Below are 57,671 nucleotides of genomic sequence, written 5' to 3' on the forward strand. Positions count from 1 at the left end.
ATCGAGGCAAAAGACTGGGATTAAGATTCAATTTAATTGCGGGAATCTATAACTTGGAGCTGAGTAAAAAATGACTTATGAAAGAAATCTACTGATTAAGGGCTGTCATAAATTGTCTTGAGAATATCTGATCACTCCTTATTATTCTTTTATGACTCAACGCCATATATTAAGAGATAATCAGTGGAAGTAGATTAAAGTCTATTAGCTAGATGAGCAGGTAGCATTGGAATAACTGCCAAAGATAACCGATTATTTATTGAAACAGCTCTATACCGTGATTGCTTTATCTGGCTTCAACAATGGTCTGGCTTCATTGATAATCTACTCTAGTTTTGAATAATAATATTAGGAATTTTTTCAAAAAAAATATCCCGTGCAATATCACCTTGTTGCTCAATATTATATTGCTCAAAAAGCTTGCCTTCGATCAATTTATATTTATATGGATTATATAGCTTAAAACTAAGATAATAAGCACTTTGTAAAATAAAGCCTCTTAGCACTACATTCTTATGTTTTTGATATTGAAGTATATGGGCAAGTTCATGGATAAATACACCTTGCATAGCAATTGAACATTCAGAATAATCTTTGACGAACAACTCTTGATTTACAAATATCCTGCCATTTGGAGCCATCAATATGCTTTTAGGCTGCCAAGGTAAATAACGTATATTAAAAATCTTCACATCATTATAATTAATAAGATTATGAAATACTTTTTTCGCAATATTTACTTCGCCCTCAGTTAGACCTCTATATTGAAATTCCTTTATATTTAACCAATTATAAAAAAAATAAATTGAGTACTTAACAATACTTTTAAATAACCTTATAAATGCATTTTTCATAAAAGCATCGTGACCCATGTTTAACCAATTTTCATTGGCAGCACACCGAAACTCATTGAATGGCAATCATTGAGCTACCCACTAGCATCTTAGTATAACTCGAATCCCACCTAAACCAAGATTGCATTACTTGAATGCTTGGCTTAGCTTGATGGCATAATCAGTAAGCACATAAACAAGATGTATAACATCCAGCTCCGTCTCCATCAATAGCTCTCACTTTACTGCTGATGAAATTATATTTCTCTTGTAATAAGCTGAATAATTTTCTATTTTGTTAGACTGCTTTAAGTGATATTCATCTGATATAGGGAGTTGAATAGATTCTATTTTCTTCCGCTGATAGATAATTAAATCAATACCTTGTAATTCTTATCTGTTCTTTAATTTCTGAATCATAGCGCCACAATTAGCATAGAGCTTTGCTTTTAATCCTCCCCTCTCCACTGTTCACCTATTTTCATGGCTGCTGTATGCGTATTCATAAAACCGTACTTACAATATCTCCTCATTGTTTCATGATTAGATACAGCTTGCAGCCAAACAACCATCCCATTGAACTTTCTTGAGGTTTCAATCGTCCCTCTGCTTCGCTTTTTGAAAAAAGTCATCAATAACACAGAGTGAATGCTTAAAATCGAACATCGTGACTGAAAGCATAGGTTGTGTGATACCTCCGCAAGAGTTTTCTGCCATCTTTTTCAAGTCAATTTCTTATCCCTGATTCAGATTAATTAAGAGCAGTTTAAATAAAAGTCTGCACAACCACCATTGCTCTCAACGGTCTACCATTAAGGTGCAAAAAAACAACAATTCAAATGATTTTTTATAATAACGTTGCATATCGGCAGCAATTCTCTTAAATCAGCGCTAGCTTCTCAACCAAATTGCGATAAAATACCTCAAGTATGATATTTTTAGTTCGCAAATCAAAATGTAACGATTATGCGAGATAATGACGTTTTTATTTTGGCCATTTGGCTTTTGCTAGTATCGAACTGCACTCAGCTGGATAAGTAGAATTATAAAAATCAGTAATTTAGTGTATTAACCTATAGGAATAGGATTTAATTGGAATGAAAAGTTTTAAAATTGCCATTGCTCAATTCTCTCCACATGTTGGCAATCTAGATGCAAATACGCAGGCCATCATTGATCAGGCCAATCAGGCTAAAAAAGATAAAGCTGATCTGATTATTTTCCCTGAACTCGCCACTCTGGGCTATCCGGCAGAAGATTTATTAATTCGCCCAAGTCTGGCCAAACGTACTCAACAGGCTTTTGAAAAACTTAGCGAAGTCAAAGATATTGTGATGGTCTTTGGTTTTGTCAATCAATCTGAAGAGGGTCAGCGCTATAATGCTGCGGCCGTCATGAAAGATGGTGAAGTATTAGGAATTTACAACAAACAGACCTTACCAAACTATAGTGTATTTGATGAAAAGCGCTACTTTGAACAAGGTCATCAGCATCTGGTATTTGAATATCTTGAACATAAATTTGGCGTATTGATTTGTGAAGATATCTGGTCCTTATCTACAGTACAGCAACTGGCACAGTTAAATATTGATACTGCCTTGGTACTGAATGCGTCTCCCTACGAAGTAGGCAAGCCACAGCACCGTATTGACACCATGACTGCACTGGTAAAACAGCTGAATATCAATCTGGTGTACTGTAACCAAGTGGGTGGGCAGGAGGATCTGATTTTTGACGGAACCAGTTTCATACTGAATAAATCAGGTGATGTGGCTTTGCAGGCACCAAGCTTTGAAGCTGGGTTATACATTGCAGACTTCGACGCTGAACAGTTAAAGTTCAGCAAAGGGGCCATTACCCCGACTTTAGACACCATGGCTGAGATTTATCAAAGTCTGGTGATGGCCACACGCGATTATGTCCAGCGTTCAGGTTTTCCTGGAGTGATTTTAGGCCTCTCCGGCGGGATTGATTCTGCCCTGACTTTGGCAATTGCAGCGGATGCAATTGGCCCGGACAAGGTTCAAGCAGTAATGATGCCTTATACCTATACCGCCCAAATTAGTGTCGAAGATGCGGCGGAACAGGCGAAAAGTATGGGGGTGACCTTTGGGATTGCCGAAATCAATCCAGTGGTTAACAGTTTTATGCAAACCTTGTATCCATTTTTTGGCAATGCTCCGGCAGATACCACTGAAGAAAACCTGCAGGCCCGTACTCGCGGCACCTTGCTGATGGCTTTATCTAATAAGTTTGGCAATCTCGTACTGGCCACCGGCAACAAATCTGAACTGGCTGTAGGTTATTGTACTTTATATGGTGATATGGTCGGCGGGTTTGCTGTTCTGAAAGATGTGTATAAGACCATTGTGTTTGAACTAGCAAAATACCGTAACAGCATTTCGGAAACACCGGTTATTCCTGAGCGCGTAATCACACGTCCACCTTCAGCCGAGCTGCGTCCAGATCAGGTTGATCAAGACTCCTTGCCGCCATATGAAATTCTGGATGCTATTCTATACTCATATATTGAAGAAGATTCGAGCCAGGATGATATTATTTCCAAAGGCTTTGATGCCGAAGTTGTGAAAAGAATCATTCGTTTGGTGGATGTGAATGAATATAAACGCCGTCAAGCCGCAATTGGCCCTCGTATCAGTTCACGCTCCTATGGTCGTGAACGCCGTTATCCAATCGTAAATGGCTGGAAAGCAGGTATTTAAAATACCATTGTTAGATACTTTAAATCGCTCTGGTCTTCGACTTGGGCGATTTTTTTATGATAGAAAATTCAATAAGCTAAATACAACAAAACAGAAGTTAGAAGTTAGAAGTTAGAAGTTAGAAGTTAGAAGTTAGAAGTTAGAAGTTAGAAGTTAGAAGTTAGAAGTTAGAAGTTAGAAGTTATTTTTTTAAATAATGTTAAAAGTTAAGTGAAATTTTTAATTATATTTTGAACTAGAAAAAAAGAGACCAAGCTGAGAGCTTGGTCTTTAAAATGGTGGCTATGACGGGACTTGAACCTGTGACCCCCGCATTATGAGTGCGGTGCTCTAACCAACTGAGCTACATAGCCATAAACTGTGTGCGCATTATCGTTAGTTCTACAGCTACCGTCAAGCATTTTCAAACACAAATGTTCAGTCTTTACGCAAATAAATACTGAACATTTAAACTTTAGCCAAAAAAGTTTCTATACAGTTTAATACATATAGCCATAACACCATTTAAGTCACAGAGGCTTTATTCAATGAATAAAATGAAAATCCTTATTCTCCTCCTCAGTCTGACGAGTCTCACTGCCTGCCAGATCATTTCGCCTCTTTTTGTTGATTACAATGGAGTGAGACGTGACGTAGCGCAATGGATCAATCATCATCAACTCTTAAGCATGCAGCAAAAACGTGCCTTGGTACAATTGAGCAAAGCCCAACAAAAAATCAACCGCTTTGCCGAGTATGATCAGAGCAAACAATGGACCATCACTCAGGAAAATCAGATTGCTTTATATTGTGCCGGTCGTTCTGTAAGCGAACATAAAATCCAGCAGTTACAAGAGAAGATTCATGGAGATGAAACGGCCATGATTTTACAGCGTTACGAACAGCTTGCGCCCAAGATCAAACTTGATCTGAATGCCGTGCAATGTGAGTGAGAGTCGAGTAGCTTCTATTCACTTGCTCTTGAACGCCACAACCTTGATCCGGATCAAAAATAAGTGCTGGGGAAAATACATTTTTTTAAAAAATAAGCCTTTAGTCTATTAGACGTTATACCTATGTATTTACTTGGTTTTATTTTTATAAAATACAGGCTATGATCAAAGTATAAACAACAATTCGTACCCGTTTTAAGGCGTCACATTTTTATAAGACTTTATTTCTCACAAGGAGAATTCTCGTGTCATTTGAACATATTTTAGTACCAATCGACGGCTCAGAAATATCATATGCAGCAGTGGACAAGGCAGTAGAACTTGCTAAAGCCTTTAATAGTAAAGTTACGGTTGTACAAGTACTTGCTCTGGATCCTTATATCGCCGCTGAATATATTACAGCCGCACAAACCAATGACCTGATTGAACGTGCCCGTACTTCTATTCTTAAAACGCTGGAAGAAGCAAAAGCCAGGTTCTCTAATGCAGGTTTGGACGTCGAAACTCAACTGCTCGAAGGCCAAGTGATTTATAGTGAAATCGCTAAGGCAGCTCAGTCTTTAAATGCTGACCTGATCGTGATTGGTTCACATGGCCGTACCGGCTTCAAGAAACTGTTCTTGGGCAGCGTAGCGCAAAGTGTGTTGGGTCAAGCAGATATTCCGGTGATGGTGGTGCGTAAATAAATTATTTTTCCTTCATTCCTCATTTTTCCGAAAGTGAGGAATTTTATTTTTAACTCCAGCCATCCCACTGATATTGTTTTAAATTCACTTTACCCTGATTCACAAAAATTCCTTCCTGACTTAACCGAAGCTGCTGAGTATTCTGACCTTTGGCATCCAGTTTGTTTAAGCTTAATTTTCCTTGCGCATTAATGACACGATACCAAGGTAGATCTGTACCTTCATCCAACTGACTTAATACCTTACCGACCAGACGAGCATGTTTGGCTAAGCCTGCCAGTTTTGCAATCTGTCCATACGTCGCAACTCTGCCATAAGGAATTTGACTGATTACCGCCAGAATCATCTCCGCCATTTCCCGGCTTGCCTGACTTTTCATGGTATTAGGTGACTCAACAACAATCTCATTTTAATAACACTTCGCAAGTCTTCAAGAGTCAGACTATTCCTGTTGAGCGATGCCATACTAGAAATTATCCGGATTTTCCAGACGTTTCACTTCCTGTGCTTTTTCAGGATGATGTACACTGGTCACGCCATCAGCATCTTTTTGATCAATCAGCACTTCAGGCTGATAGATGGTAATGGTTTCATTGCCATATTCATCTTCCCCTACGATGTATTTGAACCCCTTACGGTTCAACTTATGGCACATTCGTTGATACCAGCCCTTAAAGCCTTGAGTCTCTTCATAGGGATTATAATAAAAAGCATTCATGACGGCAGGTAGACCCAAACCACAGACCACCCCTGAAAGTAATACGGCAATAAAAGTATAACCTACCAGAATACTGCTATAAGCTTCCAGCTGAGGAATATTGGCAACAGCAAGAATCAAGGCTAGGGAGATCCCGCCACGTACGCCACCCCAAGACAGAATGGTTAAACTGCCGTTATAGCTTTTCTTGCTTATTTTTGGAAATAAGGCAAAGGCCAGATGATTCGCAGCAAACCGGGTCAGATGCAGAATGATAAAGGCGACAATTCCACCCAGTACCAGACTAGCACTCAGGTCGAGAATAAAAAGTTCTAGTCCAATTAAAGTAAACAGGAAAGAATTGATAATGCCTTCAACGGTGTGCCAGAAGTGATTGACATCCTCGATTTCGGCATACGCCAGAATTTCCTTCCATTTATTTCCGACAATCAACCCCCCAATAACACAGGCAATTGGTGCCGATGCATGAGCCAGCAAAGCAACCAGATAGGAACCACAGGCCAATAAGGCTGTGGTCAAAATTAAAGATTCCATCTCATGCTTGCCACGCAACAAACGTAAAATGGCTGCACCAAAGATCAGGCCAATTAGCACCGCCACGACAATTTCATAGAACAGGGTCTGTAATACGCCGACCAAGGTAAAGTTTTCGCCCTGTAAGACATTTAACAAAGTCATGAATAAGGCAATACACATTGCATCATTAAACAGGGATTCGCCTTCCAGTTTCACAATTAAATGATGCGGTGCCCGTACCGAACTCAATACACCTTTGATACCAATCGGGTCGGTCGCCCCTAAAGCCGCCCCCAGTAAAAGTAATACCAGCAAATCAACATGCTTGCCAATTAAGAATTGATAACCATATAAGAGCGTACCAAACAGGACTGCACAAAATACCAAGGCCAGACTGGCAAGAATTCCTATCGGCCGCCAATGATTTTGCAGATCGGATACCTTAAACTTCAGTGCCGAAGAAGTTAAAATAAAACAGATTACTCCATTGATCAGAAAATCATAAAAATCAACATTTCGAACTGCCTGCTCGATATTTTCAATATTGATACTGAAAAATGGATTGCCGTGCAAAAGGCTGGCACCCCATTGCAAGATAAAGACAAAAATTGCCGATACAATCGGAACACCAATCGCCTGAGGAAAACCTAAAACACGCTTGTTGAACATGGTGGTGGCAATTGACAGCGCAAAAACCACTGTCAAAAGTTGTAGAAAAAAGAAACTTCCCATTCGGTGTCCTAAATGATGGCAAAATCAGGCAATACTAGGTCGCGGGTTCACTTGAAATAAAAATTGAAAAAGCAAAATATTTTAACAAAACAAGTTTAATCTGCTTTTATTGAAAATTGAGTTAAGTTTTTTTGCAATTCTTACAAATGCCGATTTAATATACACCCTAGAACACCTCTTTACTTTCCTTCTGTTTTGAAATCTTCTCCCATGCATCAAACTGTTAAAACCATCTTTCGCCTGTGTTTTGCTACGGTTATTTTTATTGTTACGCTTTCCCTTGTTTTGACCTGTTTTATCAAGGTCCGGGACATCATGAATGCAGAACAGCACTATCAGCAAGCCACCCCTCTTTCCTTGAAAAGTGATCCTCACACCCAGTACGTGCTGCTGTCCAATAATCAAAAACCGGACAATACGATTTTTATTTTGATCGCCGGAAATGGTTATATTGCCAAAATCAGTTGTGATCATTATCCGGCTTTATGTACGGATGATTATAACCAGTCGCACACCCGTCAGATTCAGACTATTGATTTAATTAAAGCCGGTAATTTTTTCTATATTAAAAATATTCAGTACCGGGAGAGCCGCAGTGGTCAGGTGAGTCACTTTAATTACTCTCCGCAGGAGCTACAGCAGTTTTATAAAAATGATATTTATCATTTAAAGTTTATCGTCGTAGTGGTGGCTTTATTTGCTTTGGCCGCTCTATTTGTAAGTCTGAAAATTTTAAGAAACTTCCGGCAGTTTCTCAACAAATGAAACAAGGGAATCAGCATTCCCTTGCTCTTCGTCATTAGATCGCCTGATTAAAGGTATCACAGTTGGCCAGTTGACCAGATTTCAGACCGGTATTAAACCAGTGTACACGCTGTGCACTGCTACCATGCGTAAAACTATCAGGGACTACTTGTCCACGTGCCCGCTTTTGTAAATAGTCATCGCCAATTTTATGTGCTGCGTCCATCGCTTCTTCCACATCTCCTGCCTCAAGAAACTGGGTGCGCTGCTGATTATGATGCGCCCATACACCCGCCAGGCAATCAGCCTGTAATTCCTGTCGTACTGAAAGCTGATTACCCTCAACTTCACTGCTTTGACGGCGCGCCTGCTGAACCTGGGAGGAAATACCTAAAATGGTTTGAATATGGTGTCCCACTTCATGAGCCACTACATAGGCTTGGGCAAAGTCGCCCGCCTGATCCGTACTAGACAGCTCGGTAGTATTCTGTTCACCACTAATGCCCATCTGGGTACGCATATCTTTAAAGAATGCTGTATCAATATAAACCTTCTGGTCGGCCGGACAATAAAATGGTCCCATGGCAGATTGTGCAGTACCACAACCTGAATTCACCACCCCATTAAAAAGCACCAGTTTCGGCGGCACATATTGTTGATTCAGCTGCTGCTGAAATACCTGATTCCAGGTATCCTCAGTATCGGCCAGCACAGTGCCCACAAAATCTATCGCTTCCTGCTGCTCAGGCGTAGGATGCTCCAAGCCTTGGGTTTCAGCCGGCTGGGATTGGGAGGTTACTTGCTTGGTGGCTTGATAGGCTTGTTGAGGATCAACACCAAAGAATTTCCATGCCACAAAAGCCACTATCAACCCTAAAATACTGATGCCGCCCGCTTTAGCCCCACCACCACCGCGACGGTCTTCCACATTCGTACTGACACGACGTCCTTTCCAGCGCATAGGAATTTTCCTTTTTTTCTAATTCACTGTATGTTATCGAATTTATAAGGATTATGCTTGTTTTGATTTGGGCCAAATTTTCTGAATCCCAGCCACCACACCCAGTACAACCAAGCCAGCTATAAAGCCAATCACCAAGTTAATCAAGGTCGGTGTTAATGCTCCCACAATAGTACCCACCGTTGGAATATGCTCAGCATAATCAACCGAGCCTTCCATGAAATGATGTAATAAAGGTACCCCGTGACTAATAATGCCACCACCTACCAAAAACATGGCGATGGTGCCTACAATAGTTAGGGTCTTCATCAGTTTTGGTGCAAAAGCCAATAAGCCACGCCCAATACTTTGCTTTACTGAAGAGGCTTGCTCTGTTAAATACAGCCCTAAATCATCAATTTTGACAATCATTGCCACAAAACCATACACACCGACGGTCATCAAAATTGCAATGACTGACAGCACCATCACTTTGGTACCAAAAGTAGCTGTAGCCACTGTTCCTAATGAAATCACCACAATTTCCGCAGACAAAATAAAATCTGTTCGTACCGCCCCTTTAATTTTGTCTTTTTCAAACGTCACCAGATCGGTTTCTATGGTGGCTAATTCTTGGCTAGCAGCTTCTCTGGTTTTGGCTTTTTTGTGCTGTATGCTATGCAGGACTTTTTCCACGCCCTCATAACAAAGAAATAAGCCACCTATCATTAGCAGTGGTGTAATCAGCCAGGGAGCCACTACACTAATCAGCAGGGCAGCAGGAACAAGAATAAGCTTATTGACAAATGAACCTTTGGCAACAGACCACACCACCGGAAGTTCACGGTCTGAACGTACCCCACTGACTTGTTGCGCATTGAGAGCTAAATCATCTCCCAACACCCCTGCCGTTTTTTTCGCTGCCATTTTGCTCATGACAGCCACATCATCCAGGACCGTAGCAATATCATCTAATAATATAAGTAAACTGCTCGCCATATTTATTATCCTTATCCTATTTCAAATTATTTTAATCACAATTCTAAAAAAAGATTGTATTCACTTGTTTAATTAATAAGATTTTTTTATTCAGGCTTTTTAGTGGCTGACATTCAAAAACAGAATGCCGTACAATATTGCCATTCATTCATATTTAGAAGTCATACTGACTACCCTTTTGGAATAAAAAATGAGTAATCAAGATAATCGTCCAGTGATCCTGACTGGCGACCGTCCTACCGGACAACTTCACCTCGGTCACTTTGTCGGTTCATTACGCTCACGTGTCGGCTTGCAAGACTCTCATCACCAGCATTTATTACTCGCTGATGCTCAAGCTCTGACCGATAATGCAGATAACTTTGAAAAAGTACGCCGCAATATTATTGAAGTCGCAACGGATTATCTGGCAGTCGGAATTGATCCGACCAAAACCACAATTTGTGTTCAGTCATGCTTACCAGCCTTGAATGAACTGACCATGCTGTATTTAAACTTTGTGACAGTTTCCCGTCTGGAGCGTAACCCAACCATTAAAGCTGAAATCCAGCTGCGTGGTTTTGAACGTGATATTCCGGCAGGTTTCCTGTGCTACCCGGTAGCTCAAGCGGCCGATATTACCGCATTTAAGGCCACTGTCGTTCCAGTCGGTGAAGATCAGATTCCGATGATCGAACAGACCAACGAAATCGTACGTCGTTTGAACCGCCAGATTGGTCATGAACTCTTACCTGAATGTAAAGCTCTGCTGTCCAACATGAGCCGCTTACCAGGTTTTGACGGCAAAGCGAAAATGTCAAAATCTCTGGGTAATACCATTGTGCTAGATGCTTCTGATAAAGACATTAAAAAAGCCGTAAATGCCATGTATACCGATCCAAACCATCTGCGTATTGAAGATCCGGGCCAAGTGGAAGGTAATATCGTATTTACTTATCTGGATGCGTTTGACCCAAATAAAGAAGAACTGGAAGAGTTAAAAGCGCATTATCGTCGTGGTGGCTTGGGCGATGGCACCGTGAAAAAGCGTCTGGAAGGGATTCTTAAAGAATTGATCGGTCCGATCCGCGAACGCCGGATAGAGCTAGCGAAAGATCCGGATTACATCATGGATATCCTGAAAACCGGTACAGACAAATGCCGTGATATTACTCAGGCCACACTAGATGAAGTAAAAGCAGGCCTAGGCGTATTCCGTTTCTAATTCATGTTGCAGGTTGAAAGAAAAGCTCTTCCTCAAGAAGGGCTTTTTTACCGCCTAAATCACCACTGAGCTATGGGTTTACCCACATATTCTCCATAATTTTTACCTTATTTAACATCTATTAACATGAATACTGATGAGTCATCTTAGGTTGGGCTTTACTATAAATCACATAGAAGGAATCAAGCTTAACTCTCTCCACAGTTAATTTTGGTTTGTTTAAAAGGACATTCCTTTTTCTACGCAATGACAACCCCAATCATTGCGTTTTTTTTGTCTGTTATTTTTATAGGCGTGGATGGGCTAAAAAATCCCGCCCGGTTGGCAGGATTTTTAAAGCTCAAGTCTTAGAGTTAATACTTAAATAAACCACCTTCTAAAGGAGTTTCAATACCTGAAGATACTCCGCTATCCGGCTATTGACGTCAGAATCACCGAGCCAAGCATTCATTTTAAGTAGCATATCCTGACGAATACAATAGCATGAGATCAAGTGCCTTCATTTCAATCAAAAGCAAAGGCGGCATTGTTTTCCACGCCACGCTCCGGCTCACCTTAGCCAACAAGACGTCCTGATAAACGGTTCATCCGCTCAAAACGAATCTCAGCACCTGCGGAAATCATTTTTCAGCTTCACCATAATCGCTCATGTTAATTTCCAGCGATTCAACTGTGGTTTTTTTACTCAGGCAACAAGCCCTATTTTCCAAAAAAATAACCCACGCGAAGGTGGGTTATTAGGGTAGATCAGCTATTAATTTTTATGACGCATATGCGGGAATAAAATCACATCGCGGATACTTGGCGCATTGGCGAACAACATAACCAGACGGTCAATTCCAATTCCTTCACCTGCAGTTGGAGGCAAGCCATATTCCAGCGCTTCAATAAAGTCAGCATCATAGTGCATGGCTTCATCATCGCCAGCATCTTTCTCAGCCACCTGTGCCTGGAAGCGTTCTGCCTGGTCAATCGGGTCGTTTAACTCCGAGAAACCATTGGCCAGCTCACGACCACCAATAAAGAATTCAAAACGGTCCGTAATATGTGGATTATCATCATTACGACGTGCCAATGGAGAGGTTTCCGCTGGATATTCCGTAATAAAAGTCGGCTGACGCAGTTTAGTTTCAACGGTTTCTTCAAACACAATTGTTTGTAGCTTACCCAAACCAAAACCAGGTTTCACCTGCTCTTTTAGTTCTTCCTGAACAAATTTTGCCAAGAACTCACGATCATTGACATTTTCAGGCGTGAATTGCGGATTGTGCTCAAGAATGGCATCGAACATCGAAATTTTCTTGAATGGTCCTTTGAAGTTATAAACTTCATCACCATAAGGCACATCAGTTGTACCCAGAATATCAATTGCCAGCTTTTCCAGCATTTGTTCGGTCAATTCCATCAGGTCTTTATAATCTGCATACGCCTGGTAGAATTCGATCATGGTGAATTCCGGATTATGACGTGTCGACACCCCTTCATTACGGAAGTTGCGGTTAATTTCAAACACACGCTCAAAACCACCGACCACCAAACGCTTTAAGTACAGCTCAGGCGCAATACGCAAGAACAGCGGCATATCCAGGGCGTTGTGATGGGTTTCAAACGGACGTGCAGATGCTCCGCCTGGAATCACGTGCATCATTGGTGTTTCGACTTCCATATAACGTTTTTCAGTCAGGAAGGCACGAATCCCTGAAACCACCTTGGCCCGAATTTCAAAGGCTTTACGTGTTTCTTCGTTAACGATCAGGTCAAGATAACGTTTGCGATACTTAACTTCAGTATCATTCAGACCATGAAATTTGTCTGGAAGTGGACGCAGAGATTTGGTCAATAATTCAAATTGTTCGATATGAACATAGAGATCGCCTTTTCCAGAACGGCCAATATAGCCTTCTACTGCGATGATATCCCCCAGATCAAGTCCTTTGATGGTGGCCAGTACATCTGCAGACAGCTCTTTACGGGCAACATATAGCTGGATACGACCGGTCATGTCCTGGATCACGATGAATGATCCACGGTTTAACATTACACGGCCCGCAACTTTGACATATACCTTTTCAGCAGCTTCAATTTCTTCTTTAGATTTATCAGCAAACTGGATTTGCAAATCTTGTGCATAATGCTCGCGCTTAAAGGTATTTGGCCACGGACTCTTGCCATTTTCTTGAGCTTGGCTTTCGATTTGCTTTAACTTGGCATGACGCTGTGCAATTAAATCGTTTTCGGAAATGATTTGTTCAGAAGTCGATTGAGCGTTATTTTGCGTCATCTCTGCCTCGAATAAAAATAGTTGAAAAATAGAAGTTACATAGAATAGCAGATTCCCCGGTCGAATCGTAGCTTAAAGACTGGGGGGAATTGGCTTTTCTGAAGAAAATTTGCAGTATATAGCTCTTTTTATTTTTTCTCTTTATCGCTTTTTAGTCCGGCTCTCGTTCATTTTTGAAAACGATTTCTTCTTTTATTAAAGCCAAGCTTCATATATTCAATAGCAGCCTCGATTGCGGCGGCTGTCTTTCCTGAAATTAGACCAATAGCTAACTGTTTTTTATGCTGCCAGCTTTTAAGCTAGTACCCAGATTGAAATTCATCTTTCAATCACGAACTAATGACTTTGGCATGTCGGATAAGAATGAGTAAAAAATATGTCTAAAATCTTATTTTTGCATGGCTTGGACTCTTGTAAAAAATCTTCGAAATTTCACGCAATTAATACAACACAAAAATACTGTATTGATGTGGATTACCGTAATCTGAGCTATAGCTCCGTGGCCGATTTTTATCATGACACTATTAAAATGATTAAGCCGGATATTCTGGTTGGCCACAGCCTGGGAGGATATTGGGCACTCAAAATGTCCCAGGCCCATCAACTTCCCTGTATCGTAGCAAATCCGAGTCTGCAACCAAATTTCCGTGATGATTATCCGATCATTTCTGACCAGGATTTACAGCATGATATTCCACAGTTTGCCTATCTTGAACTGGGCGATGAGATCCTGGATATGTATGCTGTACAGATCTGCCTGGAAGACTATATGCAAATTCAGGCAATTGAAGGGGGTCATCATCGTCTAGCACACCCCGAACAGCTCAATCAACTGATTCAGGAAGTCGAAAAGCACTTTATCAGACAATAAAAAAGCTCCTCGTTCATCTGCCTTCCCAAAACTGGACGGTTTGACTGAGGAGCTTTGATCTGGAAATCCAGATCTATTTAACTTAAGCCACCGCAACCTTAGGTTGAGATTTATCATCCAGTACTGACCAGATTTCTAAGCCCAGGTTTGCATGCGAGTCAGGCAAATCGAGGAAAACACTGGCACCCAGTACTTCATGCTGACATTTTTTAGCCAGTTCATTTACTGCCTTTAATGTACCGCCAGTCGCCAGAACATCATCTACAATAATGATTTTTTGTGGCTCAATTTCAGCAGACATTTCCAGACGGTCCACCCCATACTCCAGGCTATACCCCACCCCAATCACTGGAGGCGGTAGCTTGCCAGCTTTACGCACTAACAATAAGCCCTTGCCTGTACGCTGTGCCAATAAGCTGGCCAGTACAAAGCCACGCGCTTCTACGGCTAAAAAGCTATCTACTGCTGCCAGTTTGTCAGCTGGAATGCTCTCGATCAACGCATCAGTGAGTTGACTAATATCGCTGGTGAATAAAGGTGTCAGGTCAAAGAAACAGATCCCCGGTTTTGGGAAATCCTGAACAGTACGAATGTTAGACCACAATGAAGTAGACAAATTGCTCATGGGAGATTCTTAAACATGAAAATGAATAGTTGTATATTAGACTAAAGGGTCAAAACAAACAAGGACAAACGCCTAAATATAAGACAATATTAGATTATAAGATTTTGATATTAATAATTTAATTTATTTTTTAAAAATATTTTCTAAAAACGCGCAAATTGATTAAAAATCAATCAAGCCAGAATACTTCAAGAAATATACAGCCTCCTGAATACTTTGGTGGGTTTTGATTTTGGGCTGAATCGTGCTGCTCTGACCGTATGCTTGAAATACAGATTTAGCCCTTTCATCGATAAAATTTGGCCTGAGTTGCCATTCCGATCTTAATTTCACTGTTTAAACTCTTATTCGCTTTACTTTCTGAACGGAACTGCGTAAAAATTTAGCCCAATATGTTCACTATTAAAGTCATATTATTTTAGAGTCGTGCACGTTATAGTTTTTAGCTGACTCCTACAGTTGGTCAGTTTTGGAGAGTTACATGAAAAAATATCAATGCATCGTATGTGGATGGATTTACGACGAAGCACTGGGGTGGCCTCAGGATGGAATTGTGGCCGGTACCAAATGGGAAGATATTCCAGATGACTGGACTTGCCCAGATTGTGGCGTATCAAAAGCTGATTTCGAAATGATTGAAGTCTGATCATGTCCTCTTAAAGACCATGCTGAATGGTCTTTTTTTATGTCCTTTAAAAAATTTATAAATTTATAAATTTAATTTTAAAAAGTCTGGAGAATATTATGCATCCTATCGTCATCATTGGTTCCGGAATGGCCGGTTATGCCGTCGCACGTGAATTTCGCAAGCTTAATCCAGACCATGAACTTGTTATGATTTGTGCTGATGATGCGATCAATTATGCAAAACCGACTCTTTCAAATGCACTGGCAGGGAACAAGGCACCTGAGCAGATTCCTTTAGGGGATGCTGAAAAAATGTCGGTAAAACTCAATATGCAAATCCGGCAACATACCTGGGTAAAAGCGATTGACCCAGAACAGCATCAGCTACACTTAGAAAAAGATGGACAGGAAAGTCTGCAACCCTACTCGAAACTGGTTCTGGCGGTGGGGGCTAATCCAGTACGTTTGGCAATTGCCGGCGATGCCAGCGACGAAATTCATGTGGTTAACAACCTGAACGACTACAAAGCATTCCGCCAAAATCTGGCCAATCGTGAAAACAAACGTGTGGTAATTCTAGGTTCTGGTCTAATTGGCTGCGAATTTGCCAATGACCTGCAACATACCGAACATCAGGTGACTGTTATTGACCTTGCACCTCGACCACTGGGCCGCCTTTTACCTGCGCATGTGGCTGAAGTGTTCCAGCAGCATCTTGAAGAAACAGGTATACATTTTGTGCTGGGCACCACAGTTGAGAAAGTCTCCAAAATGGACAATGCAGATTATCTGGTCACGCTGGCGAATGGTCAATCACTGGTCGCCGATGTGGTTCTGTCTGCGGTAGGCTTGCAGCCAAATATTTCTGTCGCGAAAAAAGCTGATATTCATAGCAGTCGCGGGATTCTAACCAATGCCCTGCTAGAAACCAATCAGCCGGATATTTATGCTGTCGGAGACTGTGCTGAAGTAAACGGCATCCTGCTGCCTTATGTCATGCCCATCATGCAACAGGCACGTGCTCTGGCCAAAACCTTAAATGGCGAGCATACCGCAGTGCATTATCCAGCCATGCCGGTTGCAGTAAAAACACCAGCAGCACCATTGACCGTATTAGCGGCACCTGCTGAAGTCAATGTGACTTGGGAAACGGAAGAGCTGGAAGATGGCATGATTGCCAAAGCAATAGATGTAGAGGGTGTATTGCGTGGTTTCGTATTATTAGGGGCGACAGCAGCCAAGCAACGCCTGACCTTGAGCAAACTTGTTCCTGACTTGATTCCAGCAACTCTTTAGATGTTTAATATATGAAGGACGTTTTTTAAACGAAATGTCCTTTAATTAGGAAGCTTATCATGCATAGTGCGCTGCAGTTTAACCACTCCCCTTATACATCTTTTATGCGTGAAACCAAGGTTGATCTTGGTAATGGTATTGAATTACATGTAGAAGTAGGCGGAGAACCGGATCACCCCCCTATTTTGCTGATTATGGGACTCGGTGCACAGATGCTGTACTGGCCTGATTTTTTCTGTAAATCGCTGATTGATCAAGGCTATTATATCGTTCGTTTTGACAACCGCGATATTGGTCTGTCATCCAAGATCCATCATAAAGGCCCGCGCCTGAATACCTTTAAAATGATGAGCCGTTTTATGCTCGGTCTGGGCAATCAGGGAGCACCCTATAACCTGTATGACATGACTGAAGATGTTAGCTTGCTGATCGATAAACTGGAGCTTGGGCAGGTCTATGTGCTGGGCGCTTCCATGGGCGGCATGATTGCACAGATTCTGGCAGCCCGCCACCCGGAGCAGGTCAAGAAACTCGGCCTGCTGTTTACCAGCAATAACCAGCCGCTATTGCCTCCTCCTTTTCCAAAGCAGCTCTTTAGTTTAATTGACAAACCGGCCTCAACAGATGAAGATGGCATCGTAGATCATAGCCTGAAACTGTTTAAACTGATCGGTTCGCCGGGTTATGTCAATCACGTGGAAGCGATTCAGACAGCCCGCAAGTTGTATAAACGGAGTTACCATCCGGCGGGTGTACTTCAACAGTTTTTAGCAATATTATGTACAGGTTCATTGCTGCAACTGGACAAGCAAATCAAGCAGGATACCCTGGTGGTTCATGGGGCTCGTGATCGATTGCTACCTCCTAGTCATGGCAAGGCTGTTGCCAAAGCAATTCCAGGGGCTAAATTTGAATTAATTGAAGGAATGGGGCATGATATCCCTCCTCATTTTATTCCACATCTTAGCGAATTATTTGCTGATCATTTTAAATCATAAATATTAGGACACTATGGCTGCATTACCATCCCTAAGACAGCTGTCATACCTTGTAACACTGTCAGAGACGCTGCATTTTACAGAAGCTGCTCGCCGTTCATTTGTGACCCAGTCAACCCTGTCTGGTGGCATTATGGAACTCGAGCGTTTACTGGGTGGCGTACTTGTTGAGCGCGACCGTCAGAATGTACGTTTAACTCCTCTTGGTGAGCAAGTGGTTGCACGTGCTCGTGTTCTATTGGCTGATGCCCAGGACTTGATGCGTTTAAGTCGTGAGATGAGTGAACCTCTTACCGGCGATTTGCATCTCGGTATCATTCCAACCATTGCACCGTTTATTCTGTCGCAATTACTGGATGAAGTTCATAAACAGTTGCCAAAAATCCAGCTGCATCTGCATGAAGCACAAAGTGAGAAAATTGTAGAGAAACTGGAACACGGCAATCTGGACATGGTGGTACTGGCACTGCCTTTTGATACACGCGGCCTGAAAGTAGCCGAGATTAATAAAGAAAATCTGTATCTGGTGCACCATAAGTCTGATCAAGCTTCGGCTCAGGCAGATAAGCTAGAAAATCTGGATCTGTCACGCCTGATGCTGCTTGAAGAAGGTCACTGTTTACGTGATCATGCACTCAGTGCCTGTCCAATCGGCGAACGTAAAAATGATCATCGTTTAAAAGCCAGCTCTTTACCGACACTAATCGAAATGGTTTCTGCAAATCTTGGTTTTACCTTGCTGCCTGAAATCGCGCTATATAGCAGTATGATCAAGGCCAATCCTGAGTTACAAGTTAAAGCCATTCAGGCGGCGCCTAGCCGGACCTTGGCCTTAGTGACTCGCAAAAGTACACCGCTACAAAGCGAGTTCGACATGCTATTACAAATTTTGCAAAAAATTACCCAGCACCCCGCGGACTAAAACAAGATTCACTACCTGTACATAAAAAGGAGCTTACATCGCTCCTTTTTTATTGCAACAAGATTTAATAAACCAGAATCTCTGATAAAAAGAGACTGTATTTACAATCTCTTTTTATCCGCTGCTTTATTTAAAAATTTCCAGCAGTTCACGCTGGGCATTATGCAGCTTTTCTCCTTCGGCTGGCTGGGCGCGAATCCAGGTGCCATCGCCTTGTAACAGCCAGGCTTGCTGGTTATCTTTCAGATAGTTCAGTAAACCTTGCTGATAAATCCGTTTTTTCAAGGCTTCATCTTCAACGGGAAAGCAGGCTTCTACCCGGTTAAACAGGTTACGATCCATCCAGTCGGCACTTGAACAATAAATTTGTGCATTGCCATTATTAGCAAAATAATAAACCCGCGTATGCTCCAGGAAGCGGCCTACAATCGAACGTACCCGAATATTTTCCGACAGGCCTGCCAAGCCAGGACGCAGGCTGCAAATTGAACGGATAATCAGGTCAATCTGTACCCCTGCCTGAGATGCTTCGTAAAGCTTATTGATCAGCTGCATCTCGGTAAGCGCATTGACTTTGACAATAATCTGCGCTGGCTTGCCTGCCTTGGCATGGGCAATTTCATTATCAATATAGTTAACTAACTGGGCATGCAAGGTGAATGGCGCATGCAGCAGCTTTTTCAGCTTGGCCATTTTCCCCATACCGGTCAGTTCCTGGAAAATGCGGTGTACATCTTCACAGAGTTCTTTATCCGTTGTCAATAAACCGTAATCGGTATAGATCCGCGCATTACCCGCATGATAGTTGCCAGTTCCCAGATGTACATAACGGACCAGTTTGTTATTTTCCCGGCGCACCACCAGAATCATTTTGGCATGGGTTTTATAGCCAACAATTCCATAGACCACGACGGCCCCGGCTTCCTGTAAAACATTGGCCACAGCAATATTGGATTCTTCATCAAAGCGAGCACGCAGCTCAATCACCGCAGTTACTTCTTTGCCATTTCGTGCAGCCTCTGCCAGCACCTGGACAATTTCAGAGTCGGGACCACTACGATACAATGTCTGTTTGATGGCTAGTACTTTCGGATCACGCGCGGCCTCACGCAACAAAGAAATGACAGGGGCAAAAGATTCAAAGGGATGATGCAGCAAGATATCCTGCTTTTGCATGGCACTGAAAATATTTTCATATTTTCTCAGTGCTTTGGGAATGATCGGAGTATGTGAATCATAACGTAAATGGGGACGTTTAAAATTCGACAGCAGACGCGCCAGATTGACCGGCCCTGCCACTTTATACAGCTGCTCTTCTTCCAGATCAAATTCGTTGAGCAAATAATGATAGATATGCTGCGGACAATTTTCTGTCACTTCCAGACGTACGGCACGGCCAAAACGGCGAGAGCTGAGTTCGCCTTTCAGCGCTTTAGCCAAATCTTCCACATCTTCATTTAAAGCCAGATCGGCGTTACGGGTCACGCGAAATTGATAACATCCCGTCGCGGTCATACCGGGGAACAGATCGGACACATGCTCATGAATAATGGCGGAAAGCATGACATGGTGCTCCTTGCCATCTGTCAGCTCATCTGGCAAACGCACGACACGCGGCAATGAACGTGGCGCAGGCACCACAGCCAGATCAATTTGACGGCCAAAGGCATCTTTGCCTTCTAGCGTAACAATAAAGTTCAGCGACTTGTTTACCAGACGAGGAAATGGATGTGCCGGGTCTAGACTGATGGGGGTCAGGACAGGCGCAACCTGCTCCTGAAAATACTTTTTGACCCAGGCTGATTGAGCCGGGGTTAACTCGCCACGGCGCAGAAAACAAATATCTTCTTCTCGTAATTTTGGTAAGATTTCTTCATTTAAAATACGGTATTGACGTTCAATTGCAGCATGTGCCGTCTTGGAAATCTGGTCCAGTACCTGCTTGGGCGTCAAACCATCCGGGCTGCGACTTTCATTACCCAGATCAAGCTGCTCCATAACTCCGGCAACGCGAATTTCAAAAAACTCATCCAGATTGCGCGAAAAAATCAGCAGGAAATTCATGCGTTCGAGCAAGGGGTGTAAAGGATCGACAGCCTGTTCCAGTACACGTAAATGGAAGTCCAGAATAGACAATTCACGATTAATGTAACGATCATTATATGTATATTCAGTCGGTGCCGAAGTGGTTGTGGCTGCCGTATTCATATGAAACCTACGCTATTTTAAAATTTTGCTTATCTGCTTTAGTATGCTTCAATTTGATGTCATTTTGATAAAAACGCCCAAAAAAATTAGGCTTTATTTCAAATTACAGGCCTAAGGTAATTCGGCATAATTCATATAGCGTTGAATCATACGTTTGCGTGCTTTCAGGGCCGATGAATGGCGATGGTCTTGAAAGTATTTTGGATTGGTCAGAATCGCTGCCAGAAAAACTGCCTGATCACGGCTAAGGCTTTGTGACGTTTTACCAAAATAATGTTTGGCCGCGGCTTCAACCCCATAAATATTGTCACCAAACTCGATTGAGTTTAAATAGACTTCCAGAATGCGTTCCTTGGACCACATGCGTTCCATCATCCAGGTAGCAATCGCTTCCTGACCTTTGCGTACAAAGGAACGCTTATTTATCAAAAAAAGATTTTTTGCCAATTGCTGGGAAATGGTTGACCCCCCTGCCACCACGCGGCCTTCATTCTTGTTACGGTTTAATGCGGTCTGGATACCATCCCAGTCAAAGCCATGATGATGAATAAACTTCCCATCTTCTACCGTAACAATGGCACGCTTCAGGTTCAGGCTAATTTCGTCATAAGGCCGCCATTGGTGCTGAATGGGCTTGGAAGGCTCAGTCCAGTAATCAATCCGCATCATCATGGTGGTATTCACCGGATTGGTGCGCCACCAGACCAAACTTGCAAAAATCCACAACTGTATAAGTAAAATCACACTGACGATGATTAAAATCGTGCGGATCAGAAAGGCTTTCATGTCAGTGCGTTACTCCTGAATATTTGATTTTTCGTGTTAAGCTTATGCGAAATATACACTCATCGCAAAAAAAATAGCATGTCTAAATACTCTCCACCCACCTCCTATCGTAAACCGGAAGTACAACTCTGGTGGATAACTGCGCTCCTGATTGGTATCAATGTCGGCTTATTTGGCTGGCAGGTGCTAAGTGGCATGGATATTAGCCAGCCTAGTTCCAGAGATGCCATTTCCTGGGGGGCGGATTATGCTCCCTTAACTTATCTGGCGGAACCCATACGCTTGTTTAGCAGCATGTTTTTCCATTTTGGCCTGATTCATCTCATGCTGAATATGTGGGCACTGTATATTTTTGGTAGCGTTGCTGAGCAGCTGTTTGGCCGTTTTTACTTTATTGGGCTCTATCTGTGTGCCGGCCTGATGGGCAGCCTATTTAGCGGTTACATGAACATTCAGGATACTTATGCCTTAATTGAAGGTGGCGTAGCCAATCCCGAGCTTTTGCCCAGCGTGAGTGCTGGCGCTTCTGGCGCTGTCATGGGGCTGGGTGCAGCCCTGACGGTCTTGTCCATATTGCCAATACTGCCTCAACAGCGCTTTATTCTGGACAAGAAAACCCTGATCATGATTACGGGCCTGAACCTCGTGATGGGATTTATGATCAGCGGGATTAATAATGCTGCCCATATCGGCGGCATGATCATGGGCGCCTGCCTGACCCTGCTCTGGTATCTGTTACAACTACTGCAATGGGGCAAACTGATGCAACTCATTGCCCTGATTCTGGGGATGGTCGCGTGTGGCCTGCTCTATCAATATAATCTAGCCTTGCTGGAGCCAATCCGTCCTTTCTGGCAGGACATTCTCCGCCTGATGCAACAGCAGCTGCACATTTAAAGCCACAAAGAAGATGAATCTTACTGATTCATCTCGCGCAGGCTTTGCAAGGGGGGAATATCGGACAGATAACTGAGTCGATAACGACCCACCAGCGCACAAAGCAGTGTCATCAAGACCGGTAAAATCAGCCAGATTTCCCAGTGTGGCTGAATCAGGAGATCCATTTTATAACTGGCAATGGCACTGATGACTTCGGCAAACAAACATGCCACCACGCCAGCAAACAGGCCGATAAAGCCAACTTCCAGACTCATCAGGTTTTTTAGTTTGCGCTTGGAACTGCCAAAAGAACGCATTAAAGCCACTTCTCGTTTGCGCTCATCCATGAGCAGATTCAGACAGGCCATCAATACCAGAAAGCCGGACACACTGACCAGCATCGCCAGAATAGTAATGATCTGCACCAGAACATTTACTATGCGTTTGATTTCTTCAAGAATCAGACTGACATCAATAAAAACCGTATTGGAAAAACGCTGGATGATAGAAACCAGTTGATCTTTGTCTGTTTCAGGCACATAAAAACTGCCCAGATAACTGCCGGCATTGGCATCCATGCTCTGGGGTGCAAAAATAAAGAAGAAGTTCGGACTAAAGCTTTCCCACTCCACGGTTCTCAGATTCACCACTTTCGCTTCCAGCCTACCTTCAGGCAGACTAAAGCTTAGTTTGTCGCCAAGCTTGATGCCCAGTTCCTTGGCAGTCTGGGCTTCGACCGAAACTTCGCCCGGCTGTTTTAATACCGCTTCGCCTTGAACAATGACATTATCCTGAGGATAACGGTCTGACTGGGTCAGATTCAGTTCGCGTCTTAGAGTATTGCTTTGCTTAATCAGTTCAGCGTTAAAAGGCTGGTCATTTTTTGCCACCAGGCGCCCGCGAATATTCGGATAAAGTGGCGTGCTGTTCCAGCCATTCTGTTCGAGCCGGGCTTTCAGCTCAGGCATCTCATAAGGTGGCAAACCATACACAAACTGGTTCGGTGTACCTTCAGGCAACTGTTGCTGCCAGCGTTCCAGCAGATCGGTACGCAGTACGGTGAGTACACTGATGAGACTCAATCCGAGAGCCAGTGCGGTAATCTGCAAAGCAGTCTGATACGGCGTACGGACATAAGCCGACAGGTTAAATTTCAGGTTCCGTAGCAGTTTTAACGTGCTCCAGACCGTAAAATACAGCACAGCACACAACAGGATAATTGCCCCAATCACCCAGGCGGTGAGCACAATATTTTCAGTCAGAATCACGCTAAAAACAATCAGGCCCAAGGTCCCGCACAGTAACATCCATAGCATGGACTGGACCGACTTTTCCTGCTGGCGAATTACCCGAATAGGTGGCGTATTTAACAGCTGAAACAGGCTCGGCATAACAAAACCTAGCAAGACAATCGCACTGGTCAACATGGCAACGGGTAAAGGGCCCAGCAACATCTTCATCACAGAAAACTCAAGTTGCAGGTTGGGAATCAGTTGCAGCATGAAGTGTAATAAGCCATATCCCAGACTGATCCCAATGAGCGTCCCGATCAGCATGGCAACCAGTAGCACAACTCCAAGCAAGGCCAGATAAGCGGCCAGAATCTGCTGCTTGGTCGCGCCTATACAGCGCATTAGTGCGATATGATCCTGATTCTGCTGTACATAACGTTGTGCCGTTAAAGCAATTGCAATTCCGCATAATAAAATGGTCAGGATATTGGCCAATTGCAAAAAGGTATCCAGATTGGCAATCGGACGCATTAAACGGGTATTGCCCTCGCTGGCATTACGCAATTTAAGACTACCCTGCTCCTCAAACTCCTGCCCGTCTACTTCGGCGACTGGTGCATCCATTTTCTCTTTTTTAGATTTTATCTGCTGTTTGAACCAAGCTTCATATTCTTGTGTCTGTTCAGGATTACCAGCCAGTAGCAAACGGTAGTCAATCCGGCTGCCCACCTGAATGGCCTGAGTTCGTGCAACATCTGCCTGAGAGATGATGACAGTAGGCGAAAATCCAGAAAAACCAAGCTCCTGATTGGAGTCTTTTGCAATTTGAGCGGTGAACTTAAATTTTGCATCAGCAATATTCAGCTCATCTCCCAACCTTATATTGAGCAGATCCATCGCTCGGGGACTGAGCCAGATTTCACCGGGTTGAATGGTTGTTTTTGCGGGTTGGGTTTGCAATTGACCACGCAGCGGAAAGGCCTGATCAACCGCCTTGACATTGACCATGACAAACTGTTCATCGGTAAAAGCCATGGTATTAAAGAAGGTTACCTCAGACTGCTGTAAATCCAGCTGTCTGGCCTGATCACGCCATTCTTCTGCTAAAGGTTCATTATCTGACAGCACCAGATCAGCTGCCAGCATCTCCGCGGCCTGCAAAGCGACCGCATTTTGAATCTGTTCATTACTGAACTTCAGCGCAGTCGTGGCACTAATGGCCAAGGTCAGGGCAATAATCAGCAGATAAATACCCGTGCTTTTAAAGCTTTGTGTGAGTAAAGGACGAAATAGCTGCTGCATATCATCCTCCGCTCGCATGTTCAACGAGCTGACCATCCAGCAGCTCAAAATGCCGCTGACATTGTTGGGCCAGTTTTGGATCATGGGTCACCAGAACCAGCGTGGTGCCCAGTTCACGGTTAAGCTGAAACAGTAATTGCTCGATCTCATGCGCCGTTTCACCATCCAGGTTGCCTGTAGGTTCATCTGCAAAAATGATTTTAGGTGCACTGACCAATGCCCGGGCAATTGCTACCCGTTGCTGCTCTCCCCCAGATAAGACTTTTGGCGTTTGCTGGGCCTGTCGGTCCAGACCAACTTTTTTCAGCAGCAGCAGTGCCTTCTGCTCTGCCTCGCTATATTTAAAACGCGGCTGCAAACGCAAGGGTAACATGACATTCTCTAAAGCTGTCAAATGTGGCAGCAACTGAAAGGACTGAAATACAAAACCGATATTTTTTAAGCGAACTACAGCACGTTGCTCTTCATTTAAGTTCGACACCTGTTCGCCACATACCATCAGCTGACCAGAACTGGCCTGATCCAAAGTCGCTAAAACTCCCAGTAAAGTCGACTTCCCCGAACCCGAACGACCAGTAATCGCCACCTGTTCCCCAGCCTGTATGTCTAGTGAAAGATCCTCAAAAATCGTCAGCTGTTTTTGTGAAAGCTGTATCTTTTGTGTCAGCTTCTGGGCAGAAATAATTGCTTGTGGCATGATGGTCGAATCGTAACTGCTTTGAGTCATATGTGTCCTATATGAAAGATCGAGTTCAGAAAACCCGTGTATTGCCTTGCCTGATCCTGTGGAGTATATGCCTGATTCCTTTCGGCGTGTCGGCAAAGACCATTATGATTGTGGGTGACAGTCTAAGTGCAGGTTATGGTATTCAACCACAGCAAGGTTGGGTAAATTTATTGCAAAAACGCTTAGACCAACACTATCCGAAACAGCACAAAGTGGTCAATGCAAGTATGAGTGGCGAAACCACCAGTGGTGCAGTGGCAAGACTGCCTAAACTGTTACAGACTCATCGTCCGGATATTGTCGTGATTGAACTGGGTGGTAATGATGGCTTGCGCGGGCATCCACCGCAAATGATCCAGAAAAATCTGGCCAATCTGGTGCAGCAAAGCCAAAAAGCCCAGGCCAAAGTGATTGTATTTGGCATGAAAATGCCACCGAATTATGGTCAGGCTTATGGCAAGGCATTTGAAAATAATTATAAAGTGATAAGCCAGCAATATAAGGTCAAATTATTGCCTTTCTTTATGCAGGGTGTGGCCGGCCATAAAAGTCTGATGCAGCAGGATCAGATTCATCCGAATGCCAAAGCACAAACGATTCTCTTGAACAATGCCTATCCCTATATTCAAAGTGCGTTGTAAAATGCATGTTTGAAAGTATTTCCCTGCTTTGTTGACGAGAAAAAAACTCTTGTAAATTAAAGTTAGTTCAACAAAAAAACTCTCCTTTTTTAAAGGAGAGTTCGGAAGACTTAAAAACTGAGCTTTAACTCTTAGAAATCAAAAAAAACAACTTCTCCGGTTTCCAGTGAGTATTCTGCTCCCACCACTTTTAACTTGCCTTTGGCAATCAGACCTTCTATTACGGCCGAGCCATGACGCAACTGGTTCACTGAGGCAAAGACATTGGATCGTACTGCATGCTTGGATAGTTTAGCCAGATCATCTTTCAGTTCAGTTTGCAGCAGTGTTTCAACGGATGGACGTACCCGGTTTACAATCGACATCAGATTATTGGATGGTGGACAATCTGGACAGGTCAAGGTATCAATCGTGGCCTGAATAGCGCCACAATGATTATGACCTAATACCACCACCACCGCACAGTCATAACGCTCTGCGGCAAACTCTACGCTCCCAACCTGTGAGGGTGCTACGACATTGCCTGCCACACGAATGACAAACAGATCCCCCAAGCCTTGATCAAATACCATTTCCGCAGGGACACGTGAATCCGAACACCCCAAGACAATCGCAAAAGGGTTTTGATCCTCTGCCATTTCTGCTCGCTGTTGATGGCTCAATTGCCTTGGATGAGAGGTATCGCCCGTAACAAAACGTTGATTACCCTGTTTAAGACGTTCTAGCGCTTCCTGAGCTGTGAGCATTTTTTACCACCACTGTATTGAGTTGGAATATCTTACTGCTAGATTTTTTGAAAGTCACTTGCAAAAAAATTAGCTGTTTAATTTTTTTGCAGTTGAATTGTTTCAGCTCTGGCTGGCCATTTATGCAAATCTGGTCACATTTCACCTCATATTTATTGTCTTAAACAAAAAATTCATAGATGAACAATAGCCAATAATCCTTTAAAATAAACCAAAGATGAGAATAGATTCATTCATACTTTTTAAATTTAGAACATGGAAGTATTTTTTGGGGGGCGATTTGCCCGATCATTTAATTTGAGGAAAGTAGCAATGACGAAAATAATAAAGTTGCGCTCAAATATGTTTTGTTCGGCTTTACTCAGCCTGAGTCTCACTTTACCTGGACTCAGTTATGCACAAAATTTATTTACCGGAACCAAGGCTGAAAAATCAACACAGCTCTTACAGCAATATTTGATCCAGGAACGCTATCAGGCTGGCCTTCAGTCTAAAACACTTAAAATTGGTGATATTAGCTGGAGTTATAGTGAAGGGGGGGCCAAACATAAACCTTCTATTTTACTCATTCACGGACTGGCCGGAACCCGGGATAACTGGAATCGTGTCGCACAGTTTCTTACCCCCTATTATCATGTGATTATTCCTGACCTGCCCAGTAATGGCGAGACCAAGGTTCCTGCCAACTTTGATGTTTCAGTACCGAATGTCACCTCTCAACTGCGCCTGTTTGCTGAAACCTTAGGCATTGAGCAGGATCTGCATGTGGCCGGACATTCTCTCGGCGGCTCTATAGCAACCGTCTATGCTGCACAATATCCATTTGATACCCAAAGCCTTTTTTTAGTCAATAGTGCCGGGATCTATAAACTGGGCAATACCCCCTATACCAAAGACCCACATGCCTTAAAGGATCTGATTGTCACCAAACCTGGAGATCTGGAAGGTATATCCAAACAGCTGATGCAAAATCCGCCTGTTGTGCCCTATCAATTAAAATATGCCCAGGAAAAACTGCTGATTTCACGCTCTGAACAGACCAGTAAATCCATTGATCAGGTCGTCATGCTCAACCGGATTTATACTCCGGAAAGTTTTGCACGCCTGACCCGGACAGTTGAAGCTCCAACGCTTATCTTGTGGGGGAAGCAGGACCGGATTATCAATGTTGAAGTGGTTAAAGAACTTTATTCTTTGCTTAAACGTGCCGAAACGCCGGTCATTTTAAATAATGTTGGTCATATGCCGATTTTGGAAGCAGAAAAACAGGTTGCCCAGAGCTATTTGCCTTTTCTGGCCAAGACACAGATCCTAAAAAACCCTCTAGCTGATAAACTCATCCCTTTAAACTAAGTTCAGAGATACCATGCAGAAACATCCCATGATTGAGCAATTGATCGATGCCCAGCTTGATTTTCTGGAGCAGACATTTGCTCAGGCTGATACCATTCAGACCGAGTTTCATGAGTTCTATCTCTGGTTCCGTAAACACCCTTTACAAGAGTTGTGGAGCTGTGAACTGATTAGCCAGTTACTGCAAAAACAGATTTTAGCTACAGCAGCCACAACTTTTCTGGTCGAGCAGATTGCCGAACATATTCGTTTTGCACTGGTGCATCCAGCCAATGACCAGACTAAAATTGCCGATGTTATTCCCGTATTAACCGTTGATAAGATCGCACAATATGTGGCCAGAAAAAGCGGACACCGTCAGCGCCTGATCAAAACCGTGGTCAATAATCCGGCATTTTCAGCCATGATTACGCAATTGATTCAGCACTCCATTCAGGACTATCTGGATAACTCCGTGATTGCCAAAAGTGTTCCCGGCGTTTCCCGTTTCATGAAAATGGGCAAATCTGTTCTGGAAAACGTCACGGATAGCAGCTTAGATGATACTGTTGCCCGTTATCTGCAAAAAAATATTCTAAAACTCAGCCAGATGAGTGAACATGTACTGAACCAGCATTTTGATGATGAAAAGCTGTACCATTTTCAGGCCAATCTCTGGCATAAGGTTAAGGAAATGCCGCTGTCGGTACTGAAAAACTATATTGAAACCCAGGATCTACCCCATACCATCGGTCTGGCCCATGAAATCTGGGATCATTTACGACAAACCGAATATATGCAGCAACAGATTCATGATGGAGTATATACCTGGTACATCCGTAATCAGACCCATACTTTTGACCAGTTATTGCGTGACCTGAATATTGATGAAGCCCTGATCCAGCATGAGCTGAATGAACTGCTCGTTCCGCTCATTCAGCAGATGCTTTCCCAGCAGCATCTGAGAACACGCGCCCGTAAATATCTTGAACAGTTTTATTATCGCGAAGAAACCTTAAAAATCTTGAATATCTAGATAGAAAAGCCGCTTGCAGTTTTTATTCAATTGCACAAAAACTGCCAATAGAATTCATGCCATTACATAAAAAAAATCCCTCGGCTAACCAAGGGATTTTTTTCGCTTTTTCACTCAAATATTATTTGAAATAAGCGCCTTCTGCCTGACTATGGTCAGTCTGGTCAACCACCTGCATCAGTTCAGGAACATGCTGTTTCAAGGTGGTTTCAACCCCTTGTTTCAGGGTGACATCAATAGCTGAACAGCCTTGGCAACCACCACCGAATTTAAGTACAGCAGTTAAACCATGCTCAGGATCTTCAACCACTTCGACCAATGCACAGTTCCCGCCATGGCCTGCAAGACCCGGGTTAATTTCAGACTGAAGTACGTAAGTAATACGCTCTTCGATTGAAGCATCAGGGCCTACGCGCGGCACTTTTGAATTCGGTGCACGGAAGGTCAACTGGCCGCCAAAACGGTCTTTGTTGTAGTCAATGACCGCATCTAACAGGTACGGAATTGAAGGCGAATCAATAAATGCAGGAAAATCTGGATATTCTTGCTTGTAATCTGTGGGAACAACTTCATCCGGGGCGCTATATGCCATACAACATTCAGCACGCGGTGTACCCGGATTTTCAACAAAAACGCGCACACCAATACCTGGCGTATTCTGTTTTTCCAACAAATCCTTTAAATACTCTTGGGCAGACGGTGTAATCAATAAATTCGGAATATCTTCAACCACTGCAGTGCTGCTGTTCTCAGTCGACATAACAATCATTTCCTCAAGCTGAAGTTACTATTTTAACTGAAGATGCGGGGTAAAGATAAAATTTCAACTAAAATTGTCGGAATTATTATAAAAGTGCTCCCTAAATACCAGATTAATGGCAAGATTGAGCATTATTATTCAGAATGAGAACGACCTGTTATGCTGCATTTACCTTTTAATCATACTGTTACCCTCATTCTGATTACCTGTATTATTTCTTTTATTGCTTTTTCCAAAGAGCGTGTCATGAACCGCCTGATCTTCTGGCCACCCGCCATTCAACGCGGTGAATATGACCGTTTCATTTCACATGGTTTTATTCATGCAGACGGCACTCACCTGCTGTTCAATATGATTACCCTGTTTTTCTTTGGCAGTATTATTGAAAGTTTTTATCGCCAGTATCTCTATGACCTTGGCTTTGTACTGTTCTATCTGGGCGGTTTAATTGCTGCGATTGTTCCCAGCTACCTGCACCATAAAAATAATCCACGCTGGGCAAGTTTAGGCGCTTCGGGTGCAGTGTCTGCGGTTCTGTTTGCCTATATTCTATTTGAACCTTGGAAATTGATCTTTGTGTTCTTTATCCCGGTGCCCGCCATTATTTTTGCAGTCCTATACGTGGCCTACAGCATCTGGTCTGGCAAGCGCGGTAACTCTAATATTAACCACAGTGCCCACCTTTGGGGTGGAGCTTATGGAGTGATTATTACTATTCTGATCGAACCTCGACTCATTCCACACTTCCTGAATAAACTGTCGCAGCTGCCTTTCTAGCATGGTCCTGAGCTTGGGGATAGTCGCTACACTTCTATCCCTAGGTAGCAAAATAAATAATCAAATACCTAAATGGCTAAAAATCCTGCTTCCCTAAGGCAGCGTTTTATACAACCCAACCCAACTCCAAAATGACTCATTGCGATCACTCTTTCACCGCGCTCAGCACTTCACCTATTTAAATAAAATGATTCAGCTGATCGACGTCACTACTTGACTTGCCCGAGTCTATCAACCTGGCCTCAATTGAAACATCTGGTAATAATTTTGACATATAGGATGGCAGTTATTGCCAACCTCAGCAGCAAGTTCACAGCGATAATGTATACATCTGTATATTAATTATGTTAAGCCACGAGATATTTTGCATGTCCACATCTTTAGACGGTCTACAATTTCCACGCCATACCCAACAACAAAAACCAAGTACCTCCAAAGTCGGACGTGAATTACTGGCTCATGCACTTTCTGCTGTCAATCCGCAACATGCAGCTGCAGTACAATCTGAAAAAAACTGGCGCAAACACTATCCTGTTCATTTTAAACGTCTGGTTGAAAATGGTTTAAAAAATGCTGAAGCAGCTATTAGCATTGCAGAACATGGGCTAAAACAGGCGCATGAAAGTTTTGAGTTTTACCGTGATGGTCAAAAGTATGCTTTGAACCAGGTCATGACGTTGGCCGCCGTCCCGCTGCATACCTTCAAAATCATAGGTCAGTCAGCAGCAGCACCAGAATGGTATGTGCCCTACCAAGGCAAAAAGTTGCATGGACCCGCCTTACTTGAGCAGATCCAAACTTGGCAAGATCAAGGCATTGTCGAAGCCAGCCATGCCCAGGCTCTGCGTGCCTGTGTGGCTCATCCAGAATGGTTCGATCTTTCGGACCGTACCACCGTGTTGTTTGGTGCTGCCTCTGAAGCGGGGCCACTGACCTGGCTGTCCAGATGGAAAGCCAATATTGTGGCTATCGACCTGCCCAATACTCGGGTCTGGGGCAAAATTATTGAGACTGTCCGTCAAGGTAATGCCACACTGTATGCACCCTCAAGTGAAGCTTTAAATACCGATACAGCAGACCACATCCTGAAAGAAAAGCTCGGTGCCAATTTATTAACCCAGATTCCTGAAATTGCCCAATGGCTGACACGATTTGAGCAGGATCTGGATTTGGCTGCGATTGCTTATCTGGATGGTGAAAAACATGTGCGTGTATCTATGGCAATGGATGCCATCATGAAATACGTCAGTGAACAAAAAACCAAGACCAGTCTGATGTATATGTGTACCCCAACGGATGTGTATGCTGTACCGCAAGATGTGATTCAGGCGGCCCAGCTTAAATACCAGCAGCGCTCCAAGGCCGAAGGTTTGATTGCTAAAGGTATTTCTACCCTGTCCGGCCAGTATTTCTTTAAAAAGAACAATACAGACCTGATTCACTCGTCTCAGGGTCAGGCCTATGGCATTGCGGACTGTCTGGTGGTAGAGCAAGGTCCGAACTATGCTTTAGCAAAACGCATCCAGCAATGGCGCGCCACCTTGGCACGTACCCAGGGTCAACGTGTCAGTATCAATATTGCCCCCTCCACCACAACCTATTCGGTGACCAAAAACCCGCTGCTCAAAGCTGCTTTTAATGGTGCCAGCCTGTTTGATGTAGAAGCTTTTGCCCCCGAAACCACCAATGCCATTATGGCCGCACTCTGGATTCATGACCTGCGCAATCCTGACTCTGTTGCCAATCCAGAAGTAAAACTTGATCATCCTTTAGAATTAATGATGCACGGCGCCAATCATGGCGGTTTATGGCGAGTGGCTTACCTGCCACGCACGGCATTGCCTTTTGCTGCGCTGTATGGTTTTGCAACGGATAAACTGCCAAAAGGATTGTTGGGTAAGTTGAAGAAGTAATTTTTTCTGAAATAAAGATGAAATCAATTTTATTGGTCAGGCGACATGGATGTCGCCGTTAGGCTGTGATATAGGGACATATCATCAGCCTAACAAAAGATTTTTGTTACTTTTGATCTTTCAAAAGTAAGGCTAAGAAATACTCATTTTTTATATTTAGTTGAAATTAGCTATTAATCCTTCTATTGAAAGTACTTTTAGCCTTCTGATTACCCTCACCTCACCCCAGCCCTCTCCCATAGGGAGAGGGAGCATCCCTTATAATTTTGCAAGCCATTGGATAAAAAACGGTCTTCTATTTCAGCAAAAAAATCACCAATTTTAAGGTTAGAAAATTTTCTCCCACCCATAAAAAAAAACGCTGCTCCAGCAGCGTTTTTCACATCAAACCTTTTTAGAATACTTTCAATAATAACCAGTACAAACCACCTGATAAACAGATTGTTGCAGGCAGGGTAAATATCCAGGCGGATAAAATTGTTTTCACCATCTGGAAATTCAGACCAGACTTGTTCGCCACCATCGTACCGGCAACGGCAGAGTTCAGAACGTGTGTAGTCGAGACTGGCATCCCCAAGCCATCTGCCGCAGCAATGGTTGACATCGCGACAAGCTCGGCAGACATCCCCTGACCATAGGTCATATGCTGTTTACCAATACGCTCACCCACAGTCACGACAATGCGCTTCCAACCCACCATCGTTCCTAGCCCCAAAGCCAAGGCTGTTGCCACTTTCACCCATGTCGGAATGTATTGCAGGAAAGAGTCCAGATTGTCACGATATGCTGCTACTGTTTTTTCCTCTGCACCAGACATAGCCGGTAAAGCTTCCGCCTTATCCAGACGTTTGAATGCTGTTGTGCTTAAGTACATATCATTACGGAATTCAGATACCTGTGCTTCTGGTACATCCTTAATGCTGCTATAAGTACCCACTTTCTCACCTAAATGGTCTGTCAAACTCGCCAGCGCCGGCACCACTTCAGGTGTAAGTTCCTTGGTTTGAATATACTTGGTAATCACATCACGCGCTTGTGCATCTGGAATATCGGCATGCTCTGGATAGATCAAATCAGCTGTTTGTGCAGATAACTGACCAAAAGACTGGATATGCTGGCTATCAAGATTTTTATTCAGTGAATAAGCCAAAGGTACACAGCCAATCAAAATCAGCATGATCAAGCCCATACCCTTTTGACCATCATTTGAACCATGCGCAAAGCTTACGCCGGTACAGGTAAAGATCAAAATGGCACGAATCATTGGTGGTGGTGGCTTGTTGCCTTCAGGCGGCTGGAACAGTTCCAGTTGACGCTTAAAGATTTTCTTCACCAGCAGAAACAGGATCGCAGCAAATGCAAAGCCGATTAAAGGCGAAAATAACAGCGCCTTACCCACTTTCATGACTTGCTCCATGTCTACACCTGAAGCCCCTGCACCCGAATTCAGAATATAGTTCATAATGCCTACCCCCAAAATCGAACCGATCAGGGTATGCGAACTGGAAGCCGGAATACCAAGAAACCAGGTGCCCAAATTCCAGAGAATCGCCGCGATCAGCATGGCAAAAACCATCGCAAAACCTGCGCCGCTTCCTACATTCATAATCAGTTCGACTGGAAGTAAAGCAATAATTCCGTATGCTACGGCGCCACTTGCGACCATCACACCGAGAAAGTTACAGAAACCCGCCCACATCACTGCAACAGGTGCAGAGAGCGCATTGGTATAGATCACCGTCGCTACTGCATTCGCGGTATCGTGAAAACCATTCACGAACTCGAAACCCAAAGCAATAAACAGGGCCGTGGCCAGCAGAATCACTGAATAGAGGCTTAAGGCAGGGACATGCGCTAAATCTGCAGACAATTGGAAGCCGATATAAATCAGCGTAGAAACAATAACAGTCAAAAACACCGGCATAAAAAATTTCGGTGTGGGCACATGAACATTGGTTGACTTCTGTACAGAAGCCCCTTGTTGTGCTGAATCTATGGGAGTTTGGTTAGAATTCATGCAAGCAGGAATAGAGGATACAATGATCCCCGTATTGTTCAGTTAAATTGTGACAATTATATGACAGTTTGCCGGCTTATGAAGCAAATTTTTCAGCTTTATTCCGACCAGCGCATATTATTTCATCTGAATACTGCCGCTGATTTTTTATTAAAAATTATTTATTTGCTCCCTCCACCTCTTTTTACCCTTTCCTGCTTGCAATACATTAAAACGCTGTCATGCGTGAAATATGCTGCGATCCGAATGATGACAAAATTTTTATGGCTACATCATGCCAAAGAAATATGACAATATTATGAATAAAAGCAGTTGGTTATTCTTTAGATCTTGATCCTCCCCAGCTTTAAGGGCTTGGCCTGCTTCCCGCACCTGTTGCTCTTATCTATAGCTGCACATCTATAGACTTATCAAATTTTTATATCACGCATATCCATCATTCTTAAGTTCATGCAGCAGATATTGGATAACTAATCTGCTAAGATTACACACATTTTTGATTCCTGCTGAGAAAGTCTGCATGTCCACACTTACCACTCTAAAAGAACTTCTTGCCAAGAAAATTCTCATTATCGATGGTGCGATGGGTACCATGATCCAACGTCATAAACTGGAAGAAGCGGATTATCGTGGTGAGCGTTTTGCAGATTGGGCACATGACCTCAAAGGTAATAATGACCTTTTAGTGCTGACCCAACCGCAAATTATTCAAGGTATTCATGAAGCCTATCTTGAAGCGGGTGCTGACATTATTGAAACCAACACTTTTAACGGTACGCGCGTTTCCATGTCGGATTACCACATGGAAGAGCTGGTGCCGGAGATTAACCGTGAAGCGGCACGTCTGGCCAAAGAAGCCTGCGCCAAATATTCAACGCCTGAAAAACCACGTTTTGTAGCCGGTGTACTGGGGCCAACCTCACGTACCACCTCTATTTCTCCAAATGTAAATGACCCTGCGTTCCGTAACATTACCTTTGATCAGTTAAAAGTAAATTACATCGAATCAACCAAGGCGTTGATTGAAGGCGGTGTAGACATCATCCTGATTGAAACAGTATTTGATACCTTAAATGCCAAAGCTGCCATTTTTGCAGTTAAAGAAGTGTTTAAGGAAATTGGCTATGAACTGCCAATCATGATTTCGGGTACGATTACCGATGCATCGGGTCGTACCCTGACCGGTCAAACAGCAGAAGCCTTCTGGAACTCGATGCGTCATGCAGAGCCGCTTTCGATTGGCTTTAACTGTGCACTGGGTGCAGATGCCATGCGTCCACACGTCAAAACCGTGTCTGACGTAGCCGATACCTTTGTATCTGCGCATCCGAATGCCGGCCTGCCAAATGCTTTCGGTGGCTATGATGAAACCCCGGAAGAAACTGCGGCATTCCTGAAAGAATTTGCTGAAAGTGGTTTGATTAATATTACTGGCGGTTGCTGTGGTACCACGCCGGATCATATCCGCGCCATTGCCCAGGCGGTTGAAGGTATTCGCCCGCGCCAGCTGCCAGAAATTGCACCTGCTTGCCGTTTAAGTGGTTTAGAGCCATTTAATATCACCAAAGATTCATTATTTGTGAACGTGGGTGAACGTACCAACGTCACAGGCTCGAAAAAATTCCTGCGTCTGATTAAAGAAGAAAACTTTACTGAAGCATTGGACGTGGCCCGTCAACAGGTGGCCGCCGGTGCACAGATCATTGACATCAACATGGATGAAGGCATGCTGGATTCACAGGGTGCCATGGTGCATTTCCTGAATCTGATTGCGTCTGAACCAGATATTTCACGTGTGCCGATTATGCTGGATTCCTCTAAATGGGAAATTATTGAAGCTGGTCTGAAATGTGTACAGGGTAAAGCGGTGGTTAACTCGATTTCCCTCAAAGAAGGCTATGACGAGTTTGTTGAACGTGCCCGCCTCTGTCGTCAATACGGTGCTGCCGTGATTGTGATGGCCTTTGATGAAGATGGTCAGGCTGATACCGCTGAACGTAAAAAAGAAATCTGTAAGCGTTCATACGATGTACTGGTCAATGAAGTCGGCTTCCCGTCTGAAGATATTATTTTTGACCCGAACGTCTTTGCCGTAGCGACCGGTATTGAAGAACACAACAACTATGGTGTGGACTTTATTGAAGCGACTGGCTGGATTAAACAGAACCTGCCAAATGCGATGATTTCCGGTGGTATCTCTAACGTCTCCTTCTCTTTCCGTGGTAACGAACCAGTACGTGAAGCGATTCATGCAGTATTCCTGTATCACGCGATTCAGAAAGGTTTGACCATGGGGATCGTCAACGCGGGTCAGCTGGCAATTTATGATGATATTCCTGCTGAACTGAAAGAAGCGGTCGAAGATGTGGTCATGAACCGCAATCAGGGTGAAAGCGGTCAGGATGCGACAGAAAAACTGCTGGCAATTGCTGAAAAATACCGTGGTCAAGGCGGCGCGCAAAAAGCTGAAGAGAACCTGGAATGGCGTAATGAAAGCGTAGAAAAACGTCTGGAATATGCGCTGGTGAAAGGTATTACCACCTATATCAATGAAGATACTGAAGAAGCCCGTTTAAAATCTGCACGTCCACTGGATGTGATCGAAGGTCCACTCATGGCGGGTATGAACGTGGTCGGTGACCTGTTTGGTGCCGGTAAAATGTTCTTGCCACAGGTGGTAAAATCCGCGCGTGTGATGAAACAGGCAGTTGCATGGCTGAACCCGTTCATTGAAGCCGAAAAAACTCAAGGTGAAGCCAAAGGTAAGATTCTGCTGGCAACCGTAAAAGGTGACGTACACGACATCGGTAAAAATATCGTGGGCGTGGTACTCGGCTGTAACGGTTATGACATCGTTGATCTGGGCGTAATGGTGCCTTGCGAGAAAATTCTACAAACCGCGATTGATGAAAAAGTAGATATTATCGGTTTATCGGGCCTGATCACGCCATCATTGGATGAGATGGTTTTTGTCGCCAAAGAAATGCAGCGTAAAGGCTTCAATATTCCATTAATGATTGGTGGTGCAACCACTTCTAAAGCTCATACTGCGGTGAAGATTGCTCCGCAATATCAAAATGATGGTGTGCTGTATACCGCTGATGCTTCACGTGCAGTCGGTGTAGCGACACAACTGCTTTCTGCGGAAATGAAGCCTCAACTGCTGGCGGACTATGCCGCGGATTATGAAAAAATCCGTACCCGTCTTGCCAACAAACAGCCGAAAGCGGCGAAGCTGTCCTATCAGGCTTCTATTGAAAATGGTTTTAAAATTGACTTCAACAAGAATGCCCCGGCAAAACCAAACTTCATTGGTTCACAAAGCTTCACCAACTATCCTTTAGAAACCCTCGTTGAGTATTTTGACTGGACACCATTCTTTATTTCCTGGAGTCTGGCAGGCAAATTCCCGAAAATTCTGGAAGATGAAATTGTCGGTGAAGCCGCGCGTGACCTGTTTGCTCAAGCCCAGGAAATGCTGCAAGACATCATCCAGAACAAACGTTTCGATGCACGTGCGACTTTCAGTCTTTACCCTGCGAACCGTACCGGTTCAGATACGGTTACTGTCATGGATGAAGCCGGTAAGGTCACTCATACTTTCGAACACCTACGCCAGCAGTCCGACAAAGTGACCGGCAAAGCCAACTACTCTTTGGCTGACTTTATTGCCCCTAAAGATGTAGCTCAGGATTACTTGGGCGGCTTTACCGTGTCGATCTTCGGTGCAGAAGAGCTGTCGCAGGAATACAAAGCCAAAGGTGACGACTATAATGCCATTATGGTTCAAGCCCTGGGTGACCGTTTTGCTGAAGCCTTTGCCGAGCATTTGCACCAGCGTATCCGTAAAGAGTTCTGGGGCTACCAAGCCGATGAGCAATTAACCAATGATGAATTGATCAAAGAGAAGTATGTCGGTATTCGTCCTGCACCAGGCTACCCGGCTTGTCCTGAACATTCTGAAAAAGCGCCATTGTTTGACTGGTTAGGTACAACCGACAAGATTGGTACGTACTTAACCACAAGTTTTGCAATGTGGCCACCTTCATCAGTGAGCGGTTTCTATTATGCCAACCCAGAAACTGAATACTTTAACGTGGGTAAAATCTCTGGCGATCAGCTGGAGGATTATGCGAAGCGTAAGGGCTGGACACTGGATGAAGCAAAACGCTGGTTAGCGCCGAATTTGGATGATTCAGTGAGTTAATCCACCTCGCCCCTTTCATCAAGGGGAAAAAATCCAGTTGAGATTTGAAAAGAAAATCCCCCTCAAATGAGGGGGATTTTTTATATTTGATCATCCTTCCTTATTTTAAAGGAGGTATTTCGTATATCAATTGAATTGCTTGAACCAAGCGCCTATTTGACCTTAGTTTTACGGATCATTTTATACAGCATGCCTGGCGATAAACGCGACACCCAGGTTCCTAGCACTTCTTTACGACCACCGACAACAACATATTCCTCGCCCTTCATTAAGGCTTTGACAGCTATTTGGGCAAACTCCTCGGCCTCCAAGCCATTTGCCGTCGCTTCATTATCAAAGCCCTGAGCTTTGCCTTCTCCATTCAGGGCATTAATCGACACATTGGTTTTCACAAAGCCCGGGAAAATCACCGAAACATCCACACCATCCTCCGCCACTTCAGCACGTAAACTGTTAGCCCACATATGAATCGCTGCTTTGGCCGCTGAATAAGAAGCACGGTATTGGGTTCCCAGCAGGCCGGCCACACTGGAAACAAAAACAATCCGGCCAGATTTTTGCTGTAAAAAAGTCGGCAATACAGTTTTGGTCAAAAACACCTGTGAGAAATAATCCACTTCCATAATGGCACGCTCAGTTTGCATGCTGGTATCCAAGATCAGCGCACGTTGACTCAGCCCGGCATTATTGATCAGCCAGTCAATCCGGCCTTTTTCGCTCAGGACCTGTTCATAGGCTTGGCGCACCTGGCTTTCATCAGTAATATCAGCAGTAATAGCAAGATGCTGGTCCGGATTAAGCAAACTGATACGGACTTTTTCCAGTTCTTCATAACGGCGTGCCGTCAATATGACCTGTGCCCCCTGCATCGCACACTCCTGTGCAATTGCTTTACCAATCCCCGAGGATGACCCGGTAATCCAGACGACCTTGTCTTTTAAATTTTCCAGCTGTGCCATTGAATCCCTCTTATCTTTGAAATATTCGCTGTGTATTTAGAGTTTGCTGCCCTTTAAATGGATTGCGCTATAAACCAGCTTGAGCAGATCAAGTATGACCAAGTTTCATACCGAAATCTGCGAGAGTTTTAACTCCATGAGCAAGAACCAAGCATCGCGTTGTTCATAGTGCAAGAGGACGAGTATATTTTTTGCCGCTATCTCTTGATGAGTCATTCATTTAGAACAACGCAACTTCATGCCTCATGTCTCATCTCAGCTATAAAATCTTGCGAGATATATCACTCACGTCGCAACCGTAAATAAAGGGTTAGCAAACCCTCACTTCATCTTCCAGAAATGCTAAAAAATGCTCGAAATAATGACTCATAGTATGCACATCATAGATGCTTCCCAGTTTATCAAAACGCTTATAACCGAGCTGCGTGGTTAAATTAATCACACCATTCAGGGTTTTATCAACTACCACATTAAATTTCAGGATACTTTTGGGCTGACGTACCAAATGGGTGACACCCTGATCCACTACTTCAATGAAAGCTTTTAAAGCCAGTGATACAGCATGCTGATTGCCGACTTTCATATCATAGGCATAACTGAGCAAGTCTGTCACCAGATGCGGTTCAACCGGATAATGTATAAAATAATCCCCTTCATTTTCATGCGTCAGGTCATACAAATAGTTAACCAAAGGCAGCAGCCGCTGATTGGCAAAAAATGAAACAGACCATGGCATATATTTATGAATGGTATCGAGAATCTGCTGAATCACCTTTTCTGACTCATGATCCTGTGAAGTGGACAGACGGGCAACCTGCCCAAAAACCTGTTCGATAATTTCACAGGCCATATCCGCCAGATTTTCTCCCAAAGGTTTGGCCAGGCTGATCTGATCTCCAGCATTTAACCGGGAATGAAGCTCTCTAAAACGGTGATGAGTTTCAGGCTGAAGTTGTAGATAAATGTTATAGCTCATCTGGGTCTCCTCATATCCGAGTCGTATTCTTGTCATTTGCGATGAGTCGCCTTTTATTCCGTTCTACCATAGGGCCATCAATCTCTCAAGCAGTCCGGTTAAAGTTTGCATCTGCTTGGACTGCCGCAGTCCTTATTTTTTTTGCTACAATAGCTACAATTTTTCATCTACTTTTGATCTGTTCGAACTATGACTGATTCAGCGCAAAATATTGCTACAACTTACGATCCGACTGAGATCGAGAAAAAATGGTACCAAACGTGGGAAGAGCGTGGCTATTTCAAGCCCTCTGAAAAAGGTGAATCATTCTGTATCATGATTCCACCGCCAAACGTCACCGGTAGCTTGCATATGGGTCATGGTTTTAACAATGCCATTATGGATGCCCTGACCCGTTATAACCGCATGTCTGGCAAAAATACGCTTTGGCAGCCAGGAACTGACCATGCCGGCATTGCCACCCAAATGGTGGTAGAACGTCAGCTCGGTGCAGAAGGTATCAGCCGTCATGATCTGGGCCGTGAAAAGTTCATTGAAAAAGTCTGGGAGTGGAAAGAACAATCAGGCGGAAATATTACGCATCAAATCCGTCGTCTGGGCTCTTCTGTGGACTGGTCACGTGAACGCTTCACCATGGATGATGGTCTATCCAATGCAGTAAAAGAAGTGTTTGTAAAATTGCATGAAGATGGCTTGATCTACCGCGGTAAACGTCTGGTTAACTGGGATCCAAAACTACAAACTGCGCTTTCTGACCTTGAAGTTGAGTCGGATAAAGAAGAACAAGGCTCACTGTGGCACTTCAAATATTTCTTTGAAGATAAGTCACTTCGTACCCACGATGGTAAAGACCACATCGTTGTTGCAACCACTCGTCCTGAAACATTGCTCGGTGATACAGCGGTTGCCGTTGCGCTTGATGATGAACGTTATGCGCACTTGGTAGGTCAAAACATCATCCTGCCAATTACTGGTCGTGCGGTTCCAATTGTTAAAGATGAATATGTCGACAAAGAATTCGGCACAGGCTGTGTAAAAATCACCCCTGCACACGACTTCAATGACTATGAAGTGGGTAAACGTTGCGAATTGCCAATCATCAACATCTTCAACAAAAATGCGGAAGTGTTGAGCGATTTTGAATACATCGCAAAAGCCGGTGAGCAAATTTCTAAAACCATTCCTGCCCCTGCAGACTACATTGGTTTAGAACGTTTTGAAGCACGTAAAAAATTGGTCGCTCAAGCAGAAGCGGAAGGCTGGTTAGACCAAATTCAACCGTACACATTGAAGCCACCACGCGGTGACCGTTCAGGTGTCATCGTAGAACCGTTATTGACAGACCAATGGTATGTGAAGATCGCGCCACTTGCCAAACCTGCCATTGAAGCGGTTCAAGACGGTCGTATCAGGTTCGTACCTGAGCAGTACAGCAACATGTACATGGCGTGGATGAACAATATTCAAGACTGGTGTATCTCGCGTCAATTGTGGTGGGGTCACCGTATCCCTGCTTGGTACGATGCTGAAGGCAATGTATTTGTGGGTCGTGACGAAGCTGAAGTACGGGCGAAAAACAACATCCCTGCTGACGTTCAGTTAAGCCAAGATGAAGACGTACTAGATACCTGGTTCTCATCTGCTCTTTGGACATTCTCAACTTTAGGCTGGACCGGCGATGCGAAAAAAGATGCTGAGAATTACTTCTTAAATACCTTCCACCCGACTGATGTACTTGTCACTGGTTTTGACATCATCTTCTTCTGGGTTGCCCGCATGATCATGATGACCATGCACTTCATGAAAAATGAAGATGGCACCCCACAAGTACCGTTTAAGACTGTATATGTACATGGTCTGGTACGTGATGGCGAAGGTCAGAAGATGTCTAAATCTAAGGGGAACGTACTTGACCCGTTAGATTTGATTGACGGTGTAGATTTAGAAACACTGGTACAAAAACGTACGACAGGGCTCATGAACCCGAAACAGGCAGCGAAGATTGAGAAATCAACCCGTAAAGAATTCCCTGAAGGGATTCAGTCTTACGGGACTGACGCGGTTCGTTTCACCTTCTGTGCGCTTGCCAACACCGGTCGTGACATCAAGTTCGACATGAAACGTGTTGAAGGTTACCGTAACTTTGCCAACAAGATCTGGAACGCAACCCGTTTCGTGATGATGAATGTTGAAGGTCAAACCATTGGTTCAGAAGCACGTCAAGACCTGTGGGAATTGCCTGAACAATGGATTGTCAGCCGTCTGCAAAAAGCGGAACAGGCAGTACAAACAGCATTTGCAACCTACCGTTTAGACCTGGCTGCACAAGCGATTTATGAGTTCATCTGGAATGAATACTGTGACTGGTATGTGGAACTGACTAAACCAGTTCTGAATGATGAAACTGTATCTGAAGAGCGTAAAGCTGAAGTGCGTCGTGTTCTTCTTTCTGTGATGGAAGCGTCTTTACGTTTGGCTCATCCTTTGATGCCTTATCTGACAGAAGAAATCTGGCAAACGCTTGCGCCGAAACTCAACATTTCTGGCGAAACCATTATGCTTGCGCAGTACCCTGTTGCTGACCAAGCGTTAATCAATGACCAAGCTGAAGCGGACATGCAATGGCTGCAAGGTTTGATTGGTGCGGTACGTAACATCCGTGGTGAAATGGGTCTAGGCAATGCACGCTTGTTACCTGTTCTACTTCAAAACACCACTGAAGCGGAAAAAGCACAAATCGCGCGTATTGAACCATTGTTTAAAGCATTGGCAAAAGTTGAAAGCATTACTTTCCTGGCGGATGCTGAACAACCGCCATTGTCATCGTCTTCTGTAGTCGGTCATGTGTCTGTATTCGTTCCAATGAAGGGCTTAATTGATCCTAAAGCGGAATTGGGTCGCCTACAAAAAGAATTAGACAAGGTTCAAAAACAGCATGACCAAATTTCGACTAAGCTTTCTAATGAAGGTTTTGTGGCAAAAGCGCCTGCGGCTGTGGTTGAAGGCGAGAAAGTGAAACTTGCTGAGTTTGCTGATCAGTTAGCGAAAATTAAAGCGAATATGGAGCAGATTGCAGCGCTTTAATGTGTTGTTATTTTGATCTAATATATAGTATAAAGGGCTGATTATTCAGCCCTTTATTATTTTTATGAAAGATAAATTCAACTTATTTTCAGTAGTTAGCTTTATTGCAGTAATTACTCTTTTAACTTTCACTCTAAAAGATTTTAATTTTTTCACTGATCTACTCATTTCACCTACATCTATACAAGAAAATAAAGTACCTCCCTCAAATATATTTCCTCTCATGCTCGGCACTCTATTACTAGGGTTTGTAATAGTTTTAATTTTTCGACCATTTTCAAATTATTTAGATAATTCAAAGAATACAAGCAAACTTAATGAATATTTTATTAAGAAAATGCAGAGTCTCGAAAAGGAAATTATTATTTTAAAAGATCAGAATCTCGCCTCAACCCTGCAAATTACAGAAAATGAGAAGAGAGAAATTTTAAAAAATTTAAAAACACAATTTGATGAAAACTTAACAACTGATCTTATTGTAAGCATAGAAAATAAAGTAAAAATAAAAAAATTAGAAGATATTACAGAAAAATCCTTTGACAGGATCAAGGATGAAATTTCTAGCCTTAATAGACGTGGTACGGTTAATCTATTTATCGGTATTACCTTAAGCTTATTAGGTGTACTTTATTTAATTTTAACCATGTCAAATACTATATATTTCACTGATATTGAAAAATTAATACCTTACCTTGTACCCCGAGCTTTAATGGTCATTTTTATAGAGTTTTTTTCTTTCTTTTTTCTAAATCTTTATAGAAAAAGTTTAGAAGAAATCAAATATTTTCAAAATGAATTAACAAACTTAGAGGCAAAATATTTAGGTTTAACACTTGCAAAAGAAAGTGGTAACTTTAAGTTGCTTTCAAATGCACTTGATCATCTATTAAAAACTGAAAGGAATTTCATTTTAAAAAAAGATGAAACTACTATTGAATTAGAAAAAAATAAAATTGAAGCACAAAGTTCAAATAGTACCATTCAGGCTTTAAAAGATATTATTTCATTTAAGAAATAACCCTCACCCCAGCCCTCTCCCATAGGGAGAGGGAGTTGTCATCTGATTTCATGCCTATGTGAATTCCACAATGGAGTTCCCTCTCCTGAGCAAGTTTTAAAGCACTGCTTTAAAACGAAGCGCAAGTGAGGGATAGGGAGAGGTCGTTTTAATTTTTTTTCATTATTAATTCTACCCCCCTTGCGGAACGTTGTTCCTCATCCCAAAAGAAAAGGGAGAAAAGCGTTAAAGCACGCCATGCTCCAACAACATCTCAAGCCCACTCTCTTTCCCCATAAAGCTCAGTCTTTGCTTTTCTGCTTTCAGCTGTTGCTTGACCGCAGACACATCCGCATCAATCTGCTTATACAAATCGGCAATATTCAGTTGTCCTTTCGACTTCTGGACTGCAATTTTGGCTTTATTTGACCAAACGAGAGAGTTAATCAACTCCTGAATCTGCATCTTTAATGCTTGGCTTTGCGCTTCCAACGCCTGTTGGTAAAACTTGACTTGCTCTGCGTTTAAACCCTTATTTGAACCAGTTTTACTTTGTTCCACTTCAAGCTGAAGTTTCAGTAAAAAGAATAAATCTTCCTGCTCATAGGCTTCATTGACATGTTGTAACAGTTCGGTCTTTTCAACTCTTTTAGATTCATCTAGCTCACGGTCAGGGTGAATAATCGAGGCAATTTTTAAATACACGGTTTTAAGTGACTGGTTTACTAACTTTTCGGCTTGCGCTTGTTTAGCTTGCTGACGCTTTAATTTGGCTTGCTCTTTTGCTTGTTGGTATTGGTCATTATTCCAATCTTCATCAGTGGGAGATTCAATATTTTCAGATTGATCAAAACTGTCTATATTTTTCTTTTTGGTTTTTTTCTTTGAATATTCATCTGCCTGTTGATAATAGGCATACATCTTTTCCACTTCATCTAACTGCTTTTGACTCAGCAAATGAGAACCTTGGAGTAAGCGAGCAAGCGTTTGGATTTTATCTTCCACCACAGCGCGATCTGACTTGCTTAAATCACAATAACTTAGGCTATTCCACAGTATCTGCATTTGCTCATACAGCGTGCTATATAACTCGCGATACGCAGGCATGAGCGCCTTTTGACTATAGACACGAATTTCATCTTTAGCAGTTTGCCATGCCAGCAGTAACCGCTTTTGTTGCTCAATCTGATCAATCAGCACATTCAGCTTTCTATGCTGGGGTGAGGCATCTAAAACAGCGTGTGGCGTAGTTTTTAACTCAAAAGACATGACATGCAAGAAAAACAGGACAGAGCGCTAAGTTTAACGCTTTTATACCTGAGCTGTATGCCCACACTCGGTACAAATATGCGCCCTATTTAGGCAGTTTTTGTTTAATATCAAGGAATCTATATGACAGGGCTTCCAGTCATCATTGTACTGAAAAGGAGATTCAGATGCCGACGCAAGCAGATTTAATCTTTAATCAGGAACTTGCCGCATGGGTGCAAGCGATTGGCTCTGTAATTGCAATTTTTGTAGCGATTAGTGTGCCCTTATATTTAAACCATTTGGCACAAAATCGTGATGATGCCCTGCAAGACAAGCAAAAACAGAAATACTTTGTCACCTTGCTCCCTACCCTATATCGTATTCGCCGTTATAGCTCTGAATTTATTCAACAAATGCAGTCACATCAGCAAAGTACCCAGAATATCCTGCAAACGCTGGAAACTGAATATCTGGAACTGATTCCAGTTTTTTCCAGGGAACTGCATATCTTTGTACATAGTCAAATTTATGACTCCAACCTGAATCAACTGGCATTTGAACTGTTTCATTCTGAAGAGATTCTGCAACAACATTTATTGCAGCCGCAGGATCAGAAACAGCTCAAACACCAAGCTTTACTCAGCAAGCATAGCCAGCATATTCACGATCTAAGTCATCAACTGATTATGCAGATTGAAAAAATTTATGCCCTACAGGATTAAACTTATTTTCAGTACTCGGTTAGATCAATAAACTCACTCAATAAAATTTATATTGCGATCTAAATCTGAAATTCGCTTTATTAAGTTAATGTTTTCTGTATTCAAAAGCTTACATAAACACAGAGCAAATAAACGTGTCAGATTGCTAGACTCTAAACCAATAATGAGATGCAGGGACAGCTTATATGGATTGGGCCACGATCTTTATCCACGATACCACCTGGGAATTTGCCACTGAAATTGTGGTGCGCTGTGTGTGTATGTTTATCATGATTATTCTATTTTTACGGCTGACCGGTAAACGTGGCGTACGGCAACTTTCGGTATTTGAACTGGCCATTATTTTGTCCCTCGGCTCGATTGCCGGTGATCCGATGTTTACCAAGGATCTACCCCTGATTCAGGCACTGCTCATTATGAGTATTATCATTGCTATGTACCGCCTGACCACATGGCTGATGATGAAGTACCAACCCTTTGAAGATTTGCTCGAAGGCAAACCGATTTATATCGTTGAAAATGGCAGATTGGTGGTCGAAGAAATCAAAAAAGGTAAAATGTCACATGATGAATTCTTTGCTGAAATGCGTCAGCAAGGTATCGAACATCTGGGACAGGTCCGTACCGGACTACTGGAAACAGATGGAAAGTTCAGTATCCTATTTTTTAAGCCAGAGGATGTTCGACCTGGCTTACCTCTTTTCCCCAAAACCTGTATGACCATTCAAGACGTGAAGCCAGAGCAGCTTTACGCCTGTATTTACTGTGGACAAGTTCAGCATCTTTCTCATGTAGAGCAGATCTGCCCACGCTGTACGAGCGCGGATTGGACAGAAGCCATGAACAGTTATCGCGTCACTTGAAGTAGACCAATATTTCAGATAAATTAAAAATTCTGATTATGGCTGACGCTCACAGAAAGGTCATGCTTGATTCATCATATGAACCACCCACAATGTCTAAAGTAAGATATAAAGTTGCCTAATTACAGCGCTTACTCAAATAAAAATTCTAAATTAAAACTTGTATTTCAAGCCTGTAGAAATTCTCAGGCTTTATTAAAGACATCTTCTCATCAAGGATATAGATATAAAAAATCCCACCAAGTGGTGGGATTTTTTTAAAACTTCAGCTTATCAATTAGAAGCTATATTTGCTCATTAAACCAATACGGTTATCTTTGAATTTTTCATTATTAAAGGTTTTACGCTCACCGTTGACATACTCAATACCGAACTCAAGTGGTTTAACTGGTGAATACACCAGGTTTAACCATGCTTGTTGTACTTCTTTGTTTGCAGTCTTATTGAGCTCTGCATAGTCTGAGTCTTTATCAGCAAACAATGCACCATAACCTAGTGAGGTTTTTAAGTTAGGTAAAATGCTGTAGGTTAAGCCCGTTTGTACCGCCCAAATTTCATTTTGCTCAATATGACGGTCATTTTCATCATCCATAAATGCAGCATTGGCATCGGTACCATACAAAATACCGTTTACACCTTTGGTATAGCTGACATCTAGCGTCGCTTTTAAAGGATCAAGCACTTGATACGTTGTACCTGCTGCTAGACCCCAACCTGTTTTACGCTTGTTGATATCTTCATCTTTATACACTTCAACTAAAGCACGCGCAGATGCATTACCTTTGTTGTCATCAAAGTTGTGTGCCAATTTAGCGGTTAGTGTTGGTGTGCTTGATTTAATATGTTCAACACTTACTTCTTTGCCTTCGGCATTTAATTTACTGTGTACAGCAGTTGATTTTGGTTTTTCTGCCGCCAGGAACAATTGTGTTGCCGGTGTCAAATCAAAACCATAACGAACCATTGGTATACGTGTAGTACCCCCACCGACGTTGGTGCTGAAGTCAATCATAAACGGGGCGTGATTTGACAAGAAGTTAGATTGGGTTTGACCAATCAACCAGTTTTCATAGGTTAAATATGCGTGACGTATACGGAATGAATCACTAGACCCTGCGAAATCGCTTTCAAGTTTACCGCCCACCTCTGCACCGTTGACATTGGTTTTAAAATCTAAGCCAATTCGTGTTGTTTTTGCTGTTGCGACGAGCTTGTCTCTGGTTTGACCATCGGTTTTAGCAACGTCAGAGAAATCTCCTGCTGAACCTTCAATGATATAGTTCGCATCACCACGAACGAAACCATATAGCTTCACTTCGGTATCTGATTTTGTAGCTAGCGCTTTCGGTGCAGCTGCTGATGGTTGGGGTGCTGCTTTAACCTGTTCAATCTGTACGGCTTGATTTTGCTGAACTTGTTGCTGCTGTACGACTAATGCTTTTAATGCTTCAATTTCTTGACGCAGCTGCTTAATTTCTTTTTGCTCTTGTGTTTCAGCATGTGCAACCGTCCCCATCATCAAGGTGGTTACTGCAACTGCTAATCCTTTAGCTAAAAACTTTCGTGTTAAAACTTGACTCATTACATTCTCCATATTGAACAAACGTTCATTGGCTTTGAAAGCTTGCTGATTCCCAAAAACCTAAACCGTGTTGAATATCTATAATTATAAACTGACTTATTTGATTATCTCGCGAGATAACTCCTGAACAATATGCAAGGTTAAACATCATCCTGATCACATCACCTGATTTTACTGGATTTACGTTTTAACCTGCCTATATAACAAGTCGTTTGAAAACATCAGGAATTTAACAATTTTTAACTCAGTTTGAAATCATTTTTATCTCATACTTTTAGCTAAAATATGTATTAACGACATTTTCAAAATATATTGATTATTTTTAATACGGATTTAATTGATGCTTTGCAATGATTAGGATTTCTGCGTTGTTCTGCACCACAATATGATCGGCCATAATAACAATACACTGATCCATGCAATATAGGTTAAATACTGGGTATAGCCCAGATAATCTCCTAATATCCCGCTCAGGCTATATAGGCCACCACTCACTGTGGCCATCACCGAAACTTGAAAAGTAAAATCCGTACCCGCCAGATGCTTGCGGCTGTATTGCATAATCAAGGTCAACATCACCACCAAAAGCATGGCAGACACCATATCTTCTGCGGCATTTACGGCATAAATGACCCAATGATTGATTGGTAGTTGCGCTTCATATTGTCCGGCTAACCAGGCATAAACCATCAGCGTCAATATTTTAACTATTGAAAAAACCAGCAGACTTCGCGGTCGAGACCAGTATTTCAGACACCAGCCCGCCAACCCTGCGCCGAGCAAGGCAGCAAAAGCCCCTAACATGGTCACGTAGATACCAATCTGGCTCAGGCTCAAGCCCATATCAACCATTAAAGGTTTTAATAAAGGCCCGGATAATCCATCGGCTACCTTAAAGGTGAGTAATACCAGCAGCCATTTAGCCAAGGTGGAGTCTGAGCAGAAATATCGAAAATAGGTTTTCATTCGAATTCGGGTCGAAGCCGGCACTGTTTCGGATACAGCTAAATGGTGCGAGGGTTCTTTAAATCTTAAAATCGGCAGTGTATTTAGAAAAACCAGTGCAGCCAAGAATAAAAAAGTGCTTTGCCATTGCAGTAAATCCAGAAACAGTAAAATGGCCCCGCCACCCACAATAAAACCCAGACGTGAGCCAATCACCTGAAAAGTATTGCCCCAATGCTGCTGTTCATTTTTCAAGATATTAACTGCCAGCGCATCGGTAGCAATGTCCTGAGTCGCACCAACCCCATTCATCAGCAGCAATGCGGTAAAAAAAGCCAGTAGATACAATGGCTGGTTTAAAGCCTGAATAGGTAAAAAAGACAGACCTATTAATACGGCAACTGACAGCAATTGCAGTGGAATAATCCAGCTTCGATAATGCCCTTGAGTTTTAACTCCGTAACGGTCAACCAGCGGTGCCCAGAAGACTTTAATCGACCAGGGCAACATGAGCAGACCAAAGCCCCCGATATGCGCCAAAGACACGCCCTGTGCTCGCAGAATCACGGGTAAGGCATGAGTCATAAACCCAACCGGAAGTCCCTGCGCCCAATATAGGGAAAACAATAAAATATAAGTATTCCGCATATTTAGACTAGGTCCCCGAAAGATAAAATGCACCAGAGGTATTAAAGAATGCTATATATTTTGCCAATGATCCAGATTTTACAACAGTCTAATATGATCAAAAATAAAGAGAAATGAGTTTCAGGAAGAAACGCTGATGACCATGACACGCTTTCCCACCCTTCCTCCGCATGTTCCCTCTCGCGGTAGCAAACTGAGCCGGAGCTTTTTTAAACAGCTATTTTTAGCCCAAGGCTGGCGAATCGAAGGAGAATTTCCGGATTTGCCTAAAGCGGTTGCTATCATTTCGCCACATACCTCCAATATTGATGCCTGGTTGGGGTTTAATGCTCTGCTGGGTCTTGGAATCCAGATTACTATTTTTGGGAAAGACAGCTTGTTTCGTACTCCGCTGAAACCGATTCTGGAGTGGGTGGATGTGGTGCCAGTCGTCCGAAGTAGCGCACAAGGACAAACCCGGCAGATTGTAGAGATTATTGAACAGTCCGAACAAATCTGGATTGGTATGGCGCCTGAAGGCTCTCGCAAGGCACCGGAAAAAATTCGTAGCGGTTTTTATTATATTGCCCAAGAGGCACAGCTACCGATTGTCATGTTCTCTTTTGATTATGACCTCAAGACCATCCATATCTTGGGGGTTTATCATCTGACCGGTGACTATGAATACGACCTGGAGCAGATCTATCAACATTATGCAGGCAAGTTCTCGGCAAAAAATCCGGCCTGGGTGGCGAAGCCATTACAAAAGCTTTTGAAAAAAGACTAGGCAAAAACCGATTTTTTTGATGTGATAGCCTCAATTTTGTTGATTTAACCGTCATTTTCTACAATGAAATTCGCTCATTATGCTTTTATTGGCTGTCTTGGCCTAAGCTTGGCTGGCTGTGATAAAGCCAGTAAAACTCCGACTGCTACGACTCCGATTAAAGCGCGCGAACCGGTGGTCGCCGTTGCGCTTGGCGGCGGAGGCGCCAAAGGCTTTGCCCATATCGGGGTGCTGAAAGTCCTGGAGTCACATGGTATTAAACCGAAAATTGTCACTGGTACCAGTGCCGGAAGTTTTGTCGGCAGCCTGTACGCTAGCGGTAAGTCTCCTTATCAATTACAACAAATTGCCCTGAATTTTAAAGAATCCGATATTCGGGATTTAACCCTGAACCGGCAAGGGATTATTGCGGGCCAAAAACTTCAGGATTACGTCAATAGCCAGATTGCGAACAAACCCATTGAACAGTTCCCGATCCGTTTTGCCGCAGTCGCTACCCGGTTGGACAATGGGCGTAAGGCAGATTTTATTAAAGGCAATGCCGGACAAGCCGTTCGTGCCTCTTGCAGTATTCCGAATGTCTTTGTGCCTGCAGTCATTGGCGGCAAAAAATATATTGATGGCGGTCTGGTCAGCCCGATTCCGGTTAAAACGGCCAAGGATATGGGCGCCGATCTGGTGATTGCCGTAGATATTTCTGCCCGGCCGGACAGCAGCAAAGCCATCAATATGTGGGGACTGTTGGATCAAACTATTAATATCATGGGACAGCAAAGTATTAATGAAGAGCTGAAACAGGCGACCGTGGTGATTCAGCCGCAAGTGGGCCATATCGGCACGCTTGATTTAAAGTCCAGTAATGCCACCATTCTGGAAGGTGAAAAAGCTGCCCAACTGAAAATCCGTGCCATTGAAAAAGCTATTCATGATTTCAAACAGTCTCCGGCTGCATTTAAACCGCCGCGCCCTGCCAGATTCTGATCCATGAGTTTTTTTATATTCATCTGTGGCAGCATCTGTTACATTGGAGCAAATCATATAAAGATGATGATTAATTAAATACTTAGCGATATAGGTCACGATATGGAATTAGTTCTTGAACCTTGGCACTGGTTTGTATTAGGGATTCTGCTGATCCTTTCAGAATTACTCTTGCCTGCATTTGCTGCCCTATGGTTCGGGATAGGTGCCATCATGGTCGGTATTCTGTACTGGATGTTCCCGATGATGGGCCTGACCACCCAGCTCCTGACCTGGATCGTGCTTTCGGTTCTGTGTACGCTACTCTGGTTCAAATTTATCAAGCCGCTTTCAACCGACAAGACCAAGGCCGGATTGTCACGTGAAGCCACGATTGGTCAAATTGGCATGGTCATTCAAACCAATATGGAGCATGGGCAAATCCGGGTACGCTTTCCCATGCCGGTATTAGGCTCAGATGAATGGAATTGCCGGGCACTGGATAAGGTACAGGTCGGAGATCGTGTTCGTGTCGTAGAGATTCTCGGCAACGATCTGGTCGTACAACCCCACAGCACTCATTATCAAAATGAAAAAGGTGAATAAGCTATGTCTAGTGGCTCTATAATTGTTCTTGCATTTTTAGCTTTTGTTGCAATTACCATCTTTAAAGGTGTGCGTATTGTTCCGCAAGGTTATAAGTGGATCGTACAAAGACTTGGTAAATACCATACCACCCTGAATCCGGGCCTGAATTTCGTCATTCCCTATGTCGATGAAGTCGCCTATAAAGTCACAACCAAAGATATCGTGCTGGATATTCCCTCTCAAGAAGTGATTACCCGTGATAACGCGGTGCTGCTCATGAATGCCGTGGCGTATATCAACCTGACCACACCTGAAAAAGCCGTATACGGTATTGAAAATTACTCTTGGGCCATCCAAAACCTGGTTCAGACTTCACTACGTTCTATCGTGGGTGAAATGGATCTGGATGATGCTTTATCTTCACGTGACCATATCAAGGCACGTTTAAAATCCAGTATTTCAGATGATATTTCAGACTGGGGCATCACCTTAAAAACCGTAGAAATTCAAGATATTAAGCCATCTATTACAATGCAGACCGCAATGGAAGAACAAGCCGCTGCAGAACGTCAGCGCCGTGCAACCGTAACCAAGGCCGATGGTGAAAAACAGGCTGCCATTCTGGAAGCGGATGGTCGTCTGGAAGCTTCACGTCGTGATGCGGAAGCACAAGTCGTTTTGGCTGAGTCTTCACAACGTGCCATTGACATGGTGACCTCTGCAATTGGAGATAATGAAATCCCGGTGGCATATTTACTTGGTGAACAATATGTCAAAGCCATGCAAGATATGGCCAAATCTCCAAATGCCAAAACTGTGGTACTGCCTGCCGATATACTCAATACCATCCGCGGCGTGATGGGAAGAAATCATTAAAATACCCTCTTCCTCTTCTGAAAACAGGCAGCCATCAGGTTGCCTATTTTCCTTTGGGACAAGAAATCTCAGCAAAGAGTGTGAATTTATGGTTAAATTTCGCATTTATTTTGAAATCCTTCGGACTTGGCTGGAAATATACGTCCCGACGTCACTCTGGTCATCATGAAAGTCCTTATTTCGATCTCCTGTGAAAACTCGAAAATGGATATTGTATGAGTCCCCTAAATCCGACCTTAATTACCTTTCTTCTTTATATCGTCGCCATGGTCGTGATTGGCCTGATGGCTTATCGCGCAACCAATAACTTTTCTGATTACATTTTAGGGGGCCGACGTTTAGGTAGTTTCGTAACTGCACTTTCTGCCGGGGCTTCTGACATGAGTGGTTGGCTGCTAATGGGCTTGCCAGGTGCAATTTATCTCTCTGGCCTGTCAGAGATGTGGATTGCAATTGGCCTGATCATCGGCGCATGGCTGAACTGGCTGCTGGTTGCCGGGCGTTTACGTGTACATACCGAAGTCCAGCACAATGCCCTGACCCTGCCAGATTATTTCTCCAACCGCTTTAATGACCAGAAGAAAGTCCTGCGTATTGTGTCAGCCTTTGTCATTCTGATTTTCTTTGCAATTTATTGTGCTTCAGGCATGGTCGCCGGTGCCCGTCTGTTTGAAAGTATGTTTGGCCTGTCTTACAGTACAGCTCTCTGGATCAGTGCGATTGCGACCATCAGCTATGTGTTCATTGGTGGCTTTCTGGCTGTCAGCTGGACCGATACCATTCAGGCCGGCCTGATGATTTTTGCACTTTTATTGACGCCAATTGTGACCTTGCTGACGTTCTCCGATCTGTCACAGGTCACGTTGGCGCTGGAAGCTGCCCGTCCACAGGCCATGAATCTGGTGGGTGATCTGAGTACCGTAGCCATTCTTTCACTGATGGCATGGGGCTTAGGTTATTTTGGCCAGCCGCATATTCTGGTGCGCTTTATGGCGGCAGATTCTGTCAAGTCGATTCCGAATGCACGCCGTATTGGTATGACCTGGATGATTCTTTGCCTGGGCGGTGCAGTCGCAGCCGGTTTCTTTGGTATTGCTTATTTCCAGGCTCATCCAGAATTAGCCACTGTTGTGAGTACCAATCCTGAAACAGTATTTATGGAACTGACCAAAATCCTGTTTAATCCATGGATTGCCGGTATTGTGCTGGCTGCAATTTTAGCCGCTGTCATGAGTACCTTAAGCTGCCAGCTTCTGGTCTGTTCAAGCACCCTCACCGAAGATTTTTATAAATCTTTTCTGCGTAAAAATGCCTCACAAAAAGAACTGGTGTGGGTCGGCCGTTTAATGGTGCTTCTGATTGCCCTGCTTGCCATCTGGATGGCGGGTAATCCTGAATCTAAAGTACTGGGCTTGGTGTCTTATGCCTGGGCCGGTTTTGGTGCAGCGTTCGGCCCTCTGATTATTCTGTCACTGTTCTGGAAGCGCATGACTTTAAATGGTGCTCTGGCAGGGATGATCGTCGGTGCTGCTATGGTTATTCTCTGGAAAAACACATTGGGCGTTACTGGTCTGGGAGTTATTCCAGCTGGAATCTATGAAATTATCCCCGGCTTTATGTGCTCATGGATTGCGATTGTACTGGTGAGCCTGATAGACAAAACCCCAACTGCCGCAATTACCACCCGTTTTGAAGAAGCAGAACGTCTGTATAACCAAAGCAAATAATTGAGCGATCCACTAAAAAGAGGACGTTAAGTCCTCTTTTTTTTATAGATGGGTTTTCATCTGTCTTGGCACAATTTTTCCAACTAGCTTTTACGATGGAGCAGGAACTGGGTAATGTGCATCAGTTCCTCAGCTTCGCCTTCAAAATGAGCCAAAGCAGTCAATGCCTGATCATGTAATTGCTGGGCATAAATTTTGGCCTGCTCCAAACCCATTAGGGCCGGATACGTCGATTTCTCAACCTGTTCATCCTTGCCTGCGGTTTTACCCAACACTTCCGTGTCGGAAATAATATCCAGAATATCGTCCTGCACCTGGAAGGCCAAACCAATTACCTGTCCAAATTCACGCAGTTTAGGAATCGCCAGATCGGTTCCTTCAAAGATTGTCACTGCCGCCATCATAATTGCTGCGCTGATTAAAGCACCGGTTTTATTACGGTGAATGGTTTCTAAAGCCTCTTGATCAATTTTCTTGCCTTCAGACTGTAAATCAAGCACCTGACCATTGACCATTTTTGAAGAGGCCGTTGCTAAAATCTGCATCTGCTTCAAGACAATCGACGACTCGACAGCCGGTCCCTGATCAAACAGACGGCTACCCAGAATTTCAAAAGCCATGGACTGCAGAATATCTCCGGCCAACAGCGCCGTATCTTCACCATAGGCCACATGACAAGTCGGCTGCCCACGGCGTAACAGGTCATTATCCATACATGGTAGATCATCATGGGCCAGTGAATAACAATGAATAAATTCAATCGCAACAGCCGCACGGCGTACCGCAGCGGTATTCTGGTTGGGCTTTAGGGAGGCGGTGGCATAACACAGGGCTGGACGTACCCGCTTGCCGCCAAGCATCACGGCATGATGGACTGCCGACTTTAGCGGCTCAGGAATGGCAAAAGCCTCTAAAGCGGCCAGTAAGTCGTGGTGAATCCGTTGTTGTGCTTGAGTTAATGCATGGGTTGATACGTCAGTAATAGATGACACATTCGCCTCGAATACGTAGTCCAGAAAAATAGAATGACAAGCGGCTAAACGCCTGTGTGCTTAGCAGGCATTGTACCTAGAATTACTTTGAATTTTCAGCTTTAAATCGACCTGTTGTTCTGTAATTCCTGGATTAATACAAGATAAATCCAGGAAAGCACTTCTTCTGCCCCATAAAAACCCACCGCAGGGCCAGAGGCTTACTTAGGCGATTTAAAAAAAGCATTAAGATAAAACATCTTCAGGCACCCGCACCCAGCCTTCCATCAGCACACGCGCACTGCGGCTCATGATGGCCTTTTTTACCTTCCATTCACCATTTTCCTGAACTGCTTGTGCGCCGACTCTTAAAGTTCCTGAAGGATGGCCAAAGCGAATCGATTCCCGCTCTCCCCCACCGGCAACCTGGTTTAGTAATGTCCCCGGAATTGCAGCAGCCGTTGCAATTGCGACCGCAGCTGTACCCATCATGGCATGGTGTAGTTTCCCCATAGATAAGGCGCGTACCAGAATATCGCTATCCGC

The 57,671-nt window shown here is 43.4% G+C and carries 47 protein-coding genes and 1 tRNA gene (1 of these 48 running past the window's edge); 26 read left to right on the forward strand and 22 right to left on the reverse strand.

Features of this window, described 5'->3' with window-relative positions:
* Positions 1-329: 329 nt before the first annotated feature.
* Positions 330-872, reverse strand: a complete 543-nt coding sequence (locus tag NI467_RS04355; protein ID WP_253151165.1) for a hypothetical protein — start codon at positions 870-872, stop codon at positions 330-332.
* Positions 873-1,930: 1,058 nt separating this feature from the next.
* Between NI467_RS04355 and NI467_RS04360 the strand changes: the two genes are divergently transcribed.
* Positions 1,931-3,556 (forward strand): NAD+ synthase, encoded by a 1,626-nt coding sequence (locus NI467_RS04360; protein ID WP_253151166.1) that lies wholly within the window; start codon positions 1,931-1,933, stop codon positions 3,554-3,556.
* 276 nt (positions 3,557-3,832) lie between these two features.
* Here NI467_RS04360 and NI467_RS04365 read toward each other — a convergent pair.
* Positions 3,833-3,909, reverse strand: a tRNA-Met gene (locus NI467_RS04365).
* A 174-nt stretch (positions 3,910-4,083) separates the two neighbouring features.
* On the opposite strand from NI467_RS04365, the gene NI467_RS04370 reads away from it, so the two are divergent.
* Positions 4,084-4,488 (forward strand): hypothetical protein, encoded by a 405-nt coding sequence (locus tag NI467_RS04370; protein WP_308729481.1) that lies wholly within the window; start codon positions 4,084-4,086, stop codon positions 4,486-4,488.
* Positions 4,489-4,733: 245 nt separating this feature from the next.
* Positions 4,734-5,174, forward strand: a complete 441-nt coding sequence (locus tag NI467_RS04375) for a universal stress protein (RefSeq protein ID WP_253151170.1) — start codon at positions 4,734-4,736, stop codon at positions 5,172-5,174.
* A gap of 49 nt (positions 5,175-5,223) precedes the next feature.
* Here the strand turns inward: NI467_RS04375 and NI467_RS04380 are convergent, their stop codons facing one another.
* Together NI467_RS04380 and NI467_RS04385 are read right to left on the reverse strand one after the other, a co-directional pair.
* Positions 5,224-5,520 carry an MGMT family protein gene (locus NI467_RS04380; protein ID WP_253151314.1) on the reverse strand — a complete coding sequence of 99 codons (297 nt, stop codon included), beginning with the start codon at positions 5,518-5,520 and terminating at the stop codon, positions 5,224-5,226.
* 120 nt (positions 5,521-5,640) lie between these two features.
* Positions 5,641-7,140, reverse strand: coding sequence for a sodium:proton antiporter (locus NI467_RS04385; RefSeq protein ID WP_151203279.1), 1,500 nt, complete (start codon positions 7,138-7,140; stop codon positions 5,641-5,643).
* Positions 7,141-7,350: 210 nt separating this feature from the next.
* On the opposite strand from NI467_RS04385, the gene NI467_RS04390 reads away from it, so the two are divergent.
* Positions 7,351-7,905 (forward strand): hypothetical protein, encoded by a 555-nt coding sequence (locus tag NI467_RS04390; protein ID WP_253151171.1) that lies wholly within the window; start codon positions 7,351-7,353, stop codon positions 7,903-7,905.
* A gap of 34 nt (positions 7,906-7,939) precedes the next feature.
* On the opposite strand, the gene NI467_RS04395 is transcribed toward NI467_RS04390, so the two are convergent.
* Both NI467_RS04395 and NI467_RS04400 read right to left on the reverse strand, forming a co-directional pair.
* Positions 7,940-8,845: a neutral zinc metallopeptidase gene (locus NI467_RS04395; RefSeq protein WP_253151173.1), complete on the reverse strand. Its 906-nt coding sequence runs from the start codon at positions 8,843-8,845 to the stop codon at positions 7,940-7,942.
* A 51-nt stretch (positions 8,846-8,896) separates the two neighbouring features.
* Positions 8,897-9,823, reverse strand: a complete 927-nt coding sequence (locus tag NI467_RS04400) for a DUF808 domain-containing protein (protein WP_253151175.1) — start codon at positions 9,821-9,823, stop codon at positions 8,897-8,899.
* 190 nt (positions 9,824-10,013) lie between these two features.
* Here NI467_RS04400 and trpS point away from each other — a divergent pair, with 190 nt between their 5' ends.
* A complete protein-coding gene (trpS, locus tag NI467_RS04405) occupies positions 10,014-11,027 on the forward strand; it encodes a tryptophan--tRNA ligase (RefSeq protein WP_151203275.1) in 1,014 nt (337 codons plus the stop codon).
* Positions 11,028-11,781: 754 nt separating this feature from the next.
* On the opposite strand, the gene lysS is transcribed toward trpS, so the two are convergent.
* Positions 11,782-13,308 (reverse strand): lysine--tRNA ligase, encoded by a 1,527-nt coding sequence (gene lysS, locus NI467_RS04410; protein WP_253151176.1) that lies wholly within the window; start codon positions 13,306-13,308, stop codon positions 11,782-11,784.
* 376 nt (positions 13,309-13,684) lie between these two features.
* Here lysS and NI467_RS04415 point away from each other — a divergent pair, with 376 nt between their 5' ends.
* On the forward strand, positions 13,685-14,179 hold the full coding sequence (locus NI467_RS04415) for a YqiA/YcfP family alpha/beta fold hydrolase (RefSeq protein ID WP_253151178.1): 495 nt from the start codon (positions 13,685-13,687) through the stop codon (positions 14,177-14,179).
* An 82-nt stretch (positions 14,180-14,261) separates the two neighbouring features.
* Here the strand turns inward: NI467_RS04415 and NI467_RS04420 are convergent, their stop codons facing one another.
* On the reverse strand, positions 14,262-14,804 hold the full coding sequence (locus NI467_RS04420) for an adenine phosphoribosyltransferase (protein ID WP_151205951.1): 543 nt from the start codon (positions 14,802-14,804) through the stop codon (positions 14,262-14,264).
* A 481-nt stretch (positions 14,805-15,285) separates the two neighbouring features.
* On the opposite strand from NI467_RS04420, the gene rubA reads away from it, so the two are divergent.
* From rubA to oxyR, 4 genes are all read left to right on the forward strand, one after another.
* Complete coding sequence (gene rubA / locus NI467_RS04425; RefSeq protein WP_151203271.1) at positions 15,286-15,450, forward strand: rubredoxin RubA; 165 nt, start codon at positions 15,286-15,288, stop codon at positions 15,448-15,450.
* A 98-nt stretch (positions 15,451-15,548) separates the two neighbouring features.
* Positions 15,549-16,727 carry a rubredoxin reductase RubB gene (gene rubB / locus NI467_RS04430; RefSeq protein ID WP_253151180.1) on the forward strand — a complete coding sequence of 393 codons (1,179 nt, stop codon included), beginning with the start codon at positions 15,549-15,551 and terminating at the stop codon, positions 16,725-16,727.
* Positions 16,728-16,786: 59 nt separating this feature from the next.
* Entirely contained in the window at positions 16,787-17,725 is a 939-nt protein-coding gene (estB, locus tag NI467_RS04435) for an esterase EstB (RefSeq protein ID WP_151205948.1), read from the forward strand.
* A gap of 13 nt (positions 17,726-17,738) precedes the next feature.
* The gene (oxyR, locus tag NI467_RS04440) at positions 17,739-18,647 is read left to right on the forward strand and encodes a LysR family transcriptional regulator OxyR (RefSeq protein ID WP_253151182.1); all 909 of its coding nucleotides are present in this window, start codon (positions 17,739-17,741) and stop codon (positions 18,645-18,647) included.
* 126 nt (positions 18,648-18,773) lie between these two features.
* Here the strand turns inward: oxyR and ppk1 are convergent, their stop codons facing one another.
* Entirely contained in the window at positions 18,774-20,855 is a 2,082-nt protein-coding gene (ppk1, locus tag NI467_RS04445) for a polyphosphate kinase 1 (RefSeq protein WP_151204866.1), read from the reverse strand.
* A 111-nt stretch (positions 20,856-20,966) separates the two neighbouring features.
* Positions 20,967-21,641, reverse strand: a complete 675-nt coding sequence (gene mtgA, locus NI467_RS04450) for a monofunctional biosynthetic peptidoglycan transglycosylase (protein WP_151204867.1) — start codon at positions 21,639-21,641, stop codon at positions 20,967-20,969.
* A gap of 78 nt (positions 21,642-21,719) precedes the next feature.
* Between mtgA and NI467_RS04455 the strand changes: the two genes are divergently transcribed.
* Positions 21,720-22,538, forward strand: a complete 819-nt coding sequence (locus tag NI467_RS04455; protein ID WP_253151184.1) for a rhomboid family intramembrane serine protease — start codon at positions 21,720-21,722, stop codon at positions 22,536-22,538.
* A 20-nt stretch (positions 22,539-22,558) separates the two neighbouring features.
* On the opposite strand, the gene NI467_RS04460 is transcribed toward NI467_RS04455, so the two are convergent.
* Both NI467_RS04460 and NI467_RS04465 read right to left on the reverse strand, forming a co-directional pair.
* Positions 22,559-25,054, reverse strand: a complete 2,496-nt coding sequence (locus tag NI467_RS04460; protein ID WP_253151186.1) for an ABC transporter permease — start codon at positions 25,052-25,054, stop codon at positions 22,559-22,561.
* 1 nt (position 25,055) lies between these two features.
* Complete coding sequence (locus tag NI467_RS04465) at positions 25,056-25,781, reverse strand: ABC transporter ATP-binding protein (RefSeq protein ID WP_253151188.1); 726 nt, start codon at positions 25,779-25,781, stop codon at positions 25,056-25,058.
* Between the two features lie 11 nt (positions 25,782-25,792).
* Between NI467_RS04465 and NI467_RS04470 the strand changes: the two genes are divergently transcribed.
* Positions 25,793-26,422 (forward strand): arylesterase, encoded by a 630-nt coding sequence (locus NI467_RS04470; RefSeq protein ID WP_253151316.1) that lies wholly within the window; start codon positions 25,793-25,795, stop codon positions 26,420-26,422.
* 131 nt (positions 26,423-26,553) lie between these two features.
* On the opposite strand, the gene NI467_RS04475 is transcribed toward NI467_RS04470, so the two are convergent.
* Positions 26,554-27,168 (reverse strand): carbonic anhydrase, encoded by a 615-nt coding sequence (locus tag NI467_RS04475; RefSeq protein ID WP_151204872.1) that lies wholly within the window; start codon positions 27,166-27,168, stop codon positions 26,554-26,556.
* A 312-nt stretch (positions 27,169-27,480) separates the two neighbouring features.
* Between NI467_RS04475 and NI467_RS04480 the strand changes: the two genes are divergently transcribed.
* Together NI467_RS04480 and NI467_RS04485 are read left to right on the forward strand one after the other, a co-directional pair.
* Positions 27,481-28,521, forward strand: coding sequence for an alpha/beta fold hydrolase (locus NI467_RS04480; protein WP_253151190.1), 1,041 nt, complete (start codon positions 27,481-27,483; stop codon positions 28,519-28,521).
* A 13-nt stretch (positions 28,522-28,534) separates the two neighbouring features.
* Positions 28,535-29,536, forward strand: a complete 1,002-nt coding sequence (locus tag NI467_RS04485; RefSeq protein WP_253151192.1) for a hypothetical protein — start codon at positions 28,535-28,537, stop codon at positions 29,534-29,536.
* A gap of 121 nt (positions 29,537-29,657) precedes the next feature.
* On the opposite strand, the gene nfuA is transcribed toward NI467_RS04485, so the two are convergent.
* A complete protein-coding gene (gene nfuA, locus NI467_RS04490) occupies positions 29,658-30,296 on the reverse strand; it encodes a Fe-S biogenesis protein NfuA (RefSeq protein ID WP_151204875.1) in 639 nt (212 codons plus the stop codon).
* A 159-nt stretch (positions 30,297-30,455) separates the two neighbouring features.
* Between nfuA and NI467_RS04495 the strand changes: the two genes are divergently transcribed.
* The gene (locus NI467_RS04495) at positions 30,456-31,073 is read left to right on the forward strand and encodes a rhomboid family intramembrane serine protease (RefSeq protein WP_253151194.1); all 618 of its coding nucleotides are present in this window, start codon (positions 30,456-30,458) and stop codon (positions 31,071-31,073) included.
* A 368-nt stretch (positions 31,074-31,441) separates the two neighbouring features.
* Positions 31,442-32,986 carry a hypothetical protein gene (locus tag NI467_RS04500; RefSeq protein ID WP_253151196.1) on the forward strand — a complete coding sequence of 515 codons (1,545 nt, stop codon included), beginning with the start codon at positions 31,442-31,444 and terminating at the stop codon, positions 32,984-32,986.
* A 394-nt stretch (positions 32,987-33,380) separates the two neighbouring features.
* Here NI467_RS04500 and NI467_RS04505 read toward each other — a convergent pair whose 3' ends face one another.
* Positions 33,381-35,003, reverse strand: coding sequence for an inorganic phosphate transporter (locus NI467_RS04505; protein WP_253151198.1), 1,623 nt, complete (start codon positions 35,001-35,003; stop codon positions 33,381-33,383).
* A 520-nt stretch (positions 35,004-35,523) separates the two neighbouring features.
* Here NI467_RS04505 and metH point away from each other — a divergent pair.
* Complete coding sequence (gene metH / locus NI467_RS04510) at positions 35,524-39,210, forward strand: methionine synthase (protein WP_253151199.1); 3,687 nt, start codon at positions 35,524-35,526, stop codon at positions 39,208-39,210.
* A 152-nt stretch (positions 39,211-39,362) separates the two neighbouring features.
* Here the strand turns inward: metH and NI467_RS04515 are convergent, their stop codons facing one another.
* Together NI467_RS04515 and NI467_RS04520 are read right to left on the reverse strand one after the other, a co-directional pair.
* The gene (locus tag NI467_RS04515) at positions 39,363-40,169 is read right to left on the reverse strand and encodes an SDR family oxidoreductase (RefSeq protein WP_253151201.1); all 807 of its coding nucleotides are present in this window, start codon (positions 40,167-40,169) and stop codon (positions 39,363-39,365) included.
* 310 nt (positions 40,170-40,479) lie between these two features.
* Positions 40,480-41,145: a hypothetical protein gene (locus tag NI467_RS04520; protein WP_253151203.1), complete on the reverse strand. Its 666-nt coding sequence runs from the start codon at positions 41,143-41,145 to the stop codon at positions 40,480-40,482.
* 189 nt (positions 41,146-41,334) lie between these two features.
* Between NI467_RS04520 and NI467_RS04525 the strand changes: the two genes are divergently transcribed.
* A complete protein-coding gene (locus NI467_RS04525; protein WP_253151213.1) occupies positions 41,335-44,229 on the forward strand; it encodes a valine--tRNA ligase in 2,895 nt (964 codons plus the stop codon).
* Positions 44,230-44,293: 64 nt separating this feature from the next.
* A complete protein-coding gene (locus tag NI467_RS04530; protein ID WP_253151215.1) occupies positions 44,294-45,247 on the forward strand; it encodes a hypothetical protein in 954 nt (317 codons plus the stop codon).
* A gap of 225 nt (positions 45,248-45,472) precedes the next feature.
* Here the strand turns inward: NI467_RS04530 and NI467_RS04535 are convergent, their stop codons facing one another.
* Complete coding sequence (locus tag NI467_RS04535) at positions 45,473-46,495, reverse strand: molecular chaperone DnaJ (RefSeq protein ID WP_253151217.1); 1,023 nt, start codon at positions 46,493-46,495, stop codon at positions 45,473-45,475.
* Between the two features lie 167 nt (positions 46,496-46,662).
* Here NI467_RS04535 and NI467_RS04540 point away from each other — a divergent pair, with 167 nt between their 5' ends.
* Both NI467_RS04540 and NI467_RS04545 read left to right on the forward strand, forming a co-directional pair.
* Positions 46,663-47,199 (forward strand): hypothetical protein, encoded by a 537-nt coding sequence (locus tag NI467_RS04540; protein ID WP_253151219.1) that lies wholly within the window; start codon positions 46,663-46,665, stop codon positions 47,197-47,199.
* A gap of 185 nt (positions 47,200-47,384) precedes the next feature.
* Positions 47,385-48,062, forward strand: coding sequence for a DUF421 domain-containing protein (locus tag NI467_RS04545; protein WP_253151229.1), 678 nt, complete (start codon positions 47,385-47,387; stop codon positions 48,060-48,062).
* A 277-nt stretch (positions 48,063-48,339) separates the two neighbouring features.
* On the opposite strand, the gene NI467_RS04550 is transcribed toward NI467_RS04545, so the two are convergent.
* On the reverse strand, positions 48,340-49,644 hold the full coding sequence (locus NI467_RS04550) for a DcaP family trimeric outer membrane transporter (RefSeq protein WP_151205927.1): 1,305 nt from the start codon (positions 49,642-49,644) through the stop codon (positions 48,340-48,342).
* Positions 49,645-49,998: 354 nt separating this feature from the next.
* A complete protein-coding gene (locus tag NI467_RS04555) occupies positions 49,999-51,237 on the reverse strand; it encodes an MFS transporter (protein WP_151205926.1) in 1,239 nt (412 codons plus the stop codon).
* Between the two features lie 136 nt (positions 51,238-51,373).
* Between NI467_RS04555 and NI467_RS04560 the strand changes: the two genes are divergently transcribed.
* From NI467_RS04560 to putP, 5 genes are all read left to right on the forward strand, one after another.
* Positions 51,374-52,003: a 1-acyl-sn-glycerol-3-phosphate acyltransferase gene (locus NI467_RS04560; RefSeq protein WP_151205925.1), complete on the forward strand. Its 630-nt coding sequence runs from the start codon at positions 51,374-51,376 to the stop codon at positions 52,001-52,003.
* Positions 52,004-52,066: 63 nt separating this feature from the next.
* On the forward strand, positions 52,067-52,984 hold the full coding sequence (locus NI467_RS04565) for a patatin-like phospholipase family protein (protein ID WP_151205924.1): 918 nt from the start codon (positions 52,067-52,069) through the stop codon (positions 52,982-52,984).
* Between the two features lie 102 nt (positions 52,985-53,086).
* Positions 53,087-53,569 carry an NfeD family protein gene (locus NI467_RS04570; protein WP_151205923.1) on the forward strand — a complete coding sequence of 161 codons (483 nt, stop codon included), beginning with the start codon at positions 53,087-53,089 and terminating at the stop codon, positions 53,567-53,569.
* Between the two features lie 3 nt (positions 53,570-53,572).
* A complete protein-coding gene (locus NI467_RS04575) occupies positions 53,573-54,427 on the forward strand; it encodes an SPFH domain-containing protein (protein ID WP_151205570.1) in 855 nt (284 codons plus the stop codon).
* Positions 54,428-54,642: 215 nt separating this feature from the next.
* Positions 54,643-56,154, forward strand: a complete 1,512-nt coding sequence (putP, locus tag NI467_RS04580; RefSeq protein ID WP_151205571.1) for a sodium/proline symporter PutP — start codon at positions 54,643-54,645, stop codon at positions 56,152-56,154.
* 83 nt (positions 56,155-56,237) lie between these two features.
* On the opposite strand, the gene NI467_RS04585 is transcribed toward putP, so the two are convergent.
* Positions 56,238-57,146 carry a polyprenyl synthetase family protein gene (locus NI467_RS04585; protein WP_151205369.1) on the reverse strand — a complete coding sequence of 303 codons (909 nt, stop codon included), beginning with the start codon at positions 57,144-57,146 and terminating at the stop codon, positions 56,238-56,240.
* Positions 57,147-57,371: 225 nt separating this feature from the next.
* A protein-coding gene (prpF, locus tag NI467_RS04590; RefSeq protein WP_151205922.1) for a 2-methylaconitate cis-trans isomerase PrpF crosses the window boundary here: on the reverse strand, positions 57,372-57,671 show its end. It continues 891 nt past the right edge of the window; only the last 300 of its 1,191 coding nucleotides appear in the window; its start codon lies beyond the right edge, outside the window — the gene reads right to left on this strand; the stop codon is at positions 57,372-57,374.

It is taken from the genome of Acinetobacter sp. S4397-1 (genome assembly GCF_024129285.1).
GTDB lineage: Bacteria > Pseudomonadota > Gammaproteobacteria > Pseudomonadales > Moraxellaceae > Acinetobacter > Acinetobacter lwoffii_C.

What these genes read in the sequence shown, in the direction of transcription:
- NI467_RS04530 (WP_253151215.1), top strand. Translation starts at nt 44,294, where the DNA reads ATGAAAGATAAATTCAACTTATTTTCAGTAGTTAGCTTTATTGCAGTA.
- NI467_RS04535 (WP_253151217.1), bottom strand. Translation starts at nt 46,495, where the DNA reads ATGTCTTTTGAGTTAAAAACTACGCCACACGCTGTTTTAGATGCCTCA.
- oxyR (WP_253151182.1), top strand. Translation starts at nt 17,739, where the DNA reads ATGGCTGCATTACCATCCCTAAGACAGCTGTCATACCTTGTAACACTG.
- metH (WP_253151199.1), top strand. Translation starts at nt 35,524, where the DNA reads ATGTCCACACTTACCACTCTAAAAGAACTTCTTGCCAAGAAAATTCTC.
- nfuA (WP_151204875.1), bottom strand. Translation starts at nt 30,296, where the DNA reads ATGTCGACTGAGAACAGCAGCACTGCAGTGGTTGAAGATATTCCGAAT.
- NI467_RS04470 (WP_253151316.1), top strand. Translation starts at nt 25,793, where the DNA reads ATGAAAGATCGAGTTCAGAAAACCCGTGTATTGCCTTGCCTGATCCTG.
- NI467_RS04360 (WP_253151166.1), top strand. Translation starts at nt 1,931, where the DNA reads ATGAAAAGTTTTAAAATTGCCATTGCTCAATTCTCTCCACATGTTGGC.
- NI467_RS04455 (WP_253151184.1), top strand. Translation starts at nt 21,720, where the DNA reads ATGTCTAAATACTCTCCACCCACCTCCTATCGTAAACCGGAAGTACAA.
- NI467_RS04545 (WP_253151229.1), top strand. Translation starts at nt 47,385, where the DNA reads ATGGATTGGGCCACGATCTTTATCCACGATACCACCTGGGAATTTGCC.
- NI467_RS04395 (WP_253151173.1), bottom strand. Translation starts at nt 8,845, where the DNA reads ATGCGCTGGAAAGGACGTCGTGTCAGTACGAATGTGGAAGACCGTCGC.
- trpS (WP_151203275.1), top strand. Translation starts at nt 10,014, where the DNA reads ATGAGTAATCAAGATAATCGTCCAGTGATCCTGACTGGCGACCGTCCT.
- NI467_RS04480 (WP_253151190.1), top strand. Translation starts at nt 27,481, where the DNA reads ATGACGAAAATAATAAAGTTGCGCTCAAATATGTTTTGTTCGGCTTTA.
- NI467_RS04475 (WP_151204872.1), bottom strand. Translation starts at nt 27,168, where the DNA reads ATGCTCACAGCTCAGGAAGCGCTAGAACGTCTTAAACAGGGTAATCAA.
- rubA (WP_151203271.1), top strand. Translation starts at nt 15,286, where the DNA reads ATGAAAAAATATCAATGCATCGTATGTGGATGGATTTACGACGAAGCA.
- NI467_RS04355 (WP_253151165.1), bottom strand. Translation starts at nt 872, where the DNA reads ATGGGTCACGATGCTTTTATGAAAAATGCATTTATAAGGTTATTTAAA.
- ppk1 (WP_151204866.1), bottom strand. Translation starts at nt 20,855, where the DNA reads ATGAATACGGCAGCCACAACCACTTCGGCACCGACTGAATATACATAT.
- NI467_RS04505 (WP_253151198.1), bottom strand. Translation starts at nt 35,003, where the DNA reads ATGAATTCTAACCAAACTCCCATAGATTCAGCACAACAAGGGGCTTCT.
- NI467_RS04550 (WP_151205927.1), bottom strand. Translation starts at nt 49,644, where the DNA reads ATGAGTCAAGTTTTAACACGAAAGTTTTTAGCTAAAGGATTAGCAGTT.
- NI467_RS04570 (WP_151205923.1), top strand. Translation starts at nt 53,087, where the DNA reads ATGGAATTAGTTCTTGAACCTTGGCACTGGTTTGTATTAGGGATTCTG.
- NI467_RS04495 (WP_253151194.1), top strand. Translation starts at nt 30,456, where the DNA reads ATGCTGCATTTACCTTTTAATCATACTGTTACCCTCATTCTGATTACC.
- NI467_RS04560 (WP_151205925.1), top strand. Translation starts at nt 51,374, where the DNA reads ATGACCATGACACGCTTTCCCACCCTTCCTCCGCATGTTCCCTCTCGC.
- NI467_RS04575 (WP_151205570.1), top strand. Translation starts at nt 53,573, where the DNA reads ATGTCTAGTGGCTCTATAATTGTTCTTGCATTTTTAGCTTTTGTTGCA.
- NI467_RS04540 (WP_253151219.1), top strand. Translation starts at nt 46,663, where the DNA reads ATGCCGACGCAAGCAGATTTAATCTTTAATCAGGAACTTGCCGCATGG.
- lysS (WP_253151176.1), bottom strand. Translation starts at nt 13,308, where the DNA reads ATGACGCAAAATAACGCTCAATCGACTTCTGAACAAATCATTTCCGAA.
- mtgA (WP_151204867.1), bottom strand. Translation starts at nt 21,641, where the DNA reads ATGAAAGCCTTTCTGATCCGCACGATTTTAATCATCGTCAGTGTGATT.
- NI467_RS04465 (WP_253151188.1), bottom strand. Translation starts at nt 25,781, where the DNA reads ATGACTCAAAGCAGTTACGATTCGACCATCATGCCACAAGCAATTATT.
- NI467_RS04400 (WP_253151175.1), bottom strand. Translation starts at nt 9,823, where the DNA reads ATGGCGAGCAGTTTACTTATATTATTAGATGATATTGCTACGGTCCTG.
- NI467_RS04565 (WP_151205924.1), top strand. Translation starts at nt 52,067, where the DNA reads ATGAAATTCGCTCATTATGCTTTTATTGGCTGTCTTGGCCTAAGCTTG.
- NI467_RS04460 (WP_253151186.1), bottom strand. Translation starts at nt 25,054, where the DNA reads ATGCAGCAGCTATTTCGTCCTTTACTCACACAAAGCTTTAAAAGCACG.
- NI467_RS04520 (WP_253151203.1), bottom strand. Translation starts at nt 41,145, where the DNA reads ATGAGCTATAACATTTATCTACAACTTCAGCCTGAAACTCATCACCGT.
- NI467_RS04390 (WP_253151171.1), top strand. Translation starts at nt 7,351, where the DNA reads ATGCATCAAACTGTTAAAACCATCTTTCGCCTGTGTTTTGCTACGGTT.
- rubB (WP_253151180.1), top strand. Translation starts at nt 15,549, where the DNA reads ATGCATCCTATCGTCATCATTGGTTCCGGAATGGCCGGTTATGCCGTC.
- NI467_RS04385 (WP_151203279.1), bottom strand. Translation starts at nt 7,140, where the DNA reads ATGGGAAGTTTCTTTTTTCTACAACTTTTGACAGTGGTTTTTGCGCTG.
- NI467_RS04420 (WP_151205951.1), bottom strand. Translation starts at nt 14,804, where the DNA reads ATGAGCAATTTGTCTACTTCATTGTGGTCTAACATTCGTACTGTTCAG.
- putP (WP_151205571.1), top strand. Translation starts at nt 54,643, where the DNA reads ATGAGTCCCCTAAATCCGACCTTAATTACCTTTCTTCTTTATATCGTC.
- NI467_RS04415 (WP_253151178.1), top strand. Translation starts at nt 13,685, where the DNA reads ATGTCTAAAATCTTATTTTTGCATGGCTTGGACTCTTGTAAAAAATCT.
- NI467_RS04380 (WP_253151314.1), bottom strand. Translation starts at nt 5,520, where the DNA reads ATGATTCTGGCGGTAATCAGTCAAATTCCTTATGGCAGAGTTGCGACG.
- NI467_RS04515 (WP_253151201.1), bottom strand. Translation starts at nt 40,169, where the DNA reads ATGGCACAGCTGGAAAATTTAAAAGACAAGGTCGTCTGGATTACCGGG.
- NI467_RS04370 (WP_308729481.1), top strand. Translation starts at nt 4,084, where the DNA reads ATGAATAAAATGAAAATCCTTATTCTCCTCCTCAGTCTGACGAGTCTC.
- NI467_RS04555 (WP_151205926.1), bottom strand. Translation starts at nt 51,237, where the DNA reads ATGCGGAATACTTATATTTTATTGTTTTCCCTATATTGGGCGCAGGGA.
- estB (WP_151205948.1), top strand. Translation starts at nt 16,787, where the DNA reads ATGCATAGTGCGCTGCAGTTTAACCACTCCCCTTATACATCTTTTATG.
- NI467_RS04525 (WP_253151213.1), top strand. Translation starts at nt 41,335, where the DNA reads ATGACTGATTCAGCGCAAAATATTGCTACAACTTACGATCCGACTGAG.
- NI467_RS04500 (WP_253151196.1), top strand. Translation starts at nt 31,442, where the DNA reads ATGTCCACATCTTTAGACGGTCTACAATTTCCACGCCATACCCAACAA.
- NI467_RS04485 (WP_253151192.1), top strand. Translation starts at nt 28,535, where the DNA reads ATGCAGAAACATCCCATGATTGAGCAATTGATCGATGCCCAGCTTGAT.